Annotated in this window: 51 protein-coding genes (1 of these 51 running past the window's edge); 32 read left to right on the top strand and 19 right to left on the bottom strand. The window is 58.0% G+C overall.

The genetic code is table 11. From position 1 onward, the window contains the following. Positions 1-361: 361 nt before the first annotated feature. From CLV83_RS02160 to CLV83_RS02170, 3 genes are all read right to left on the bottom strand, one after another. Positions 362-5,482 (bottom strand): caspase family protein, encoded by a 5,121-nt coding sequence (locus CLV83_RS02160; protein ID WP_132286863.1) that lies wholly within the window; start codon positions 5,480-5,482, stop codon positions 362-364. A gap of 25 nt (positions 5,483-5,507) precedes the next feature. After that, positions 5,508-6,299, bottom strand: coding sequence for an anti-sigma factor (locus CLV83_RS02165; protein WP_132286866.1), 792 nt, complete (start codon positions 6,297-6,299; stop codon positions 5,508-5,510). Between the two features lie 85 nt (positions 6,300-6,384). Next, positions 6,385-7,176, bottom strand: a complete 792-nt coding sequence (locus CLV83_RS02170; RefSeq protein WP_132286869.1) for a hypothetical protein — start codon at positions 7,174-7,176, stop codon at positions 6,385-6,387. A gap of 227 nt (positions 7,177-7,403) precedes the next feature. On the opposite strand from CLV83_RS02170, the gene CLV83_RS02175 reads away from it, so the two are divergent. The 4 genes from CLV83_RS02175 (at position 7,404) to pbpC (ending at position 16,602) form a co-directional block, all read left to right on the top strand. After that, positions 7,404-8,774: a CHASE2 domain-containing protein gene (locus CLV83_RS02175; protein WP_132286871.1), complete on the top strand. Its 1,371-nt coding sequence runs from the start codon at positions 7,404-7,406 to the stop codon at positions 8,772-8,774. Beyond that, the gene (locus CLV83_RS02180) at positions 8,771-9,163 is read left to right on the top strand and encodes a hypothetical protein (RefSeq protein WP_132286874.1); all 393 of its coding nucleotides are present in this window, start codon (positions 8,771-8,773) and stop codon (positions 9,161-9,163) included. Before CLV83_RS02175 ends, CLV83_RS02180 begins: the two co-directional genes overlap by 4 nt. Before the next feature lie 388 nt (positions 9,164-9,551). Beyond that, positions 9,552-14,648 (top strand): alpha-2-macroglobulin family protein, encoded by a 5,097-nt coding sequence (locus tag CLV83_RS02185; RefSeq protein ID WP_165900217.1) that lies wholly within the window; start codon positions 9,552-9,554, stop codon positions 14,646-14,648. A gap of 7 nt (positions 14,649-14,655) precedes the next feature. Then, positions 14,656-16,602 (top strand): penicillin-binding protein 1C, encoded by a 1,947-nt coding sequence (pbpC, locus tag CLV83_RS02190; protein WP_165900218.1) that lies wholly within the window; start codon positions 14,656-14,658, stop codon positions 16,600-16,602. Positions 16,603-16,614: 12 nt separating this feature from the next. Here pbpC and CLV83_RS02195 read toward each other — a convergent pair whose 3' ends face one another. The 4 genes from CLV83_RS02195 to CLV83_RS02210 all read right to left on the bottom strand — a co-directional run bounded on the left by CLV83_RS02195 (position 16,615) and on the right by CLV83_RS02210 (position 21,582). Then, entirely contained in the window at positions 16,615-17,889 is a 1,275-nt protein-coding gene (locus tag CLV83_RS02195) for a tripartite tricarboxylate transporter TctB family protein (protein ID WP_132286883.1), read from the bottom strand. Positions 17,890-17,918: 29 nt separating this feature from the next. Next, on the bottom strand, positions 17,919-18,332 hold the full coding sequence (locus tag CLV83_RS02200) for a hypothetical protein (RefSeq protein ID WP_132286886.1): 414 nt from the start codon (positions 18,330-18,332) through the stop codon (positions 17,919-17,921). A gap of 209 nt (positions 18,333-18,541) precedes the next feature. After that, entirely contained in the window at positions 18,542-20,461 is a 1,920-nt protein-coding gene (locus CLV83_RS02205) for a methyl-accepting chemotaxis protein (RefSeq protein WP_132286889.1), read from the bottom strand. 281 nt (positions 20,462-20,742) lie between these two features. Continuing rightward, positions 20,743-21,582, bottom strand: a complete 840-nt coding sequence (locus CLV83_RS02210; RefSeq protein WP_132286892.1) for an SIR2 family protein — start codon at positions 21,580-21,582, stop codon at positions 20,743-20,745. A 402-nt stretch (positions 21,583-21,984) separates the two neighbouring features. Between CLV83_RS02210 and nifH the strand changes: the two genes are divergently transcribed. The 7 genes from nifH to CLV83_RS02245 all read left to right on the top strand — a co-directional run bounded on the left by nifH (position 21,985) and on the right by CLV83_RS02245 (position 28,197). Continuing rightward, positions 21,985-22,881: a nitrogenase iron protein gene (gene nifH / locus CLV83_RS02215; protein ID WP_132286895.1), complete on the top strand. Its 897-nt coding sequence runs from the start codon at positions 21,985-21,987 to the stop codon at positions 22,879-22,881. Positions 22,882-23,011: 130 nt separating this feature from the next. Next, entirely contained in the window at positions 23,012-24,493 is a 1,482-nt protein-coding gene (nifD, locus tag CLV83_RS02220) for a nitrogenase molybdenum-iron protein alpha chain (RefSeq protein ID WP_132286898.1), read from the top strand. Between the two features lie 95 nt (positions 24,494-24,588). Then, positions 24,589-26,160 carry a nitrogenase molybdenum-iron protein subunit beta gene (nifK, locus tag CLV83_RS02225; RefSeq protein ID WP_132286901.1) on the top strand — a complete coding sequence of 524 codons (1,572 nt, stop codon included), beginning with the start codon at positions 24,589-24,591 and terminating at the stop codon, positions 26,158-26,160. A gap of 92 nt (positions 26,161-26,252) precedes the next feature. Further along, positions 26,253-26,462: a putative nitrogen fixation protein NifT gene (nifT, locus tag CLV83_RS02230; RefSeq protein WP_104002706.1), complete on the top strand. Its 210-nt coding sequence runs from the start codon at positions 26,253-26,255 to the stop codon at positions 26,460-26,462. A gap of 13 nt (positions 26,463-26,475) precedes the next feature. Beyond that, on the top strand, positions 26,476-27,192 hold the full coding sequence (locus CLV83_RS02235) for a dinitrogenase iron-molybdenum cofactor biosynthesis protein (RefSeq protein WP_132286904.1): 717 nt from the start codon (positions 26,476-26,478) through the stop codon (positions 27,190-27,192). Further along, positions 27,189-27,464 carry a DUF6129 family protein gene (locus tag CLV83_RS02240; RefSeq protein WP_132286907.1) on the top strand — a complete coding sequence of 92 codons (276 nt, stop codon included), beginning with the start codon at positions 27,189-27,191 and terminating at the stop codon, positions 27,462-27,464. The genes CLV83_RS02235 and CLV83_RS02240 overlap by 4 nt, the downstream gene beginning before the upstream one ends. After that, positions 27,454-28,197: a 4Fe4S-binding leucine-rich repeat protein gene (locus tag CLV83_RS02245; protein ID WP_132286910.1), complete on the top strand. Its 744-nt coding sequence runs from the start codon at positions 27,454-27,456 to the stop codon at positions 28,195-28,197. Before CLV83_RS02240 ends, CLV83_RS02245 begins: the two co-directional genes overlap by 11 nt. A gap of 116 nt (positions 28,198-28,313) precedes the next feature. On the opposite strand, the gene CLV83_RS02250 is transcribed toward CLV83_RS02245, so the two are convergent. Both CLV83_RS02250 and CLV83_RS02255 read right to left on the bottom strand, forming a co-directional pair. Beyond that, on the bottom strand, positions 28,314-28,781 hold the full coding sequence (locus CLV83_RS02250; protein ID WP_132286913.1) for an NfeD family protein: 468 nt from the start codon (positions 28,779-28,781) through the stop codon (positions 28,314-28,316). Further along, the gene (locus tag CLV83_RS02255) at positions 28,781-29,728 is read right to left on the bottom strand and encodes an SPFH domain-containing protein (protein ID WP_132286916.1); all 948 of its coding nucleotides are present in this window, start codon (positions 29,726-29,728) and stop codon (positions 28,781-28,783) included. Before CLV83_RS02255 ends, CLV83_RS02250 begins: the two co-directional genes overlap by 1 nt. A gap of 347 nt (positions 29,729-30,075) precedes the next feature. Between CLV83_RS02255 and nifE the strand changes: the two genes are divergently transcribed. The 14 genes from nifE to CLV83_RS02325 all read left to right on the top strand — a co-directional run bounded on the left by nifE (position 30,076) and on the right by CLV83_RS02325 (position 40,892). Beyond that, complete coding sequence (gene nifE, locus CLV83_RS02260) at positions 30,076-31,500, top strand: nitrogenase iron-molybdenum cofactor biosynthesis protein NifE (protein WP_132286919.1); 1,425 nt, start codon at positions 30,076-30,078, stop codon at positions 31,498-31,500. Further along, a complete protein-coding gene (nifN, locus tag CLV83_RS02265; RefSeq protein ID WP_132286922.1) occupies positions 31,493-32,875 on the top strand; it encodes a nitrogenase iron-molybdenum cofactor biosynthesis protein NifN in 1,383 nt (460 codons plus the stop codon). The genes nifE and nifN overlap by 8 nt, the downstream gene beginning before the upstream one ends. A gap of 1 nt (position 32,876) precedes the next feature. After that, positions 32,877-33,350: a NifB/NifX family molybdenum-iron cluster-binding protein gene (locus CLV83_RS02270; RefSeq protein ID WP_132286925.1), complete on the top strand. Its 474-nt coding sequence runs from the start codon at positions 32,877-32,879 to the stop codon at positions 33,348-33,350. Between the two features lie 34 nt (positions 33,351-33,384). After that, positions 33,385-33,852, top strand: a complete 468-nt coding sequence (locus tag CLV83_RS02275) for a NifX-associated nitrogen fixation protein (RefSeq protein WP_132286928.1) — start codon at positions 33,385-33,387, stop codon at positions 33,850-33,852. A 24-nt stretch (positions 33,853-33,876) separates the two neighbouring features. Next, on the top strand, positions 33,877-34,083 hold the full coding sequence (locus CLV83_RS02280) for a CCE_0567 family metalloprotein (RefSeq protein ID WP_132286931.1): 207 nt from the start codon (positions 33,877-33,879) through the stop codon (positions 34,081-34,083). Between the two features lie 18 nt (positions 34,084-34,101). Beyond that, positions 34,102-34,413, top strand: a complete 312-nt coding sequence (gene fdxB / locus CLV83_RS02285; RefSeq protein ID WP_132286934.1) for a ferredoxin III, nif-specific — start codon at positions 34,102-34,104, stop codon at positions 34,411-34,413. Between the two features lie 23 nt (positions 34,414-34,436). Further along, positions 34,437-34,760, top strand: coding sequence for a (2Fe-2S) ferredoxin domain-containing protein (locus tag CLV83_RS02290; RefSeq protein ID WP_132286937.1), 324 nt, complete (start codon positions 34,437-34,439; stop codon positions 34,758-34,760). A gap of 24 nt (positions 34,761-34,784) precedes the next feature. Continuing rightward, positions 34,785-35,156 carry a hypothetical protein gene (locus CLV83_RS02295; protein ID WP_132286940.1) on the top strand — a complete coding sequence of 124 codons (372 nt, stop codon included), beginning with the start codon at positions 34,785-34,787 and terminating at the stop codon, positions 35,154-35,156. Positions 35,157-35,175: 19 nt separating this feature from the next. After that, positions 35,176-35,949 (top strand): DUF364 domain-containing protein, encoded by a 774-nt coding sequence (locus tag CLV83_RS02300; protein WP_207894686.1) that lies wholly within the window; start codon positions 35,176-35,178, stop codon positions 35,947-35,949. Beyond that, the gene (locus CLV83_RS02305) at positions 35,946-36,356 is read left to right on the top strand and encodes a hypothetical protein (RefSeq protein ID WP_132286943.1); all 411 of its coding nucleotides are present in this window, start codon (positions 35,946-35,948) and stop codon (positions 36,354-36,356) included. The genes CLV83_RS02300 and CLV83_RS02305 overlap by 4 nt, the downstream gene beginning before the upstream one ends. A 218-nt stretch (positions 36,357-36,574) precedes the next feature. After that, positions 36,575-36,895 carry a HesB/IscA family protein gene (locus CLV83_RS02310; RefSeq protein ID WP_132286946.1) on the top strand — a complete coding sequence of 107 codons (321 nt, stop codon included), beginning with the start codon at positions 36,575-36,577 and terminating at the stop codon, positions 36,893-36,895. Positions 36,896-36,932: 37 nt separating this feature from the next. Then, positions 36,933-37,841, top strand: a complete 909-nt coding sequence (gene nifU, locus CLV83_RS02315; RefSeq protein ID WP_132286949.1) for a Fe-S cluster assembly protein NifU — start codon at positions 36,933-36,935, stop codon at positions 37,839-37,841. A 2-nt stretch (positions 37,842-37,843) separates the two neighbouring features. Continuing rightward, entirely contained in the window at positions 37,844-39,052 is a 1,209-nt protein-coding gene (gene nifS, locus CLV83_RS02320; protein WP_132286952.1) for a cysteine desulfurase NifS, read from the top strand. Positions 39,053-39,473: 421 nt separating this feature from the next. Then, entirely contained in the window at positions 39,474-40,892 is a 1,419-nt protein-coding gene (locus tag CLV83_RS02325; RefSeq protein WP_132286955.1) for an FAD-binding oxidoreductase, read from the top strand. An 84-nt stretch (positions 40,893-40,976) separates the two neighbouring features. Here the strand turns inward: CLV83_RS02325 and CLV83_RS02330 are convergent, their stop codons facing one another. The 5 genes from CLV83_RS02330 to CLV83_RS02350 all read right to left on the bottom strand — a co-directional run bounded on the left by CLV83_RS02330 (position 40,977) and on the right by CLV83_RS02350 (position 44,863). Next, complete coding sequence (locus CLV83_RS02330) at positions 40,977-41,537, bottom strand: ZrgA family zinc uptake protein (RefSeq protein WP_132286958.1); 561 nt, start codon at positions 41,535-41,537, stop codon at positions 40,977-40,979. A gap of 156 nt (positions 41,538-41,693) precedes the next feature. After that, on the bottom strand, positions 41,694-42,263 hold the full coding sequence (locus CLV83_RS02335) for a DUF3299 domain-containing protein (protein ID WP_132286961.1): 570 nt from the start codon (positions 42,261-42,263) through the stop codon (positions 41,694-41,696). A gap of 28 nt (positions 42,264-42,291) precedes the next feature. Next, a complete protein-coding gene (locus CLV83_RS02340; protein WP_132286964.1) occupies positions 42,292-43,545 on the bottom strand; it encodes an ABC transporter permease in 1,254 nt (417 codons plus the stop codon). Beyond that, positions 43,539-44,273 (bottom strand): ATP-binding cassette domain-containing protein, encoded by a 735-nt coding sequence (locus CLV83_RS02345; RefSeq protein WP_132286967.1) that lies wholly within the window; start codon positions 44,271-44,273, stop codon positions 43,539-43,541. The genes CLV83_RS02340 and CLV83_RS02345 overlap by 7 nt, the downstream gene beginning before the upstream one ends. Further along, positions 44,270-44,863 carry a ZrgA family zinc uptake protein gene (locus CLV83_RS02350; RefSeq protein ID WP_165900219.1) on the bottom strand — a complete coding sequence of 198 codons (594 nt, stop codon included), beginning with the start codon at positions 44,861-44,863 and terminating at the stop codon, positions 44,270-44,272. The genes CLV83_RS02345 and CLV83_RS02350 overlap by 4 nt, the downstream gene beginning before the upstream one ends. A 379-nt stretch (positions 44,864-45,242) precedes the next feature. Here CLV83_RS02350 and CLV83_RS02355 point away from each other — a divergent pair, with 379 nt between their 5' ends. From CLV83_RS02355 to CLV83_RS02375, 5 genes are all read left to right on the top strand, one after another. Next, positions 45,243-45,845 (top strand): DNA-3-methyladenine glycosylase I, encoded by a 603-nt coding sequence (locus CLV83_RS02355; protein WP_132286973.1) that lies wholly within the window; start codon positions 45,243-45,245, stop codon positions 45,843-45,845. Between the two features lie 214 nt (positions 45,846-46,059). Beyond that, entirely contained in the window at positions 46,060-46,824 is a 765-nt protein-coding gene (minC, locus tag CLV83_RS02360) for a septum site-determining protein MinC (RefSeq protein ID WP_132286976.1), read from the top strand. Positions 46,825-46,881: 57 nt separating this feature from the next. Continuing rightward, the gene (minD, locus tag CLV83_RS02365; RefSeq protein WP_132286979.1) at positions 46,882-47,694 is read left to right on the top strand and encodes a septum site-determining protein MinD; all 813 of its coding nucleotides are present in this window, start codon (positions 46,882-46,884) and stop codon (positions 47,692-47,694) included. Further along, the gene (gene minE, locus CLV83_RS02370) at positions 47,694-47,948 is read left to right on the top strand and encodes a cell division topological specificity factor MinE (RefSeq protein WP_132286982.1); all 255 of its coding nucleotides are present in this window, start codon (positions 47,694-47,696) and stop codon (positions 47,946-47,948) included. Before minD ends, minE begins: the two co-directional genes overlap by 1 nt. Positions 47,949-48,173: 225 nt before the next feature. Then, on the top strand, positions 48,174-48,569 hold the full coding sequence (locus CLV83_RS02375) for a hypothetical protein (protein ID WP_132286985.1): 396 nt from the start codon (positions 48,174-48,176) through the stop codon (positions 48,567-48,569). 28 nt (positions 48,570-48,597) lie between these two features. Here CLV83_RS02375 and astB read toward each other — a convergent pair whose 3' ends face one another. Genes astB through CLV83_RS02395 form a run of 4 tightly spaced genes read right to left on the bottom strand, consistent with a single transcriptional unit; the run spans position 48,598 to position 53,927 of the window. Then, positions 48,598-49,923 (bottom strand): N-succinylarginine dihydrolase, encoded by a 1,326-nt coding sequence (astB, locus tag CLV83_RS02380; protein ID WP_132286988.1) that lies wholly within the window; start codon positions 49,921-49,923, stop codon positions 48,598-48,600. Then, a complete protein-coding gene (gene astD, locus CLV83_RS02385) occupies positions 49,920-51,410 on the bottom strand; it encodes a succinylglutamate-semialdehyde dehydrogenase (RefSeq protein ID WP_132286991.1) in 1,491 nt (496 codons plus the stop codon). The genes astB and astD overlap by 4 nt, the downstream gene beginning before the upstream one ends. Positions 51,411-51,428: 18 nt before the next feature. Beyond that, on the bottom strand, positions 51,429-52,670 hold the full coding sequence (locus tag CLV83_RS02390; protein ID WP_132286994.1) for a hydrolase: 1,242 nt from the start codon (positions 52,668-52,670) through the stop codon (positions 51,429-51,431). Between the two features lie 24 nt (positions 52,671-52,694). Then, positions 52,695-53,927 (bottom strand): aspartate aminotransferase family protein, encoded by a 1,233-nt coding sequence (locus CLV83_RS02395; RefSeq protein ID WP_132286997.1) that lies wholly within the window; start codon positions 53,925-53,927, stop codon positions 52,695-52,697. 223 nt (positions 53,928-54,150) lie between these two features. Here CLV83_RS02395 and CLV83_RS02400 point away from each other — a divergent pair, with 223 nt between their 5' ends. Continuing rightward, entirely contained in the window at positions 54,151-54,429 is a 279-nt protein-coding gene (locus tag CLV83_RS02400; protein ID WP_132287000.1) for a hypothetical protein, read from the top strand. A 208-nt stretch (positions 54,430-54,637) separates the two neighbouring features. Beyond that, on the top strand, positions 54,638-56,377 hold the full coding sequence (locus CLV83_RS02405; RefSeq protein ID WP_165900220.1) for a methyl-accepting chemotaxis protein: 1,740 nt from the start codon (positions 54,638-54,640) through the stop codon (positions 56,375-56,377). A 31-nt stretch (positions 56,378-56,408) separates the two neighbouring features. Here the strand turns inward: CLV83_RS02405 and CLV83_RS02410 are convergent, their stop codons facing one another. Beyond that, positions 56,409-57,191 carry the end of an arginine/lysine/ornithine decarboxylase gene (locus tag CLV83_RS02410; protein WP_132287006.1) on the bottom strand. 1,473 nt of this gene lie beyond the right edge of the window, so 783 of the gene's 2,256 nt are visible here — the last part of the coding sequence; its start codon lies off the right edge, out of view; its stop codon occupies positions 56,409-56,411.

The raw sequence follows: 57,191 nt of genomic DNA on the forward strand, positions 1-57,191 counted from the left end.
TGCAGCTTGGGGGCGGGGACACTCGGCGTCCCGGAATATATCGGTAAATATTGCTTTGAATGAATGCTCGGTTAGAACCCCCTGGGGGCAGGCCTGCTATATAGAGCGCTGCTCTAATTCGCGATCTGTGGGAGAGGCAACCTTGAATTCGAATGGCGGTGAGGGAAAGCCCGAATATATGCCCGCTGGCGAATCGCTTGATTTCAGTAAGGCGGATCCTCAGGAGAGTCTCGGCGGATCTCTGGACGCTACCCGTTAATCGCTCGCATTCATGGCGTTCTAAAAGCCGGTCGCCAGTTTGGCAGACCGGCTTTTATTATTTTGCCGCTGTGGCATCGCCTTTTTCTGATCGGAATAACACTCAAAGTGGAGTTTTGTTCAGATAGAGTGACTCAGTATGCTCATGCCGAAAATCGAACAGGTACGGTTTTTGGTTGGAGCCCAATTCATCATCGGCCGTTGTTGGTCGGCTAACGCTAAGGCCACGCTGGACCGGGTTGAACTCACCACGGGCCATTTCGCCGATCATCTCGGGTACACGGTCGCTGCCGTAATTCAGCCACTCCAACAGGCCCAGTCGGCCATCGGCCGGTTTGTAGTCGGCGCGACCGGCGGCAAGTCCTTCCGAGAGCAGCGCGTAGCTTAAAAAACCATGGCGCAGGTTATCGCTTTCCAGGGCAAACTGTTCCGCCTGGCTGGCGGCCAGAAAGATCATCGCCTTGTCGTAAGCGAGCTGTCCCAGGCCACGGCTGCCCATGGGGCCCGGCTTGAAGCCGGGGCTGGCGATACCCGCGGCGGAGTGGCAGGCGTCGACAATCATTACGAACTCGCCCATATCGATGGGGCGTAGCCAGCGCGCCAACTCATCGCTGGAAAGGGCATTTGCAAGCACCGTATCGTTGATCTCCCGCTGTGTCCCCGCACCTATATCCTCCAGCATGAAATAGAACTGGCCATCGTTGTGAACATAACCGTGACCGCTGAAGCTGATAAACAGACTGTCGTTCAGATCCGGGCTATATCCTTGTAGCCAGCTGCTCTCGCTGTCTCCGGTTTCCGCGAAAGCGGCGAGGCGTTGCTGCAGTGCCGCCTTGGTTGCCCGTTCTCCCGGCTGGCTGTGGCTGTCCGATATCAGCGGCACCGAGACCACCTCATCGAAGGCGCCGCTGGCCTCCAGTGACTGTTTCAGCTGTGCCTGCATCTGGCGCGCATCGTTGGCGGCATAGCGCAGGTTCCAGGCGCTGTTCTCATATTCGTTGACGCCGATGGTGAGCAGGTAGGCCACGCGGGGCGAGGTAGCCGCTGTGGACGTTTGTGGAGTCAGCGTCAGAGCCGAACGTTCGCTGCGGATACCATCGCGGTTGAATGCATAGGCACTTAGTTCGACAGGGGCGTCTGTGGCCGGCAGCTGGATACCTGGCAGACTGATCAGGGTTTCGTCGCCCTCCATGGGCAGCTCGCCATCCCGCCGGGGCGCGAACCCCACCAGTTGGCCGTCACGGAACAGGCGCAGGTCCCGGGCGCCCGACCACTCACCGTCAGCGGTACGTGTTTGTCTGATACGAATTTGCACATCCACTCGCAGCGGATCTTCGGCGGTCGGAGTGGCAGCCAGAATCTCTACCTCGGACGGAGCGCGATTCAGCGCCAACAGTGGGGTAGGGGCCTGCAGTTGCTCACCGGCCAGCAGTCGGCCCAATAATCCGGGTTCATAATAGTCGCGCATGAAGGCCTGCAGCGGCAGCGCTTGGCGCGGTGCGTCGGGCAGCACCCAGGAGACGGCGTCAATATCGCCGGGGCGGTCGCTGTCGTAGCGGCCCTGGGGATCGATAACCAGCCACTCATCGCTGCCGAGATGCATTAGTGAGGCAAGAAAGTCCCGTTTTCCGTTCGGCCAGAGTTGCAGGGTGCCATCCGGCGTGGCGCTCAGCAGTGCCTGGTCGTCGCTGCTGTAGGTCAACTGTTCGATCTGGCCGTCGAACACCCGCGAATCGAGCAACTGCCCATCCTGGGTACGAAAACGCTGGATAAAACTCATGGAACTGGCATTGATCACGACTGCCAGCTCTTCGCCGTTTGAGGCCGGAGCCACCGCAGCGATCTCGCCCAGCGTTGATGGCTGGCGCCAGAGCAGAGCGCCGTCGGCGCTGCGCAGCTGCAGCTCGTTGCGCAGGGCGATCAGAAGTTGGACCCCATCCGCAGCGGGTACCTCAGCAGCGGGTATCAGAGTCAGCTGCTGGGGTTCCAGGTCATTCAAATCGGCCTCAAGGGAAAACTCTGTCAGGGTTTTACCGCTATGCAGATCGAGCCAGCGCGCGGTGGTGGGCTGCCCCCAGGGCGCTTCGTCACGCACCAGCAGCCGTTCTCCGCCAGCGTCCAGAGCGAGCCATTGCACAGCATCAAGCTGCCAGGGCATCAGTTGTGCATCCGCCGGATCTGCTGCGTTGATCAGGCGCGCCTTAAGACGGTTCTTATCGCCATAGTAGCCGTTGCTCTCCAGGCTCCAGAGCTGGTTTTCGGCGGCCGCGCCAAGCGCGACGATATCGGGGTAGAACTCCTCATCCCAGCGTGGCAGCTCGGTTGTGGCAAGCGTTCCGCTATCACTATCCAGACGCTGCAGATCCAGGCTCTGGAAACCCCAGAGTTGGGCGTCGATCCGCTGCCATTCCATCAGTGAGGATACCTCCAGGCGGGAGGCGACCCGGCCAGCAGCGGTGTCCCAGCGGATCAGCTCGGCATCGCCCGCGAAGGTCTTAACCACGGCCTCCAGGGTTTCCGTCTGGGGTTGCCAGAAGGCAGCCTTTACCTGGCGTACCTTGGGTGTATGCCGGGCAACAAGGTTCTCCGGTGTCAGGGTGAGCAGCTGGCCGCTGCGGTCGGCGACCAGGGCCAGTTGTTCACTCTGATTGATCGAGGCGGAGGTGGCATCGAATCCAAGCGCCTGCAGAGGTTTTGCAAAGTCGCTGAGGTCTGGCAGGCGGCAGCGCTCGGCGCAGGCTTCAGCCTCGGTTTGTCCGGGTTTCCTCCGGTCACCATCGCCGCTCAACCAGGCCTCTCCTGCGATCGATACCAGGTAGCGACCCTGATCCTCCTGCCACTGTGTGACCTGTTCCAGTTGATCCCTTTCGGGGTGCCAGCGATAGATCGCTGTGACGGCCGGATCTGTTGCTGTTGTGTCTGGCACAGTCTCCGGATTAGAGGATAGATCGCCGAAAATCGGTTTGGGATCGGGGGCGAACTGCAGCAGCAGTGCATCTGTGGAAGCGTCGGATCCGCTATCCGCAACCAGGGATCTGAGCTTCGCATCACCGGTTTGCGTGGCAAAACCCTGGCGGCTGCGCGCCAGTATCAGAGTGAAGTCGTTGGTATCCCAGAGATAGATAAACTGGTCCTGCAGGGCGGCGATGTAGCGGCCATCCCCGGTGAGGGCAAAGGTCTCGATATTACTGCTGCTGTCGGTCCGTAACTGGGCCAGTTCACGCCCGGTATCCAGATCCCAGACGCGGATCCGGTTGTCGCTGAACCCCTGGGTTAGCAGAAGACGATCATCCGGGCTGATCGCCAGATTGACGATGGCGTCATCTCCGGCCTGGAACTGGCGCAGCGTTCGGCCTGAATCGCTTTCCCAGAGGGTACAACGGCCCTTGTCGCCGCAGCTGATCGCCTGTTGCCCGTCATGGGTCAGTGCCAGGGCGGTGACGGCGCGCCAGATGGCGCTGCTGCGTTCATGACCTACATCCACCGTCAGCCTCGGCAGACTGCTGCCGGCACCCATAGGTTCCGCCTTCAGCACGGCCGCCTGAGACTGGATGTTGTCTTTGCGGTGTTTGAACCATAGAGTGTCGAAATAACGGATCGGGTTGGGTTGCAGCAGTTCACCTTCGAGCCGTAGTTGCAGGGCGGACGGATTGACCGCCTGCTGAGCCAGGGCGATCAGGCTCTCCTGAATGGCGCCATCGGAAAAGCCGAAGCCGCTGCTGCCCAGTTCGAGCCAGGTTTTTGCTCTGTCTACCTGACCATCGACAGCCAGCAGAAGACCGTAGAGCGCACTGTAGTAGCCACTTTTTATTTCGCCCGCGTCTTTATCCTGCTCCGCCAGCGGCTGCAGCCAGTCGAGCGCCGCAGTGATCTCACCCTCTGCGTAGGCCTGCTCTGCCAGGTTATGGCGTGCGTGCCGCCAGAGGCGCTCGTTTTCGGGGTTGGCGGTGAACTGCTCAAGCGTATCCAGGGCCGCCGTGTCGCCCCCAAGCGCCCGGTACAGCGCCAGATTGTGATTCAGGGCCCGCATCTCTGCAGGGGGCGCGAAGCGCTGCCTCAGCGTCACTATCACCTGCTGCAGCTGCTCGGCATCCTGGTAACGGCCTAGCTGAAATGAGGTGATCGCCGCATGCTCAATCAGGGCGGCGATAGAGGCAGGATCGACCTTGGCCTCCAGCTGCGCCTGGTGCTGCTGGAAAAATTCGAACACCGCCTCGGTCTGCTCGAGCAGGCTGGCGTATTCTCCCAGCGCCATCGACAGCCGCGCTCTGGCCAGCAGCACCTGCAGCTCCAGTTCCGGTGAGCCTTGGGCGATGGTCGCAGCTTCATCAAGGGCTGAGCGTGCCTCGGCTACCTGTGCGCTGCCGGGCGCATCCACCTCGGTAATGCCGGCCTTGCCGAGCTTCAGGTTGACCTCGATATCGGTCAGGCCACGGGTATGGGCGATCTCCTCCGCCTGTTTCAGCGAGTTGTCCAGGCTGTATTCCGCGCCCATTTCTGCGCTGCAGACCTGTGGCTGTGATAGCCGAAGGTCCACCAGCAGCCGCCAGGCTTCCGCGCGCTCTGCAGCCTCTCGGGCGGTCTCGAAACGCTGCTTCAGGCGCTGTGGCAGGTCGCCGGAGCAGCGCTGATCGAAACCCTGTTGGTTGATCAAGGCAGCGATAAATTGGGGCCCCAGGGCCGAAAACTCCGCCTTGCTGAGCAGAGCCTGCTCGGGCAGCTTTTCGGTGAACTGGTCGATCTGCGCCAGCGTCGCCTCCAGCGGGGCAGGGCTGAGTCCGGCATAGCCGGGTGCAATGCTGAACTTCGCCAGCCGGTGCAGCATCACCAGCATCCGCGCTGATTGCGCCGAGTTATAGAAATTCAGCGCCTGCTGGGTGAACTGCATGGCGTTGACACGATGGGTTGCAGATCGATTGCCGTCGTCGAACCCTAGCTGGTCCGAGGCCATTTCTGCGGTTCGCGAGGCGGCTTCTGCCAGTCGGGCGAGTTCCAGCTCAGGAGCCTGGTTCATGATCGCTTCGTTGTAAGTTCTGCGCAGGCGCTCAGCGCAGCGGTCGGCATCAAGCTGCTCGGTATCGCAAACCGCACTCAGGCTGAGCACCTCCTGCGGGATCGAGCGGTAATCCGGCTCAACCGCTGCAACCAACTGTGGAACCGTAAGCAGCGTCAGCAGTAGCGCTAAGGGTATGGGTGATGACCGGGTCGGCAGGCGAAGAAGCACGTCGATTATCCTATCTGGTGTCTGGTCAAGGTTTCAGCAGCGCCTGGAGTTGCCTCATCTGAGCATCGATAAAATCGCAGCTCGCCTGAGGTTCTGGCAGGGAATCGGCCGGCGGCGGCAGCGTGATCCGGGCTATCTGATCCGGTTCGCTTGCGCAGATCGCGGCGCCGATCACCAGCCAGCGGCCGCGCTCGAACGCCGGGTTTTGCGATGGCTGAGGCTTGTCCCCGTATTGCTGCTGGGCCATCTCCAGTTGCGCCTCGCCGATGCCGCCGAAGCTGGTGGCTATTCCGGCCCTTTGCTGCCCGGCGTAAATCCCCGCCAGCATTGCCGTGGTTTCAGGGTCGACGGCGATCGGCAGTGCACGCATTCGTGGTTGCTCACTGAGAAACTCGACCAGCTGTGGCGAGTATTCGGCATAGGCCTGATCCAGGCTCAGCGGGCCATCGGTGCCGGGGCTGAGTATCAGCCAGCCGACAAGCAGTGCAGCGGCGGCGGTGCCCAGACCGCCGACGCCGGCCAGCCAGTGCCGCCAGCGCTTGGGTTGATGACGGCCTGAGATACTGCTGACATTGGTGTCGGAGGTTTCCCAGCATTCCAGGTCGGTCAGCAGTTGTTGCCACTGGCTGTAAAGCTCACTGTTATTGGCGAGATGGCTGATCACCTGCTGGCGCCGCTCCAACGGCAGGCGGTTATCGAGCAGGGCGGCCAGGTCTTCGTTATCGGGCTCAGGGCCTGAGGCGGTGCTGGCTTCGGCAATCGCCAGCGCCAGACGGGCCAGGTATTCCTGCTGCTGCTCGTCTCTGTCTGCGGTCATTGCGCCACCCCCTGAACACTCTGATGGACAGAGCCGCGGAACAGCGCTGCTTTTTTCGTTTCTTTTTGTGCCGCCAGTTTGATGATCACAGTAACTCCTCCGGCAGCAGATTATGTCTTTGCAGCACTGCACGCAGTTCGGTAAGCGCCTGTTTCGCCACCCGCGCCGGTTTGTGTGCCGGCAGATTCAGGGCCCGGGCGATGGCGCTGAACTTCATGCCATCGACGTAGGCCATGCGCAGCACCAGCCGCTGTTCGTCATCCAGCGTCAGCTGAGCCCCCAGGTTGTTCAGTGCATCCTGGGTCTGAGCCTTGTTCTCCGGCTCCTGGTTGAGTACCACCTGGTGTAGCAGCAGTAGCAGCGTTTCCATGGAGGAGTCGGATTGCGCGGCGGGTGTATGCGCTTCCTCTTCGGGTTCCTGCTCCGTGGTGACAGCACCAGTCTGCTGGCCGCACCAGGGCAGCCGTGCCTTGATGGTGCGCACCATATCCAGCAGTCCGACGCTGTTACGCAGGGTCTCGTCTCTGCCGGCGAGACGTTCGATGGCGGCAGGGACCGGCTGGCGTTCCAGGCAGATAAGCTTCCACAGCGTCAGCCAGGTGTCTCCCAGCTGCTTCAGCCAGGCCGGCGGACGGATGCGGCCATACTGCTTGCGCGCGTGCTCCTCAACCAGGTTGCTGCACAGGGTATAAAGGTAGGTTTGTGGCAGGGAACGGCCGGTGAATTTACGGCACAGTTGCCAGTCGTCGGCACTGAGCTTCTCCAGCACATACTGGCTGGCAACCTCCGCATCCACGGTCTTGCCGAAACGACGTTCGCACAGCGCGGAGATCCGGCCCTGCGTCTGTTGATCAAATACGATGGCGGACCAGTCCATCTGTCCCTCTAAGGCTGTAATCGCTCTACTCCTCGTGAAGAATCACCGGCCAGAAACCTTGATTAGGTCGGAGTTTAGGTGAGCGGTCAATAAATCACTCTCAGGTTTTCCGATCTCCTTCGCGATAATCGCTGCCCGCGATAGCAGATCGAGGTAGATGGTGGCGATATATGGACGTGCCCGGGAGCGGCGGGTAAATTGCTCGGAAGCTTATATAAGGGAGAGGCATGAAGGGGATACGCGCAAGGGTTGATGGCTTGATCACCTCGCTGCTGTGCAGCCGGGCCGGGTTTGCATGGAAGTGGTTGTTCCTTATGCTGGCCGGTGGCTGGATGATCTATTCCAACCCCTTTGGTATAAGTGCCGCTACCGATCGTGCTTCGGAGCAGGCGATTTACCGCATGACTTCCGGCTGGTATGACAGCGAGCCGGGACAGCGCTCTATTCTTGTGGTGCTGTTTAACGACCGCAGCATCGACAATCTTTATCCCGCCTTCTGGCAGGCCAACGACTGGCCGCTCTCCTATCTCGATCAGGTGAACCTGCTGTCGCTACTGATGGCGCAGAAGCCCCGGGCACTGTTCTACGACGTGATGTGGATGAAAAGACGCTCCGTCGATCCCTCCTTTGAACGGGCGCTACAAAAGCTCGAACGCAGCCAACAGTTGACCGGCGTACCACTGCTGCTGGCGTCGGGGACAGTGGATGCGCCGCTTGAGCCTGAGCTTGCCGAACGCCTGCAGCGCTTTGCGGAGCCGGTGATCAACGGCTGGGAGGCGGTCGGCGATTACTACCCGTTGCAGGTGAACGAACGGACCACGGCGGCCATGGCGCTTTACCAACACTATTGTGAAGGCGCCGGTTGCACGCCGACGGCGGAAGCGTATTCAGTGCCCATGAGTGTGCGCTGGAGCTCTATTCCTGCGCCTGCGCTGGTGGAGCATCGCCGTGACCAGTGTCGGCAAACGGACTCCGGCCTTGTTTCGGCGCTACTGGAACTACCGGTGAAGCTGTTCGAGGGTGCGTTTCAAAGCTTTATAGATAGCAGTGAGGTGCCGGTATGCGCTCCGCAGCGGGTGCTATACGCCGATGAGTTGATGGCGCTGGCGCGCTCGCCAGATCCCGAACAGCGGCAACAGTTGCACGACTGGATCAACGGCAGCCTGGTGCTGGTCGGAGGCCAGATCGAGGGGCTTCAGGATTATGTGGTCTCACCGGTGCACGGAACCCTGCCTGGGGTTTTCTTCCATGCCATGGCGCTGGATAACCTGATGGCCAGTGGAGAAAGCTATATCCGCGATGGCTCGCGGGCTCGGCCATTGTTATTACTATTCTGGGGGATTTTTTGTCTGGCGTTGATTGCCTTGCGAAGTCGTCGCGCACGTGCGATCGGCTGGACCCGTCAGTTGGGTGACAGCTACTGGCTGCTTGGTGGCTGTTTTGTGCTGCTGATGCTGGTGTTCAGCTATGGTTGGCTGCATCTGGCGCCGGCCGGCTGGATCTCGCTGCTGGCGATGGGGGGGGTGGGGATGCTGCTGCTTGAGCGCCTGGATCGTAACTATTCTGACCCGTTAAATCGGGAGGGTTCGGGGCGATGATAGCGATATTTCGCGCAGGGTTGCTGCTCACTGTCCTGATGACTGTGGTTCCAGTGCAGGCGCAGCCGCTGGTCGAGGCTTGGTTAGAACCGGCGGTGGATCTCACGCTGCCGGATGGAAGCTGGGAGGTCATCGATCGTGAACGTCTACCCCAGCCACCACTGACTATCCTGCAGAGCGAAGGGCGACAGCTGCTGGTGAATATGCCGGGGCTGGGCTTGCGCTGGGTGGGGCGCAGTTCGGTGCAACTCAGTGAGGAGAATGCACTGTTGCTTGAGTGTCAGGAGAGCGTGGCTGGAAAGGCGGAAGACTATCGCAACTATGGCCTGCGCGGGCTGGAGCAGGGGGTTGCCCTACACTGCATCAACAGGGTTGATGAGGATCGCTGATGCCTGGCATCGGTAAATCGCTTTGTCAGGGAGAGGGCTCTTCTATGCCTCAGCCTGCAACTGATGGCGGATATCTGGCAGTCAGTGAAAAAGTGATCAGATAAAAAACTGTAGCGTTTTCGCGCTCCGGTCCATCTCAAAGGAAAAAAGAGCTCTGATCAGACCGGAGGCCAGTGGAATGACGCAAACTACATATCGAGAAGACAGCCCGTTGCCAGGTATTCCGGCAGCGAAATCTTTTGCATTCATTGAGCTCTGCGAGCCAGTTAAGGATCAAAGCGCCGCAGGGGCTCCGCCTCCTGTCTTTAAGGCGTTTATCTCTGCCTGGAGCGGCAGGAACAATCGGCTGAATCAGCAACCGTTACACAACAGGGAAGAAAAACGGGTTATGAAGTGTATAAACGCGCTGGCCAGTAACATGGCGTCGCTTAATTTTCCAAGCCAGTTACGACAGAAGTTAAGACAGAAGTTACGCCCGAAGCTGCTGCTGACATTTCTGCTGGCTGCCTCTGTGCAGTCCGCCTTTGCGGCCAGCCAGTATATGGCTGTCTCCAGGGTGAGTTCATCCAGTGGCTATGAGATCGAAACCGGGCAGGTCGTTGATGGACTCGGTGTCAGCGAGGTCGATACCGCCCTGGCTTCCAGCGGTCGGCTGCTGACCTTTGTTATCGACGGACAGATTCATACGGCGGATGCAGCGGGCTTCGAAGAGGTGGTCAACAACAGCGCCGTAGGCTCGACGCTATTGAGGTTCGATGCAGCGGGCGATACGGCAAGGCTCTGTCTGACCCTGTTCGATAAACAGAACGAGAGCTATCTCTATCCCTCATCTCCACAGCTTGAAAACTATCTTCGGGTGACCCAAGCGGATAACCCTGTCAGCTTTACGGCAGTAATGTCCCGTGAGGAGCTGGAAGAGGATGCGGTTAATTATCAGCGTCTGCGTCGCAGCGAGTCGGACCTGTGCCTGGAGGGGCTGGAATATTCGACCAATTACAAGGTCGAGTTGCTGTCGGGGCTGGAGCTTAGCGCCTGCAGCGGTGAAGGATGCCAGCCGATAGTGCTGCAGGAGGGCGTCTCTTTCTGGGGCGCGACCGGTGATCGGCCAGCAGCGATCGAGCTGGTATCCGGCAAGCGTATCCTGCCGGTTGAAGGTGAGGCGTTGATCCCCGTTCAGCTGACCAATGTCAGCAGCGTGAATATCGAACTGTTCGAGGTCGACCTGCGCAGTATCACCAGCGCGGGCTCTCTTTTTAAGTCCATATCCGGCTATGAGAGAGAGTGGTTGTCCTCGGAATATGCCCGCTCGCTCGGTAGCAAGCAGGTGAAGCTGGAACCTACGTTAAACAGCACCCGGTCGGTCAATATCAATCTCGATTCGCTGCTGCCAAATCCGGCTAAAGGGATCTATGTTGCGGTTTTTGACTCCGAGGATCTTAACCTCAGAGAGTGGGACACGAAACCGACCCAGTGGCTGATCCGCTCCAACCTGTCGATCTCCAGCTATCACGGCCGCAACCAGACCGATATTTTCCTGACGGCCTTCGATTCCATGGACCCTGTGGCGGACGCGCAGGTGCAGGTGATAGCCCAGAACAACCGCCTGCTGTTCGAGGGTAAGTCTGACCGCAGTGGCCATCTGAGTATTCCCGGCCACCTGCTGGCGGGACAGGGAGGGCACGCGCCGGCGTTCCTGCTGGTTGACGGGCAGCGCCAGGGGCTTGGGCTACTGCAGTTCAGCGCCGGGGGCGGTGAGCTGAAGACCGGGCAAAAAGGGATGGCCAAGGCGACGGATCGCGACATCTATCTGACCTCCGACCGGGAGCTTTATCGCGCCGGAGACAGCATCCAGTTTGTACTGATGGGACGTGATAGCAAGCTGGATGCGCTGCAAGGGATTGATCTTAAAGTCGAGCTGGTGGACGCGTACCAGGATGTTATCGACAAGCGCAGTATCAGCCCTGATCAGTTTGGCCTGGCGCAGAGCGCTTTTGACCTGGCCGCTAATATCGAACTGGGCACCTACGAGGTCGTTGTCAAAGGAATGGACGATGTCGTGCTCGCACGCCACAAGGTGCGCGTGGAAGACTTTGTTCCGCTGACCCTGAGAGCTGAGCTGGAGACCCAGGAAACCTGGAGTATCGAAGAGGAAACCGGCCTCACTCTGTCCGCGGAATATTTTTCCGGTGGCAAGGCGGCGAATCTGGACTCGGAGCTGGTGGCAGCGATCAAGTTGTCGAACACCCATGAGTCCGATGCGCTGAAAGGTTACCTGTTTGGCTCCGACAAGGAGCAGCCCCAGCAATACCTGGATACATTTACCGGCAAGTTGAGTGCGCAGGGTGAGTCGACCTACGCCTTCAGTCTGCCCCAGGACGAGTTTGCCCAAAGTGGCCTCTATAGCCTGAGTCTCAAAGGCTCGGTCTTTGATGTGGGGGGGCGGCCCAACAGCGTCTACGAACAGGTCAAGGTTGATGCTACAGGCTCCTATCTGGGCGCCAGGCCCCAGTTCTCCGGTGCGCTGGAGGAGGGGGAGAATGCGGTCTTCGATCTGATCCGGGTGAATCGTGACGGCGCAACTCTGCCCTTTGAGCAGGTCCGCTACGAGTTGAGAGAAGTGGACTATTCCTTTGACTGGTACTTCGATAATGGCTGGCGCTACCGCAGCAAACGCCAGGGCGACAGGGTTGTTACCGCCGGCGAGACCAGCGATCACCGACTGGTGCTGACCGACAGCCTGGACTGGGGCAGCTATGAGCTGGTGGTCGTCGATAGCACCGGGTTTACCACGGTGGTTCCGTTCAGTGTCGGCTGGTACGGAGACACCCCGGTCAGTGAGCCGGGGCAGCTGGAGCTCTCCGTTGAGGCCAAGGATGATGAAGAGCTGCTGCTCAAGCTGGATGCTCCGTTCTCCGGCACCCTGCGGGTGATGCAGGCCAGCGCCGATATCGAGGATTATCGTCTGCTTGATGTGAAGCAGGGCGCCAATGAGTTCAGCGTTCCCCGTGAGGTTGATGCGGAACCCGGATTTCATCTGCTGGCGACCCTGGTGCGTCCGGTGGCCAGAGGCTCCGAGCACCTGCCGCAGATCGCCATGGGTAGTGCCTGGATCGATCATCTTGCCGAGGGACGGCTGCTCGATACCGAGGTTGAGGTGGCGGAAACCCAGCGCTCCAGTCAGCCCACAACAATCCGCGTACGGGTGAACAGCGACGCTGGTAAGGGGATGATTTTCCTTGTCGATGAGGGGATTCACGCGATCTCCCGCTACCGCAATGCGGATCCGCGCGAGTTCTTTTTCGGACAGCGCAAGCTATCCCTCGGGTTCCTTTCGAACTTCGGTCAGCTGATCCAGCAGGACCAGCAGCTTCAGGCCTATGGCGTCGGCGGTGACCAGGGAGAGAGCGACCCCGGCGTGCTGCGCTCTGATTTCTTCAAAACAGTGACCCAGCACTCGCCGCTGCTTGATATCGAGCAGGGCGTGATGGAATACACCTTTGATGCGCCGGATTTTGAGGGTGAGATGCGGGCCGTGGTGCTGGTGGTTTCCGATCAGGGCGTTGGTTTTGAGCAGGCGCAGATCCGGGTGCAGGACCCGGTCAGTATCGATGTCTCGCTGCCGCGTTTTGTCGGCGTTGGCGACAGGATTGCAGGCAAGCTCGGGCTGCGTGTGAATGAGCCCAGAGATGAATTGACGCTGGATCTCCAGGTCGGAGAGGACAGCACGACGTCAACTCTGGCAAGCCCCGCCGAGGGGCAGCGCCTGAACCAGGCGCTACCGTTGCACAGCGCCCTGGCGGGCGCGATCCCTGTGCAGATCGATCTGAGCGCTAACGATCAGTCGGTGCGCCGGGACTACAGCATCCAGGCCAGGGAGACCTCCTATCCGCTGGCGCAGATGCGCTCGATACAGTTGCCGCAGTCCGCTGCCCAGGATGGACGTTTCGAGATAGCACCAATGGATCTTTCCGGGTTTGCCAACCCCGAAACTACGGCTATCCAGTGGTCGCTTTCCACGCGCCCCGGTGCTTCGTTGCGCCAGGCGGTGGCGGCTCTGGATCGCTATCCCTACGGCTGTGTCGAACAGGTATCCAGTGGCACCCGTGGGTTGCTTGCGATCGCGTCGCTCAACGCGGCGGATAGCCGGCTGGAGCGCAAGATCAACCGCGGTATCGACGCTATTCTGGCGAAACAGAAAGCCAACGGCTCCTTCGGCTACTGGGACAGGGATGATCGGGTCGAGGAGCGTTACCAGGCCTACGCCGCCGAAACGCTGCTTGATGCCATGCCCTATGCATCGAACCCGGAAGCGGCAAAAGCTGCGCTGGATCGCGCGCTGACCTACCTCGATCGCCAGTTCGTCGAGGATGCCTGGACCGCGCTTTATACCTACGGCGTGCTGGCGAAGGCGGGCTATGAGGTCACCAGTCGCGCCCGCTATGCCATCGACGAGCAGTTACCCGCGGCGCTGGCGCAACAAAACGACCCGCGGCAGCGCATGGATCTGCTGCTGGCCGCCTACTGGAGCGCGGCGCAGATTCAGGATGACAAACGTGCTGAGCGTCTGCTGACTGAGCTGAGTGCAGCGTCTGATGCGCTGGTCAGCAGGTCTGAGCAGCAGACGCCTGCTCAACGCTGGTTTGATCCCCTGATCGCCGAGGCCGGCACTGAATCTGAATCCCGGCCCTGGATCACCACCTCGGGCATCATGCTTGCAACCATCCCGCCGGCCTACCGCACGGCGTTAACGGACTCCCTGAGCAATCGTGCTATCCAGGGGCTCTCTGAACTGCGCTACCGCTCCACGCTCAACAATGCCCATCTGGCGGCATTGACCGAGGGGGCGGACAGGTCGGACGCGCTGAATATCCGCGTCAATGGTGAGCCCATCGGTGCGGATCTGGCGATTCCGGCGGAACTGGCGGTACAGGGTTTCAGCCTTGAACACGATGCCAGCGAGACGCTGTTCCTGAACGCCGAGATCATCGGCCCGCGCAGCTCTTCACAGGCGCTGCGCAATGGTCTGAAGGTGGAAAAATTCTGGGTCGATGACAGCGGCAGCATCCTCAGCAGAAATCAAAGTCTGAGTCTGGAGCAGGGCGAGTCGGTCAATGTGGTTGTCCATGTGAGGGCCGATAAAGAGCTGGGCAATGGCAACCTGATGCTGACCGATCTGCTGCCCTCGGGCTTCGAGCTTGAAGCCGATTCAGGCATAGAGCCTCGGATAGAGCTAGCTGCTGGCAAGGTGGAACTGCTCTCCAATCTGCGCGCGGCGCGACCCACCTGGGAGCAGCGCATGGATGATCGCTACGTGGCCAACTTCGACCTGAGCTGGAGCGAGGGTAGAAGTGCGCTGATCCACTACCGGGTGCGTGCCGCTTATCCCGGTACCATGCAGCTGCCCGATGCCCATGCGGAGTTCATGTATCGGGCGGAGGTGAATGGCCGCAGCAGCGTTGGCGAGGCGCAGATCCTGGAGAAGTGACAGAGAAATGATCCGCAGAACGCTGCTGATACTGGGGCTGCTGGCAGCTTTGCTGCTGGTGGCGCTGGCCGTCTATATCCGGCAGCCGCTGGGGACCTCCCGGCTAGATAGTACAGCCAACGTGGTACTGGACCAGCAGGGCGAGCGTCTGGCGACCCGTCTGAGCGTCGATGGCTTCTGGCGTGAACCGGTGTCCCTGGAGGAGATCGATCCGCGCCTGATCGAGATGCTAGTGGCCTACGAGGACAAACGCTTCTGGCAACATCCGGGTGTCGACCTGCTGGCGGTTCTCAGGGCAATGAGCACTATGCTGCACCATGGCAGGGTGGTGTCGGGCGCGTCTACGCTGACGATGCAGACGGTACGGCTGATGTATCCGGAGCTGGGGCGCAAGACTCTGGGTGCGAAGCTTGAGCAGATGTTGATGGCGCTGCGGCTGGAACACCACTGGTCAAAGCGGCAGATACTCGAAGCCTATTTCAACCTCGCCCCCTATGGCGGCAACATTGAAGGGATCCGCGCTGCAAGCTTCGCCTGGCTTAACCGCTCACCCTTGCACCTGACCTACAGGGAGGCCGCGTTTTTTGTCGCGCTGCCCCAGTCACCGGAGTCACGTCGTCCCGATCGCCACAGAGAGGCCGCCGAGCGTGCGACATCACGGGTGCTGCAGGATGTAGCCGAGTCTTTCGGTTGGAGTCAGCAGCAGCTTGAGGAGTACCAGGCGGAGCTGATTCCGCTGCGCAAACAGGGCTTTAGTACTGGCGATGCGCATCTGATCGATCGTCTGGGCAGCGCTTCGGGCGGCATTGTTCGCACCCATATCGATGGCGAGTGGCAGGCCCGCGCCCGTGAGATCTTGCGCGGTGCTATCGCGTCACATGGCTCTGCCTATAACGCTGCTGTGATGGTGGTGGAGCGGCGCACCGGCCGGGTGAAAACCTACCTGGCGTCTTCCGGTTACGCTAATGCTGAGCGCAAGGGCGCCAATAACTTCCTGCTGGCCCTGCGCAGCCCCGGTTCTACGCTCAAACCGATGATTTACGGTATGGCGTTGCAGCGGGGTCTGCTGGAGCCGCAGTCATCGATGCTGGATACGGAGATTCAGGTTGAGGGTTATGCGCCGACCAATTTTGACGATGGTTTTCATGGCCGTGTCCGTCTCAAAGAGGCGCTGATTCAGTCACTGAATATTCCCGCGATCAACACTCTCGAAAGGCTGGGGCCGCAGAACGTGGAGAGGCGCTTGCGCCAGTATCTGTCGATCCCCCGAACCCAGGCGCAAGGGGCCGGCTTATCGCTGGCGGTGGGCGGCTTTTACATGACCGCCGAGCAGCTCGCGACGCTTTACCTGGGGATGCTCGATCAGCCCGCGCCAAGATTGTCGTTTCTGTCAGATGCAAACGAACAATACAGCGAGGGCATTCTCAGTAACCAGGCCTCCGACCAGCTTGTTTCTCTGCTCTCGCAGCGCGATAACCGCGGCCTGCCTTACGTGGTCAAGACGGGTACATCCGATGGTCGTAACGATGCCTGGTCGATTCATGTCACCCAACGCCATCTTGTGCTGGTATGGGTGGGCAGTCCGGATCATCTTTCCGGGGAGCAGATCTCCGGAGCACAAACGGCCAGTCCCATAGGGCGTGAGCTGATTTTGGCACTGGGGCTGGAGCCGCCGTTGATTCCAGAGATTGCAGTGCAGGAAAGGCCCTTGGTTGCGAAGGCCAACTGTAACCGTCTTATCGAGTATCCAGAACCGGACGAGCTGATCCTTACGCAGAACGGCAGAATTGCCGTAGCGAGCCGTAACACTGGTGTGAGCTGGTATCTCAACGGCAAGGCCGTCGAGGTAGAGAATGGCACGCTACCGCTTGAGCACGCGGGAGCGAACGTGATCAGCGCGAGGTATGGAAGCTGCGATCAAGCCCAGAGTATCTTCGTTCAGTTTGTGAACTGAGCTCTTTTGCCGCTAGAAACGGGCACAGACATAACTGCTGACCGAGTCGCTGCCGGTGGGTTGAGGGCTGGAGGTACATTTCCTGTTGCCGCCGGGCATAGTGGACAGCTCTTCTCTGGGGATAATCTTCAGTGTCGCTGCGCTCCATGGCATCACTGAGCAGTTGGCGTGATGGGTTTTAAGACCCTGTTCAAACGTCTCAAGCATCGGTTCGACCGTTGGTTTAAAGCGCGAGGGAAAGTCCCCCGGGTAGGAGAACTCTCCGCTGTTAGCATTGTAAGCCATTGCCTGGACGCCCTGGGAGCAAAGGTCGGCTGGCAGATTGCTTTGGTAGCGTTTCACAATCGACCATTTTTTTACACTGCTACTGTAGGCCCCCTCACAATGCTGAACTATTTCCACAATGCAGCGGGAAGGCTCTGAGACTATTGCCCGCTCAGGATGGGAAGAGGGCGCAGTCGGCGAGGTTTCGGAAGGAGTGGACTCCGTGATAAACGGCGCTTCGTTGTTATCGAATTTCTGGAGAAACGCCCATAAATTGTCGGCACGGAACCCGGTCGCTTTGGCCAGCCCTTTGTCTGGCAGGATCGATACAAAGAGACCGGCCATAACCAGTGGGATCAGCGTCGCGTAAAGCCCTGCGGGAGAGGGGCGTCGGCGCCACCGGCTTGCTTTCAGTAGCGTCAGCCAGACCGCCAGGAGAATCAAGCCAATCGATGGTAATACCCGGCTTTCCAAACCCAGGTCTGGAAAGGCAATGCGCAGCGCAAGGTTAAATATCACCACCAGAAGCGCATAAAAAATAGCGAGCCTGAAAGCCGGCCCGGCTCCACCCCAGGTAACTTCCGGATTATCGCTGCTCCAGAATCTTCGCATCAATCCGGAGGGCGCTGTTTCTCGCGCCGTCTTGACTGCTTGGGATACCTTGTCTGAACTGTTTGCGCCAGGCGTGTGCGCCGTGTCGCGAACGGGCTTTGCAGTTGCGGGCTTTTCTGGCGCTGCCTTTTGATCGGTTCGTTTATTAGTTTTTGTGCCTGAAGAATCTGTAGCGTACACGCCCACGACGGGCATCCCTTTCGGGAGTGCTGACCCCACTGACACAGGGCCTTCGGCCACATTGCCGGTCAACGGGGAACGCATAATCACCTTTCGGCCGGACGCGTCTTTAAAGATATAAAGTTTGTCGCCTTCTGAAATGTGCTGCCCGGGTTTGAAGAAGCACTCTTCAACTACGATGGGGAAGTCCAGCGATTGTGGAGGTCTTGCGTGTGTGAGCTTGTCTGACATCAGGGGTGACCAGGTTAGTCTTTACGAATTCAGCCGTTGCCTTCTATTTCTTCGCGGCGTTCTATCTCAAGTAACTCTCTGTAAAGCTGATAGTTCTCATGGGAAAGCCCTTTTTCCAGCAGAGGCGGGAATTTAACGGGCTGGCCTTCAACGGCGGGTTCGATCAGCTCAACCAAAAAGTAGTTTTGATCGGCATTGAGCAGCAGGTTAAAGACCCGAACGATTTCTACTGCCAGTGGGCTGGACCAGTCTTTACTGAGATGGTCGGAAGATTCTCTGAGCAGCGTCAGCAGCTCGTTACTGCCGTTGCCTTCGATGTGGGATATCGCTTGTAAGCTTTGCAGGTAGGGGGCGCCGCTTTTCGGCTCCGACGCATAACCCATATTATTGCCAAATGAAAATATTAATATAATCAGATATTTATATATTGAATATTTTTTCATGCAGACCGCTTATTCTCGGTTAATAGGCGTTTGTCGGTGGCACTTTAGTTGCCGTTTATCTAGCCAGAGTGTGTGTAGGGTGTAAAGGCGAAGTACGGGCTTATGGCCGGCTACATGAGATGGTTTCAGTAGTGCCGCAAAGCCGATGCGCTAAGCGGATTGAGCCCCCGACGCGTAAAGTTGGCCGGGGGCTGTGTTAACGGAGCAGTTTAAACTTTGTAATGGGCCAGCTGGCTGTCCAGTTTTTCCGCCAGCTTGGTCAGGGCATCACAGGCATCGTAGGTGTGGGTGGAGTATTCGGCGCTGCGCTCACCCGCCTCGCGAATGCCTTCTACGTTACGGCTAACCTCGTTAGACACCTGTTGCTGCTGGCCCGAGGCGCTGGCGATCTCGGTGTTGGCAACGGTGATGCGATTGACCGCTTCCAGCACACTGTTCAGCATCTCGCCGGCCTCGCGGGCGCTGTTGGCATTGTTGATGGCGCCGGTCTGGGTTGCGCTCATGCGGCTGGAGGCCGCTTCGGCACCTTTTTGCAGACGTTCGACCATCTGGCGGATCTCCTCGGTGGAGGCTTGAGTCCGCGATGCCAGTGAGCGCACTTCGTCGGCGACCACGGCAAAACCGCGACCCTGTTCCCCGGCCCGAGCGGCCTCAATGGCAGCATTCAGTGCCAGCAGGTTGGTTTGCTCGGCGACACCGCGGATCACTTCCAGTACGCCGCTGATATCGTTGGATGCGCTGGCCAGTTCGTTCACCGCATCGGTTGATGCCTGAATCTCGTTAGCTTGCTGCTCGATATCGGCAATGGTTTTCAGCAGGCTGTCGCCGGCATGGCTCACCTCTGCATTGGCTTCGCGGGCGTGCTGTTCGGCAGACGCTGCGCCCTGGGTGACCGCCTCGGCAGACTGGCTCATCTCGTGGGTCGCTGCAGCGACCTGTTCGGTCTCGCGGCTGAGCGCGCTGACCGCTTCGCTGGACTGGCCGGCGATACGGGAGAGTTCCTGTGCCGCGTGAGTGAGTTCGGTGGCTGCCTGGCGCGAATCGGCAATGGTTTGCTGGATGCGCTGTAGCAGTTTGTTAAAGCCCTTGGCCATATGGCCAAACTCGTCGTTGCCGGATTCGTCAAAGCGCATGGTGAGATCCCCCTCACCATTGGCCAGGTTATCGATCGCCTTGATGTAATTGCCCATCGGACGCCCCACCATTCGATGAACCAGCAGCGATAGAACCACGATCAGCAACACACCTGCAGCGACAACGAAACCGATCTGCATGAGGGCTTCTTTTTGGATCAGGCCGCTGACCTCGGTGTTGGAGTAGCCAAGAATCAGGTCGTAGCCCCAGGGCGTGTAGGGCACCACTTTGACGGTCCAGTCATCGCCCGGATCTGCAGCGATGGCGTTCACCTGATCCGCCGTCATATGGTCAGAGGTGATGCGAATCTGGCCTTTACCGTCGCGCAGAGCGACAAAGCCGTTGTCGAGGATACGGGCGCCTGCGATGGAGGTTTCCAGGGCCTCAAGGTCGGCGGAGTAGCCCACATACCAGATACCGATGGTGCCGCTTTCGCCTTCGATCGGTGCATAGCCGGTCAGGTAGGGCTGGCCGAGTATATCTACCTCGCCGTAGTAAGCACGGTCCTGTCTGATTGCCGCCATCGCCTTGCCCTGAGGGGCTAGCAGAGTGCCGATGGCGCGTTTCCCGTCTTTGACGACATTGGTCGACACCCGCACAAAGTCGTTTCCATCGCGGCTGAACAGGGTTGCGGTACCGCCCATCACGTCGGTCAGCTCATCCACCAGAGTGAAATTATTGGCCTGGCCTTCACCGCCGAGCATCAGGTTTGGCACGCTCCTGTCGCCCACCGAAATGCGGGGACCCTGGCGAGCTTCACCCTTGTCCATGCCACGCTGCATCAGCAGCTTCATGCTGCTCTGTACGCGTTCCGACATGATGCTGTTGGTGACATCAAGCAGGCGGGTGGTTTCGTTACTGAGTTGGCTGGTTTCGTTTTCGACCTGTGTCTGAATTTCGCCGGACTTTTTATTGACCGCTAGGATCACGCTGATAACGCCGAACACAACGACGGCGATAGTCAGGGAAAGGATAAATTTGCGCTGCAGTGACATTACCGCTCCAGGAAAACGAGATCGTAATGATCGATAGTGGGCTTTGCATCCTGCCTAAATGGGTTTAAGTCCATGATAGTGGTCAAAAAGTACCCTAATAGTCTGCTGTTTACCACTAAAGTCTAGATGGTTTTTATGAACAAAAGTCTCTTTTTCGAGACTTTTATCGGGCTTCGTGTTTTGGCTGGAAGGGGGAATACGGGAAAACTGCACGGGTAGGGCGTTACGCGGGATTATAGGTACCCGCTTCGATCTGCTTTAGCCGAAGCGGGTGGCGTTGATCAGGCTGAGGCGCGAACAGCTTCGGCATTCAGCAAAGCGGTCCAGTCCTCTTCGATGATTTCGATCTTCTTCAATTTGCAGAAACGGCGCTCTTTGTCGTTGGGCTCAGGAATAAATGCCCAACCGGCTGGTTCGTCAGCGGAATAGATGATATCGCTCATCACCATGCGTTCGGTATCACGGGTAAAACGCATACCCAGGAACAGGTACTGTTTCTGCTTGCGGTATTCCTTCAGGAAAGAGGGGATCGCAAAACCACCCATCAACTCTGTGATGTAGTCGACAAAATCGGCATCCGCTGCGATGTAGTTGGCCTCCGGTTGTGGCGCCCCCAGCGGCTTAAACAGGATCGGCAGGCCTGCGTTGACCTCGCTCTGCTCGATCTCCTTATAGCTGCTGCCGTCGTAGTGGAAGATCTTGAAGCGATAATTGCTCGCCATAATACGTGCCACGCCCATGATCAGGGTGTGTTCCGTATTGGCGTAGCTCTCCAGCAGCTGGGTGTCTCGGTTTACGTCGATCACATAATTGGGCTTGAGATCGGCCAGCCAGTCATGCAGTTGACCGCGGGTCCACTGCTTTTCGCCGTAGGTCTCGTTAAGGAAACGGGTGACGAAGCTGCGACCCTTCTTGTTTTCCATACTCATGGCGGCCCGCGGGAATTCATACATCAGCCGTGGCGCCATTGGCTGGCCGTTGTTCATCGCCAGGATAAGGCTGTCGCTATCAGCCGGGATCGGGCTGCCGTCAGCTTTGCTGGTTACATCCTTGAGCGCACCGGCGCCGAGGTAGGGGACGATCTTTCCGTTCTGAATACCTTCAATTAGCTCTTTATACATGGCAGGGCCTTTCATGTTGGGTTCGGACAGTGGAGACCCGTGACTGGAAATCGGGCCATACAGACGAACTGCAATAGTTACGCCACGGCTAAGTCTATGATTTGAAAGAGATGGAAGGGGTGAGCGCAGGGTGGCGTGGGTAAAGATGTGGCTGATTGTCGCATTTTCGACAGAGGTATAAGCCCTGACAAAACGCAGGGTTTATTGTTGTTGTTACGACAGACGCCCCCCTCTTTGTCGTGACATCGAGGCTGCCAATTCAGAGGTGGTGAATATAATTCCTTTAAAAAACAGGGGGATATTAGTGGGTGCCAGTTTTGGTACAGCTTTCGCAACGAGTAGCGGGAAGTTACGAAGGCCGAGGCGACTCAGTAAATGGCTGTGAGTCTGGGCTCGGAAGCAATGTCCGAAACGAGGAGCAACACTATGGCAATGCGTCAATGTGCAATCTACGGAAAAGGCGGCATCGGTAAGTCTACCACTACACAGAACCTGGTAGCTGCCCTGGCCGAAGCTGGCAAGAAAGTCATGATCGTCGGCTGTGACCCGAAAGCAGATTCTACCCGTCTGATCCTGCACTCCAAGGCCCAGAACACCATCATGGAAATGGCTGCTGAAGCCGGCACCGTGGAAGACCTGGAACTTGAAGATGTAATGAAAACTGGCTACGGCGAAGTTAAGTGCGTCGAGTCTGGTGGTCCTGAGCCGGGTGTTGGTTGCGCCGGCCGCGGTGTAATCACCGCTATCAACTTCCTCGAAGAGGAAGGCGCCTACGAAGACGATCTCGACTTCGTATTCTACGACGTACTGGGTGACGTTGTATGCGGTGGCTTCGCTATGCCGATCCGCGAAAACAAAGCTCAGGAAATCTACATCGTATGCTCCGGCGAGATGATGGCTATGTACGCTGCCAACAACATCTCCAAGGGTATCGTGAAATACGCTAATTCCGGTGGCGTACGTCTCGCTGGCCTGATCTGCAACAGCCGTCAGACTGACCGCGAAGATGAACTGATCGAAGCCCTGGCTGCGAAGCTGGGTACTCAGATGATCCACTTCGTTCCGCGTGACAACGTGGTACAGCGTGCCGAAATCCGTCGTATGACTGTGATCGAGTACGACCCGTCCGCCAAGCAGGCTGACGAGTACCGCGCTCTGGCACAGAAAGTCGTAGACAACAAACTGCTGGTCATCCCGACTCCGGTAACCATGGATGAGCTCGAAGCTCTGCTGATGGAATTCGGCATCATGGACGAGGAAGACGCCAGCATCATCGGTAAGACTGCGGCTGAAGAGTAATTCGGTCTGGTATTGCAAGTTGTCGGCAGGACGGGGGGCCTCCCGGTAGTTCCGGGGGCTGCCCGCTCCGAGGACGAGCATGGGGCAGATTAGCCTCTGTTCGCAACCCAACATGTAAAGGAGACAGGTCATGTCTGTCATGTCACGTGAAGAGACCGATGCGCTTATCAATGAAGTGCTCGAAGTCTATCCTGCAAAAGCCAAGAAAGATCGTGCCAAGCACCTGGCAACCAACGATCAGTCTGTAGAGCAGTCCAAGAAGTGCATCACTTCTAACAAAAAATCCCTGCCGGGTGTAATGACCATTCGTGGTTGTGCATACGCCGGTTCCAAGGGTGTGGTCTGGGGTCCGATCAAGGACATGATCCACATCTCTCACGGTCCGGTTGGTTGTGGTCAGTACTCCCGTAACGGCCGTCGCAACTACTACATCGGCACCACCGGCATCAACGCCTTCGTTACCATGAACTTCACTTCTGATTTCCAGGAGAAGGACATCGTATTCGGCGGCGACAAGAAGCTGGCCAAACTGCTGGAAGAAGTTGAAACCCTGTTCCCGCTGAACAAAGGCGTTTCCATCCAGTCCGAGTGCCCGATCGGTCTGATCGGTGACGACATCGAAGCCGTAGCCAAAAAGGCCACCAAAGACACCGGCAAGACCGTTGTCCCGGTGCGCTGTGAAGGCTTCCGTGGCGTATCCCAGTCTCTGGGTCACCACATCGCGAACGATGCTGTTCGTGACTGGGCGCTGGACAAGCGTGACGACGACAACAGCTTTGAAACCACGCCGTACGACGTAGCGATCATCGGTGACTACAACATCGGTGGTGACGCCTGGTCTTCTCGCATTCTGCTGGAAGAGATGGGTCTGCGGGTTGTGGCTCAGTGGTCCGGTGACGGCACCATCGCCGAGATGGAGCTGACTCCGAAGGTCAAGCTGAACCTGGTTCACTGCTACCGCTCCATGAACTACATCTCTCGTCACATGGAAGAGAAGTACGGTATTCCCTGGGTTGAATACAACTTCTTCGGTCCGACCAAAACCGACGAGTCTCTGCGCAAAATCGCTTCCCACTTCGACGAGTCTATCCAGAAGAAAGCGGAAGAGGTTATCGCCAAGTACAAGCTCGAGTACCAGGCTGTTATCGACAAGTTCCGTCCGCGTCTCGAAGGCAAGCGCGTCATGCTGTACGTCGGTGGTCTGCGCCCGCGTCACGTGATCGGTGCTTACGAAGATCTGGGTATGGAAGTGGTTGGTACCGGCTACGAGTTCGCGCACAACGACGATTACGATCGCACCATCAAGGAAATGGGTAACGCTACCCTGCTTTACGATGATGTGACCGGCTACGAATTCGAAGAGTTCGTTAAGAAAGTTAAGCCTGACCTGATCGGCTCTGGTATCAAAGAGAAATTCATCTTCCAGAAGATGGGTATCCCTTTCCGTCAGATGCACAGCTGGGACTACTCAGGTCCGTACCACGGTTACGACGGTTTCGCGATCTTCGCCCGTGATATGGACATGACCCTGAACAACCCCTGCTGGAAAAAGCTTCAGGCTCCCTGGAAAGCAGACGCGGCAGAAGATTCCGCCGTTGCTGCCAGCGCCTGAGTTGGCTGAAAGGTTCACGGCCGCTACGCCGTGAACCCCACTACCCACTTTGACCCGTCAGTTCACAGATTAGTGGCGCGGGAGGAGAGATTGAAATGAGTCAGTCAGTAGACAACATCAAGCCGAGCTATCCGCTTTTCCTTGAAGACGAATACCAGGATATGCTGGCCAGCAAGCGCGATAACTTCGAAGAGAAGCATCCGCAAGCCAAGATCGACGAAGTGTTCCAGTGGACCACCACTGAAGAGTATCAGGAACTGAACTTCCAGCGTGAAGCTCTGACCGTGAACCCGGCGAAGGCCTGTCAGCCGCTTGGTTCTGTACTCTGCGCTCTGGGTTTTGAAAAGACCCTGCCTTATGTGCACGGTTCCCAGGGTTGCGTTGCTTATTTCCGTACCTACTTCAACCGTCATTTCAAAGAGCCGGTATCCTGCGTATCTGACTCCATGACTGAAGATGCGGCAGTATTCGGTGGCCAGAAGAACATGTTCGACGGCCTGGAAAACGCCAAGGCTCTGTACAAGCCGGAAATGATCGCTGTATCCACCACTTGTATGGCCGAGGTTATCGGTGATGACCTGAACGCCTTCATCGGCAACGCCAAGAAGGAAGGTCATATTGAGCAGGACTACCCGACTCCGTTCGCGCACACGCCGAGCTTCGTCGGCAGCCATACCACTGGCTGGGACAACATGTTCGAAGGTATCGCCCGTTACTTCACCCTGAACTTCATGGAAGACAAGGAAGTAGGTAAGAGCGGCAAACTGAACCTGGTGCCGGGCTTCGAAACCTACCTGGGTAACTTCCGTGTCATGAAGCGAATGATGGCTGACATGGGTGTCGATGCGACCCTGCTGTCTGATCCGTCAGAAGTGCTCGATACTCCGGCCGATGGCCAGTTCCGCATGTATGAAGGCGGTACTACCCTTGACGAGATCAAGGATGCTCCGAACGCGCTGAACACCATCATGCTGCAGCCCTGGCAGCTGGTGAAAACCGAGAAATTCGTCAAAAACACCTGGAAGCACGAAGTACCCAAGCTGAAGATCCCGATGGGCCTGGAGTACACCGATGACTTCCTGATGAAAGTATCGGAAATCACTGGCAAGCCTGTAGGCGCTGCTCTGGAGCTTGAGCGTGGCCGTCTGGTCGACATGATGACCGATTCCCACACCTGGCTGCACGGCAAGAAGTTCGCGCTCTACGGTGATGCTGACTTCGTCATGGGTCTGACCAAGTTCCTGATGGAGCTGGGCGCAGAGCCGATCCATATTCTTTGCAACCACGCTAACAAGCGCTGGAAGAAAGAGATGGAGAAGATCCTGTCCGAGTCTCCGTACGGTGCTGACAGCACAGTGCATATCGGTAAGGACCTGTGGCACATGCGTTCCCTGTGCTTCACCAACAAGCCGGACTTCCTGATCGGTAACTCCTACGGTAAAGAGATCTCCCGTGACACCCTGTACAAGGGCAAGGAGTTCGAAGTACCGCTGATCCGTCTTGGATTCCCGATCTTCGATCGTCATCACCTGCATCGCCAGACTACCCTCGGTTACGAAGGTGCCATGCAGATGCTGACCACCATCGTCAACGCTGTTCTGGATCGTCTCGACGACGAAACACGCGGCATGCAGACCACCGACTTCAACTACGACCTGGTTCGTTAATCGACCCTGTGAGTTGAACGGAACCGAACCGGGGCTGATTACAGCCCCGGTTCTTTCCCGCCAAGAGTTTCTCCACTAAGAGGAAAGCTGTGATGCCAAACGTAATGATCCGTCAGAACGAAGGCAAAATGACGTTGTACGTTGCCAAGAAGGACCAGGAAGATGAGATCTCTTCCATCGAATTTACTTCAGATGACAGCTGGGGTGGCACTATCGAACTGACCGATGGTACCCGCTACTACATCGATCCGCTCGATGCTCCGCCCAAGCTGCCGATCACCCTGCGCGCCAAGCGCGGATAAAGAGGACAGTGCCATGGCAGATAAACTTTCCCCCGAAGTTGCTCTGCGTATCGGGCTTGCCGCCCGGGCGCTTCCCGACACCGACCCCAAACGCCTTATGACCGTGCTGGTCTCGGCGCTGGGTCTGCCGATCACACCGACCAAGCTGGGCCGGCTTAAGGTAGCCAAGCTGAAAGCGGCGGCCAATGAAGAGCTTGCCGAGATCGATACGGCGCACCTGAAAGCCGCGCTTAATCTGCTCAAAGGCATAGGTGTTAATGTTGAGGCTGGCGAAGAATCGTTGCCCGAGACCCAATCCTATGCGGAAGGTGATATGCCGGGCTCTATCCGCATTGCCTGTGCATCCAATCATGACACCCGAATAGATGGCCACTTCGGCTCCTGTGCCCGTTTTCTGATCTATCAGGTATCCGACGCTGAAGTTCGGCTGGTGGATATTCGCAGTGCAGGGAAGACGCCAGATGAAGAGGACAAAAACATCTATCGGGCCGGCCTGATCGAAGATTGTCAGCTGCTCTACACCGTCTCCATCGGTGGTCCCGCTGCCGCCAAAGTGGTGCGTGCCGGTCTGCATCCGGTGAAGCTGCCCGATGGCGGTGAGGCCTCCGAGCTGATGGTTGAGCTTATGGGTGTCATCGGAAACAACCCGCCGCCCTGGCTCGCCAAGGTGATGGGGGTTGATGCCGAAGAACGTATCCGTTTCCGCCAGGACGAGGAGGAGTTCGCATGATCACTGAAACGACTCTTAATGAAATTGCCGAGTTCGCTGCGTCCCAGGTGATGGGTGAGCCGCTGATCGCCGATCTGCGCGTTAAATATCCGGACTACCACTTCACCTGGTGCTTTGATGACGATATCGGTGCAACGGCCAAGCCCTGGAAAGAGTACGACACCTTCAACCTTTACCTGGTGAACTCCAGCGAGCATTGCTCCAAACTCTCCAACGATGCCGAAAACGCATCCGGCGTGGTACTGGCCGAGGTGATTGCGGATGACGACTGAGCAAGGCGGCGATCTGACTCCGGTCGCTGATTGCCGTTTTTGTCGCTTCAAGGCCGAGCTGCTGCTGTCAGGACGCTGCGTGCCCGGTGATGTCTGTATCGCTGCGCACAGTGGGCGGCAGATCGACCGTTTTTTGAGGGTTAATCCGCACCTGGCGATCTACTACCTGCAGGACTCCTTCTGGGAGCGTCGTGCCATCGCCGTCCGTTACGCACCGCTGGATGCTCTCGACAAGCTGATCCGTGATCCTGATGAGGCAGTGCGGCGCGCCGTGGCTTATCGCCTGCCGCGTGAAAAACTGCTGGCGTTGATCGACGATGATGACCGCGAGGTACGCATCACCGTTGCCGACCGTATTCCGGTGGAGCAGCTCGAGAAACTGGCCGATGATCCAGACTACCTGGTACGAGCCTATGTCACCCAGCGCCTGCCCCAGGGACGTTTGTTCCGCATGATCCGTGACCCCGACCGGCAGGTACGCAAGCTGGTGGCGCGGCGCCTGCCCGAAGTCAGTCTGGGGTTGATGATGAATGACCCGGAAGCGGAGATCCGCAGGATAGTCGCCGATCGCCTGGAAGGTGATGCCGTTGTTCCTATGCTGAAGGACGATGACTGGACCGTTCGCCTGGCGGCAGCGCTGGATGCGCCGCTGGAAGCGTTGGAGAGCCTCAGAAACGACCCGGACCCGGAGGTTCGGGATCTGGTCAATTCTCGCCTCGGGCCGCAAAATTGAAAGAACCCGCGCTCAGGCGGGTTCTTTACGTTTATTCCAGCTCAAGGGCTTCAAGCGACTGAGGGCGTACAGGGCAGGGGAATCAGATCTCCACTTCAGCCTGATACCATTCCGGATCAGTCGGACTCTTTAGCTCTTATAAACAGTTGGCCTACCTGCAGGTCCACCACCTCAACCAGCGTTCCCTTGGACAGATCATCCTGGCTGATAAGCTTCCAATCCACACCAGAGAAACGGTAGTTTGCCGGCTGCTGCACAGAGGTGTCCTCGGGCAGATAAAAGCTGTGTCCGATCAGATCGCTCTTTACCGCTTTGTAATCTGAGGCCGATGTGCGCTGGATTCGCTTGAAAATCGGCCAGAGAATCAGCCCCGTGAGAACCGTATAGCCCGTTGTCGCAATCAGTGCCCATTTCCAGGTATCCGGTATCCAGCCGAAATACATCGACACTGAAGTCAGGAGCAGCGCTATGCCGGCAAACAGTAGCACCAGGGTGCTGACTCCCAGAACGCCGACCTCGATTGCGAGCAGAACGATCCCCAGCACAGCCAGGGCTTCGGTCAGGTAAGTGGCTAAGAACTCCATCAGGCACTCTTGTTGATCTGATTGATGATGGATGTGGCCTGGGCCACCAGCGAGCTGGCGTCGGTGGCATTGTCCGGCAGGATAACCACGGAGGATTCCTTGGCGATCGCCTGTTTGGCCTCGATCGCCTTGGTGGCCAGGTCCAGCTGTATCGCTTTCTGACCCTCTTCGGTGTTGGCCTGCTCACCGACTGTTTTCAGCGCCTGGGCCTGGGCATCGGCCACGGCGATGATCGCTTTAGCCTCACCTTCTGCGTTGAGTATTTTCTCGGACTTGTCCGCTTCCGCCGCGAGCACGATCGCCTGTTTTTCACCCTCGGCGCGGTTGATCGCGGCCTGACGGTCACCTTCGGATTCCAGAATCTGGGCGCGTTTAACACGCTCCGCTTTCATCTGTGCTTCCATCGCTTCCATCACCGACTGGGGCGGAATGATGTCCTTGATCTCGTAACGCAGTACCTGGATGCCCCAGGGGCCGGCGGCTTCATTGATCGAGGTGACGATATTGGTATTCAGCGCATCGCGCTCTTCGAAGGTTTTATCCAGCTCCATCTTCCCCAGTTCGGAACGCATGGTGGTCTGTGATAGCTGGGTAACTGCAAAGACATAGTCGTCCACGCCGTAGGTGGCTTTGTAGGGGTCGAGCACACGGAAATAGAGCACGCCATCCACATGGAGTGAGATGTTGTCTTTGGTGATCGCACCCTGCTGTGGAACGTCGACGGCCTGTTCCTTCAGGGAGCGGTCAGCGGCCACCCGATCGATAAAAGGTACCAGGAAGTTAAGACCCGCTTCTTTAGTGGCCCGGTACTTGCCGAAGCGCTCGATCATGAAGGCCCGGTTCTGGGGCACAAAAATCACCGAAGATTTAAGCAGAATCAGGGCAAAGACCAGCAGTGCAACAGGCACAGAGATCAGGTTGTTGAGCAGAAACTCGACGATTTCCATCGGTAAATCCTTTTATGGGGGTAGTGGATACAACGGAGTGTACGGCGCACTCCTGACCAATAAAAGAAATTCAGCACCTGGGCTGACGGGTGTCAGCTGTGGTTGCGGATATTGAAGCTGAAGTTAGTGCCAACTTCCTTAGCCGAGCGCTCAGGATGACAGCGGGATGTCAGTAAGCGGAGATTGTCCCGCCGCATTGTCGGCTTTGTAACATCTACTTCCTACAACAAGCATACAAATCAAAGGCTTATCCGTGGCACATCGGTTGCAACAGGGTTGATGACCATGACTGACAGATGCTTTTGCTTTGTCTGAAAGCCATCAACACCGTGTAACCGGAGGGTGCCATGAAAGCGAAGGATATTGCTGAGCTGCTGGACGAACCAGCCTGCGAGCATAACAAGAAAGAGAAGTCCGGTTGCGCCAAACCCAAGCCTGGTGCGTCTGCCGGTGGTTGTGCTTTTGACGGTGCCCAGATAGCGCTGCTGCCGATCGCCGATGTGGCACATATCGTTCACGGCCCCATCGCCTGTGCCGGTAGCTCCTGGGATAACCGCGGTACCCGCTCCAGCGGTCCGACACTCTACCGCATCGGTATGACAACGGATCTGACCGAGCAGGATGTGATCATGGGACGGGGCGAAAAGCGTCTGTTTCATTCAATCAAGCAGGCGATAGACGGTTATAACCCTTCCGCAATTTTCGTTTACAACACCTGTGTTCCCGCGCTGATCGGTGACGATGTGGATGCGGTCTGCAAGGCTGCCACCGAGCGCTGGGGTACGCCTGTGGTACCGGTGGATGGTGCCGGTTTCTACGGCACCAAGAACCTGGGCAACCGCATTGCCGGGGAGGCGATGTTCAAGCATGTGATCGGCACCCGTGAGCCGGATCCGATTCCCGAGGCTGGGCGCCGTGAAGGTATCAAGGTGCATGACGTCAATCTGGTGGGCGAGTACAACATCGCCGGTGAGTTCTGGCATGTGCTGCCGCTGCTTGATGAGCTGGGTATCCGCGTGCTCTGTACCCTGTCTGGCGATGCCCGTTTCCGTGAAGTGCAGACCATGCACCGGGCGGAAGTGACTATGATGGTTTGCTCCAAGGCGATGCTGAATGTGGCACGCAAGATGGAAGACAAGTATGGCGTGCCCTGGTTCGAGGGCAGCTTCTACGGCATCACCGACACTTCTCAGGCGCTGCGCGACTTTGCCAAAGCGATCGATGATCCGGATCTGACCGCACGTACCGAAGCGCTGATCGAAAGGGAAGAGAAGCGCATCCGCGCCGCGCTGGAGCCTTGGCGCGCGCGTCTCGAGGGTAAGCGTGTACTGCTTTATACCGGCGGTGTGAAGTCCTGGTCGGTGATCTCGGCGCTACAGGATCTGGGCATGAAGGTGGTCGCTACGGGCACTAAGAAGTCCACCGAAGAAGACAAGGCACGTATCCGCGAACTCATGGGTGAAGACACCAAGATGATCGAGGAGGGCGGTGCCAAGGAGCTGATTCAGATCGTCCATGACTATAAGGCCGACATCCTGATTGCCGGTGGTCGTAACCTCTACACCGCATTGAAAGCGCGTATTCCTTTCCTCGATATCAACCAGGAGCGTGAGTTCGGCTACGCCGGCTACGAAGGGATGCTGGAGCTGGTGCGTCAGCTGGCGCTGACCATGGAAAGTCCGATCTGGGAAGCGGTGCGCGAGCCTGCACCTTGGGGCGAGCGCTCCGACAGCATCGAGCCCCTGCAGCTGGCGGAGGTGAAGCATGGCTAAGATTCATAAGCGCAAAAAGCCACTGGCGGTCGCGCCGCTCAAGGCCAGCCAGACCATGGGTGCCGCTCTGGCATATCTTGGTTTTAACCGCAGTATGCCGCTGATGCATGGCAGTCAGGGCTGTACCGCCTTCGCCAAGGTGTTCTTTGTGCGCCACTTCCGTGAGCCGATCCCGCTTCAGACTACAGCTATGGATCAGGTCAGCTCGATCATGGGCGCCGACGACAACATCGTTGAAGCGCTGCGTGCCATTAGCGACAAACAGAAACCTGCTTTGATCGGCCTTTGCAGCACAGGTCTTGCTGAAACCCAGGGTTGTGACATGAGCGGTGCTATCGGTCAGTTCCGGCGTAAGCACCCGGAGTTCGACAAGGTTGCTGTGGTGGCGGCCAATACGCCGGATTTCAGCGGCTGTTTTGAGACCGGCTATGCCCTGGCGATGAAAGCGATTTTCGAGGCGCTGGTTCCCGAGTCTTCCCGTGCCGGCCTGCGTCACAAGCAGGTGAACGTGATCTGCGGTACTCATCTGACCCCGGGCGACCTGGAGTTTATCTGCGACAGCATAGAAAGCTTTGGCCTGCGTCCGCTGCTGCTCCCAGATCTGTCCACTTCGCTGGATGGCCATCTGCCCACCGAAGAGTTCAACCCGCTTACTACTGGCGGTCTCACCCTGGATGAGCTGGCCACCGCCTGCGAAAGCCGCGCGACCCTGGTAGTCGGTACATCGATGCAGGCCGCTGCAGAACTGCTGCAGCAGCGTACCGGAGTGGAAAATCACGAGTTCCCCCATCTGCACAGCCTGAAACAGGTTGATCGCTGGATGATGACCCTTGCGCAGCTGTCCGGCAACGAGGTGCCCACGCGTTGGCGCCGCCACCGCAGTCAGCTTCAGGACGCGATGCTCGATACCCACTTTATGCTTGGCCAGCTGCGCGTAGCGATCGCTGCCGACCCGGATCTGCTGCTGGCGCTGCATGATCTGGTGGTCAGCATGGGCGGCGAAGTGGTTACGGCGGTGGCACCCGCGAAGGGACCTGCGCTGAAGGAGCTGGCCATGGAAGAGGTGCAGATCGGTGATCTTGAGGACCTGGAAAATGATGCCAAAGCGGCTCGTGCAGAGCTGCTGATCGGCAACAGCCATCTGGCGGAAACCTCTGCACGTCTTCACAGGCCGCTGCTGCGCGCAGGCTTCCCTCAGTACGACTATGTGGGTGGATTTCAGCGTGTCTGGTGCGGCTATCGCGGTATCCAGCAGACCCTGTTCGATATCTCGAATCTGAAGCTGTCGCAGCATGAAGAGATCGAGCCCTATCACTCGATTTATGCCCAGAAGCGGGATGAAGAACCTGCCCTGAAAGTGGCTTCGGGAGGCTGATATGACACCGCTGACGCGACGGCTAGAGGTCGTCGGCAGTGCGGAGGATATAGAAATACTGCGCGTCGCCTTCGCCACCACGGACCGGGACTACGTCAACCAGCATTTTGGCTCGGCTCGGGCATTCGCGATCTTTTCGGTAGGTGTGGAGAAGAGCCGGCTTTTGTCCGTGTGTGAGTTTTCCGACCAGACCGAAGAGGACAACGAAGACCGGCTGCCGGCCAAGATCGAGCAGCTCTCGGGCTGTGCAGCGATCTACTGCCGTGCCTGTGGCGCCTCGGCGGTCAGGCAACTGCTGGCACAGGGCATTCAACCGGTCAGGGTCACCGACGAAACCTCCATCGACGAGCTGTTGGCGGCGTTGCAGGAGGAGTTAAGGGCGGGGCCCTCGAGCTGGCTGGCCAAGGCGATCCAACGCCAGAGGCTGGGTCCTGAAGCATTCGATTCGATGGAGGCGGAAGGCTGGGACGAGTAGTTCCGGTCACGCACCAAAAAACTGGAGAGCAACTATGAGCGAGATGTGTGTAGAAGCCGGCGCTCCGGCGCTGCAAAACCCGTTCGTCAAACAGATGGTGGTTCAACTGCGTGCCATGGACAGCTACGGCACCTACGACAACTGGAGCGACGAAAAAGTACTGGATCCTATGATCCTGACCAAAGAGCGCCGTCGCGAGATTCCGGTGGTGGGTGATCCCGATGAAGTGGTGATGTCTCGCGTAAAGGCATACTACAACGCCATCGCGGTCCGTGTGGAGCAGGAGTGCGGCCTGATGGCAGTGCCGATGATCAACCTGACCCATGAAGGCTTTGGTCGCGCACTGATCATGGTCGGCAAGCTGGTGGTGGTCGATAAGGCGTTGCGCGATGTGCATCGCTTTGGCTTTGACTCCGTCGATAAGCTGGATGCCGAGGGTGAAAAGCTGGTGGTACGCGCCCTGGGCACCATCGAAAAGTTCCGAGCCGCCGCGGAAGATTAATCCAGTTATACAGGAGGGGGAGAGATGACCGACGAAGAGCTGAAAAAACTGCAGAAGGAAGCGCGTAAAGCCAAGCGTATCGCCACCGAATGTGCTTCTGCCGTCCATGATGTGGTCGAGGACAGCCTCTGGACCGACTACGAAATACTGCCCGATCTGGCGCAGAAAACTGTCGATGCCTGTCTGGCCTGGAAATCCGCTCAGGAGAAGCTGGATTCCGTTCAGAGCTGACTCTAGGAGAACCGTGAAATGTCTGCAGAGCTTATTAAAGGGCGCACCCGCGGCGGTGCCGAATGGGTGCCCAGTTTTATTACCGACCTGAACCAGCAGACCTGCATCGGGTGTGGCCGATGCTACAAGGTCTGCCCGCGTGATGTCTTCGAACTGGTGGATCGCGGCGAGGCCCTGGCCGACGCCGATGATGACGACTACGACGATTACGATGATGACGATGAAATGAAGGTGATGGCGATCGCCAATGTGGAGGACTGCATCGGTTGCGAATCCTGCTTCCGTGTATGTCCGAAACAGTGTCATAGCCACGAACCGGCTGCGGCCTAACTTACCGAACGAGGAGCAGGATCATGCCAAGACCTCAGGCTCATGTATTCGTATGCGGTCAGCAGCGCCCGGAAGGACATCCACGCGGCAGCTGCGGGGCTGTCGGGGCGTCCGTCGTCGCTCAGACCTTTTCCGAGGAGATCGCCAAGCGCGGCTTGTTCCAGCAGTTTGCGGTTACGCCGACCGGTTGCCTGGGGCCCTGTCACCTGGGCGCCAATGTGCTGGTTTACCCCGGTGGTCATCTCTATAAAACGGTGAAAGCGGAGGACGTCAACCGGATTATCGATGAGCACTTGCTTGGCGGTAACCCGGTCAGCGAACTGCTTGCCCCGGAAGCTGAGTGGTAATCCCAGGCGGTGAGGATCTGAAAGATGGAAACGGCTGCACTGGTTGAACATCACCAAACCTTGCTTGATGCGGCGTGCGTCGCGGCCCGGGAACAACTGGAGAAAAGCGGTTTCGATATCGCTATGATCCCCGCGACCGGGCAGTACAGCTTTGAACAGCGCAATGATCCCTTTACCGGGGACGCCACCTTGAACGGTCGTTGGGCCCTGGAAGGCTCTCAGCGGCGGGCAACGCTGGTCATCAATGCCGACGGATCGCTGCTGCTGGAATGCGACCTGCTTTGTCCTCACCCCGGTCATGCCGGACGCTGGGCGGAGCAGATCAGCGTATGGGGCAGGGATCCCGATAATCTCAGAGCTGAGGTTGGGCTGCTCGCTGAGCTGGAAGGCTGTTAACGGATCGAAGGAGTGACCTTTGCCTGACTCGATTTATAGCTCGTTAACCCGGGAGGCTGAAGCCTGCCCGGGCTTTTACGCACCGGTTGAACGTGTCTGTATCGGCCAGGTCTGGACCCTGGTTCAGGTTAAAGGGCAGATCGGCCTGTGCATGACGCCGCAGTCTTACAGCCGAACCCTGAGCTGGTCCGGTGAGCTCTGCGGCCGCCGGGCCAGTGAGCTGATCGCCTGGCTGCAGAGCTGGCAGCCGTTTGAAACCACCCTGGCGGTGGCGACGTTGAACGCGGTGCTGCGCGGTGGAGAAAATTACTCCCGTCTGCTGAAAGCAGCTCAGCCACTTGGGGGCGGTAATCTGGCGGTTTTTCGCGCTATGCGCGAGCAACTCGACGATGGCAGGGTCAGTGTAATCGGTCGTTACCCAGGGCTCGATGAGGTATTGGAGGGTCTGGATTACGTTTGTATTGAACGTAACCCGACAGAGAAAGATCTGCCCGATCAGGCGGCTGAATCGCTACTGCCGCAGAGTCACTGGGCTTTTGTGACCGCTAGTGCTTTGGCAAACCGCACCCTGCCGCGGCTGCTGCAGCTTTGTCGCGAGCCGACAACCCTGCTTATGGGGCCGAGCTTGCCCTGGAGCGGACTGTGGTTCGATCAGGGCTGTGACTACCTGGCCGGTGTGGAAGTAGTGGACGCGGACAAGCTCTGGAACATCGTCATGGAGGGTGGCGGTGTGCGGATTTTTCAGGGCGGGGTGGCCTATCGGTTGCTGCCTCGGGAAGGTACCAGCGCATGATGCGGGTGATGGTAGTTCATCTGCATGCGCTGAGTGCACGTCTGCATTTCTGGGTGATGGACCGAGAAGGTGGAGCCTCTGCCTGTATGCCGCGCCCTTTATCACCGCTTTCATCTTTGCATACGGATCATCAGCCGGATACGGCGGTCCCTCACGCGGCGCAGATGATCAAACCTACAGCAGAACTGTTGGGGCTTAACAGTGAACAGCTCGAGGTGGCGTCACCCCTGCTGGGTTGGGTTGAGGAGCCGGGGCGCTGGACGCCGGTGGCGCTACTGAGAATCGCTGGGGATGATCTACCACCCCTAGAGGGTGGGCGGTTTATCACACTGCTGGAGCTGCTGCAGGTACCGCTGACCGAACGGCTGTTGATGCGTGCGGCCTACGAAGCGCTGCTTGGTGACTGAAATCGAGTCTTTATCCTGATCTGTGTCATTGCGTGGTTGCATGTAGCAAACATGACACTGACCCCTTTTCTTGTTCTTACCCATCCGACAAAAGTACACGCACATAAGATGAGTGTATTTTTATCTGTATGAAATATATAGAGAAAAGCATAAATATTTCTCTGGCACCCCGATTGCACCAGTCATCGTAAGCAACTTGATCACGCGAGGAGAAGGCGATGATACAGCTCACAGAAAACGCAATAGGTGCGGTCAGCCGTTTTATTGAATCTGCAGGCAAGCCCATTGCCGGCTTGCGTATCAAGGTTGAAGGCGGTGGTTGTTCAGGGCTCCAGTACGGCATGAAGCTGGAGGAGAGCGCTGCGGATGACGATCAGGTGGTCGATATGGGCGGGCTCAAGATCCTGGTCGATCCGGCCAGCCAGCCGATGCTTGAAAACGTGACCGTGGACTTTCTCGATGGTCTCGATGGAAGCGGCTTCAAATTTGAAAATCCGAATGCGACTAACAGCTGCGGCTGCGGCAAATCATTTTCGTAAGGCCTAACCGGCAGAAATCGACTGAGGAGTTCAAGCGATGTGGGATTATTCCGAAAAGGTTAAAGAACATTTTTACGATCCAAAAAATGCCGGTGCAGTCGAAGGCGCAAACGGGGTCGGTGATGTGGGTTCGATCAGTTGTGGCGATGCGCTGCGTCTGACCCTGAAGGTGGAGCCGGAAACCGAGGTGATCCTCGATGCCGGGTTCCAGACATTCGGTTGCGGTTCTGCGATCGCTTCTTCATCCGCACTGACCGAGATGATCAAGGGGATGACCCTGGACGATGCGCTGAAGATCAGCAACCAGGATATCGCCGACTACCTTGACGGTCTGCCGCCGGAAAAGATGCACTGCTCGGTCATGGGGCGTGAAGCGCTACAGGCTGCGGTCGCCAACTATCGCGGCGAGGTCTGGGAAGACGATCATGAAGAGGGCGCACTGGTCTGCAAGTGCTTCGCCATCGATGAAGTGATGATCGAGGACACCATTCGCGCCAACAACCTGCACACCGTTGAAGAGGTGACCAACTACACCAAGGCTGGCGGTGGTTGCTCATCCTGCCATGAAGGTATCGAGAACATCCTCACCCGCGTGCTGGCTGAAAACGGTGAAACCTTTGTCGCTGGCGGCGCTGCCGTTCCTGCTCCTGCTGCCGCCGCTGCCAAGGCTCCGGAATCACCTAAGATGGGTACCCTGGCGCGTATTCGCAAGATCGAAGCGGTACTGGATTCCATCCGCCCGGCACTCCAGGCAGATGGCGGTGATGTGGAGCTGATCGACGTGGATGAGAAGAGCATCTACGTGAACCTGACCGGCGCCTGCACCGGTTGCCAGATGGCAGCCATGACCCTCGGCGGTATTCAGCAGCGCCTGATCGAAGAGCTTGGCGAGTTCGTCAAGGTCGTGCCGGTCGCCAAGGAATCACTGGTAAGCATGGGGGCCTGATCATGAGCGATATCTACCTCGACAACAACGCAACCACCATGGTCGACCCGGCCGTGTTCGAAGAGATGAAACCCTACTTCTGCGAGCAGTTCGGTAACCCCTCTTCACTGCACAACTTCGGCAATAAGGTCGGCTTCGCGCTGAAAAAGGCACGCAAGCAGGTACAGGATCTACTCGGCGCAGAGCATGACTCCGAGATCATCTTTACCTCCTGCGGAACCGAGTCCGATTCCACCGCGATCCTCTCTGCACTCAAGGCACAGCCGGAGCGCAAGGAGATCATCACTACCGTTGTCGAACACCCGGCCGTGCTGACCCTTTGTGAGCATCTGGAAACCGAGGGCTACACCGTTCACTGGCTGGAGGTGGACTCTAAGGGGCGTTTGGACCTCGATAAGTACAAGTCGCTGCTGAGTGACAAGGTCGCGATCGTCAGCGTGATGTGGGCTAACAACGAAAGCGGCACCCTGTTCCCGGTAGAGGAGATGGCGCAGATGGCGGCGGAAGCCGGTGTCATGTTCCATACCGATGCCGTTCAGGCGGTGGGTAAGGTGCCCATCAACCTGAAAGACAGCGCCATCAGTATGCTTTCCCTGTCGGGTCACAAGCTGCATGCGCCCAAAGGCATTGGTGTGCTCTATCTTCGTCGTGGTGTGCGCTACCGTCCGCTGCTGCGAGGTGGTCACCAGGAGCGTGGTCGTCGTGCGGGTACCGAGAACGCTGCAGCGATTGTTGGCCTGGGTAAAGCCTGTGAGATGGCTGCTGAGCACATGGAGTTCGAGAACACCCAGGTGAAAGCGATGCGAGACCGCCTGCAGGAAGGTTTGCTTGCTGCGATTCCACACTGTTTCCCCACCGGGGATCCTGACAATCGTCTGCCGAACACCGCCAGTATCGCGTTTGAATATATCGAGGGTGAGGCGATCCTGCTGCTGCTGAACAAGGTGGGTATTGCGGCATCTTCCGGTTCTGCCTGTACCTCTGGCTCGCTGGAACCGTCCCACGTGATGCGTGCCATGGGGATTCCCTACACCGCTGCCCACGGTACCGTGCGCTTCTCGTTCTCCCGCTATAACACCATGGAAGAGGTAGAGCGGGTAATCGAAGAGGTGCCGGGGATCGTCGCCAAGCTGCGCAAACTCTCGCCCTACTGGGGTGAGGATGGTCCGGTAGAAAACCCGGGCGAGGCGTTTGCGCCGGTCTATGCCTGATTTGTCGGCATAGCAACATAAAACGGAGGCCTGGTGCCTCCGTTTTTGTTCCAGCTTGTGCTCTGCGCTCAGCAAGTCTGGTCTTCCTCCCTAATTATGATTGGAAATACCCTGAACCTGTATCCGGGTGAATATTCGTACGTATTGTTAACCCCGTTTATCGTTGCGTATGGCTTACACTTATTCGTAACTGCTAAAGCAAGGTGTTAGCAGGTTCCAGGTGTGAGTTAAACAGCCTGTACAGCCGCTGCTCCAGAGTTAACACGCTGTGCAGTCTGCCCGGTTTCCTTGCTTCTGAACCCCTTCAGCTCCCAAGCCAACCAGCCCGCACCTTGCCGGGTCGGTGTCTCTGGCGCTGTCCAATAGTTGCCCGGTTGTTACCTGTTCCACGCACAAAAATAACAAAGTGGAGGTATCTGTCATGGCTGATAGTCAGGTCCGCTCGCTGAGCGGTACACCAGTCTCGCTCAACGATGAACAACTCGCCGAGATTCAGGGGGCAATCCATGGGCAGGTAATCTGCCCCGGGGAAGCAGCCTACGATCAGTCGCGGGAAATCTGGAACGCGATGATCGACCGCAAACCCGGCCTGATTCTTGTCTGTTCCGGCACAGCCGATGTGATGAGTGCTGTGGCCTATGCGCGCAAGCACAATCTGCTCGTGTCTGTGCGTGGTGCCGGACATAACATCGCTGGCAAATCCCTGTCGGACGGTGCTGTACTGATCGACCTCAGCGCCCTGAAGAGTGTCCGGGTCGATCCCGACGCGAAAACGGTGAAGGTAGGTCCGGGCGCCACCCTGGGCGATCTGGATCACGAAACCCAGGCCTTTGGCCTTGCCTGTCCAGTGGGTATCAACTCGACCACCGGTGTTGCTGGCCTGACGCTGGGTGGCGGCTTTGGCTGGCTCAGTCGCAGCTACGGAATGACCGTGGATAACCTGATCTCGGCCGAAATAGTGACGGCAGAGGGCGCGCGGTTGGTCTGTAACGAACAGCAGAACCCGGATCTGTTCTGGGCGATACGGGGCGGTGGCGGCAACTTTGGCATAGTCACTGAATTTGAGTTTCGCCTGCATGCGGTGGGTCCGATGCTGATGGCCGGGCCTACGGTCTTTCCCTTTTCCCAGGCCAGGTCGGTGCTTGGCGGCTACCGTGATCTGTGCGCGAAAGCCCCCGACCAACTGACTGTCTGGGCGGTTATCCGCGATGCGCCACCCTTGCCGTTTCTGGCGGAAGAGGTGCATGGCACCAAGGTTGTGATCATCGTCGGCGTGTACAACGGTGAGCTGAGTGAGGGAGAAAAGGCCCTGGCGCCGATCCATAAGCTTGGCGATGAACTGGGTAGCGGAATTGGTGCTTATCCCTTTGCCGGTTTCCAGCAGGCTTTTGACCCGTTGTTAACGCCGGGGGCGCGTAACTACTGGAAGTCGCACAACTTTACCGGCCTGCCTGATGACCTGATCGATATGCTGGTGGATTACGGTGGCCGGCTGCCCAGTAGCCAGTCAGAGATCTTCGTGGCACAGATGGGCGGTGCGACCAACCGGGTGGATCCCGTGGCTACGGCGTATCCGCACCGGGATACGGAGTTCATCATGAACGTGCATACCCGTTGGGAGACACCGGATCAGGATAAAAACTGTATCGATTGGGCCAGGGATTTTTACGATGCCACCCGGCCTTTAGCCACGGGAGGTGTATATGTGAACTTTATCAGTGAGGGGGAGGATCGTATCGATGGAGCCTACGGCGCCAATTATGACCGCCTGGCTGCGATCAAGGCGCAGATGGACCCGGATAACTTCTTCCGTGAAAACCAGAATATCAGCCCGAAATAGGCTGGGATGCATGTTGCAGGAGTAGAGTCTTTCAGCGAATCCCCGTGCCTGTTTCAATCGGCACGGGGGCGTCCAGCAACGGCTTCAGGGGATCTGAACAACCGGATTATCGGGGCCAACGGTGACGACTGTCTGATTGAAGCCGGCAATCTTCACGTTCACGCTCTGCAGCGACGGAAAGTGCTCGAACAGTCGGATCTGGGCGCTGTTGAGCTGGTTCGGGCTATTGCACTGGAAGTGGTAGGTGAAGTTCAGATCCATGTGCTCGCCATTGCTCTCGTAAACCTTGCCTGGCGACATCTCTTGCAGTGCGCCGCGACCGGCGACCACGGGGTGCTGAGACGGGTAGTAGCGTGTCATGCTGCAGCCGGCGGCGGCTGGTAGGCCTATCCAGTAGCCGGGGTTACGCATACTGCCCTGCACCTGGCTCAGCTTCGCCTGCTCTTCGGTTGTTGTCGGCAGGTGGCCAACGCCCAGCATATCGATGCCGGTGGCTCTTACGTAGATCACCAGTTCCTGATCACGCTGCACCAGCTGAACGGTAGCGCTACCGTGGCTGTGGCTGTTCAGCGGATTCTGAGCATAAACGGGAAGGGCGAGAAGAGCTGCGGTCAGAGCGATGCCGGTCTTCGTTGAACTGCGCATGGTTACTCCTTGTCATGGTCGGACGCCTGACAAGAGTTTATGCAATTGTGACGGGTCTGGCGAATAAAGATATTCGACATCGCCAGACCTGCGTCAAGTCTCCGGGTCTAGTGAATATGTTCTATCGGAGGCGCCCAAGTCCGTTCGGCTGGCATATCAGCCCTGGCTCTCTTCGTCTTCCATCTCGTAGGGCTCGATACGGAAAGCCTCCAGCCGGTAGCCGGCGGTCCCCATTTCGTGTTCAAAGGTATGAACGGTCAGTTTGCCGGTGATCCAGACCGCATCATAGAGGCTGTCTAGTTTGGTGCCGGGCTCGTAATGGGTGTCGATAATCTGGTTGGACGGTGGTGGCGGAGTGTGGATGCAGGCGCCGAAGTAGGGGACAAGAAAGAAGCGGTCGACGCGCTGATCCTCACCCTCCAGCGGCACTACAAAGCCGGGCACACGCACCATTTTGCCGTCCAGCTCCTCGACCACGGGCGCAGAGGCGAGCACCTGCTGCATATGGTCCAGCAGGTCACTGGCTTCCTCGGTGTAATCGTCCAGGGCCTCTACATCATCCTGGCTGGTGCCGTAGAGATCTTCGAAGGTGAGATTGTAGTCGGGGGGCATCAGCTCATCCCAGGTGATCTCCTGAACCTCTTCCCCGTTCATCTTTTCGGCTTGAACGGGTGATATCAGCAGCAGTGGCATTAGCAGGGCGGCTAGTCGGCACAGTTTTTTCATCGGGCGCTTCCGTTTGGGGTTCGGACGGTCAATTTCTAGGCGTCAGGCCATCGGCAAGTGTATAGCGCCAGGCACGCCAAGCCGGCAGTGTACCCGCCAGCAGGCCGGCAACAAACACTGCCAGACTGATCCAGCCCAGGGATGTCGGCCAACCCAGTGTCAGGTAGACCCCCAATAGCTGCTGAAGTTTATCGCCCCCGAAAAACAGTATCGACCAGAGTGCGCCCAGGCCCAGTGCGATTCCGCTCAGGGTTAGCAGTGCGGCTTCAAGCATCACCAGAAAAAGCAGGTGATGAGGTGATGCGCCGATGGCACGCAACAGGGCCAGCTCTCGCCGGCGCTGCTCCATGCCGGTCAGCAGCACGCCGAGCATGCCGGTCAAACCCGCTAGTACCACGCAGGCGGAGATCGCCAGCATCGCCTGCTCGGCCCTGCCCACCACCTTCCAGAGTTCCTGCAGAGCGACGCCGGGAAGAATCGCCAGCAGTGGCTCACCACGGAAATTGTTGATCGCCCGTTGCAGCTGAAACACTGCGGTCTTGGATTTCAGGCCAAGCATGACGGCCGTGATCTCCTTGGGCGTCAGGTCCATCTCGGCCAGCTGTTGATCACTCACCTTCATCCCCGGCATAGGCACACCGGCGCGCCAGCCCACATGGATGGCGGTGATCGACTCAAGGCTGACAAACAGGGAGCGGTCCACCGGTGTACCCGTGGGTTCAAGAATGCCGACTACCTTGAACGGCTGATCCTTGTGCTGCGCGAAACTTACATTGCCTAACCCATGTGATACGACGATATCGTCACCGAGCCTGTAGCCCAGGCTCTTGGCCACCTCTGCACCGAGCGTCACCTGATGCAGTGCGGTAAAGCCTTCGCCGGCGCTGAAATCGAGCTGGCGATCGTTGCCATAGCGGTAGCGCTCGAAAAAGGCGCTGCTGGTGCCGACCACGCGAAAGCCGCGGTGAGAGTCGCCCAGAGAGAGCGGTACCGCCCAGTCAACGGACTTATCGCCGGCGATCGTTTCGTAGCTGGACCAGCGGATATTGTTGGTGGCAGAGCCCAGGTGGAAGACGGAGTAGAGCAGCAGTTCTACCTGTCCGGAACGGGCGCCGACGATCAGGTCCGTGCCGGATACCGTATTGAAAAAGCCGTCGCGCATGTCATGGCGGATCTTCTCGACGCCGGCCAGAAGAGTGACGCTGATCGCGATGGTAAGGACACAAAGCAGTGCCGCGCTTTTGCGGTTTAGCAGACTGCGCCAGGCAAGGCCGATCAGCATGTTTCATCCTCCTGGGTCGGCTGGGCGAGGTGTTCGAGATTCACCGCGCGGTGGAAGTGCTTGGCCAGTCCGCGATCATGGCTGACGAATAGCAGTGCGGCACCGCTGCGCTCGCATTCGGTCAGCAGTAGCTCGATAAATCGGTCGCGATGGTCGCTGTCCAAAGAGGAGGTTGGCTCGTCGGCGATGATCAGCGGCGGATTACCGATCAGGGCTCGGCAGGCGGCGACACGTTGCTGCTGGCCGATGGAAAGGGTGGAGGTGGCGCGTTTTTCGCTGCCCACGCTTTCAAGGCCAAGCTCGCCCAGCAATCGCAGCGCCTGAGCTTCGACAGAGCCGTCCTGCCGTGCAGCCTGCTTGCGCCGTTGTGCCGAGAAGCGACAGCCCAGCACCACGTTTTCCAGCGGTGAAAGCCAGGGCAGCAGGTTGAACTGCTGAAAGACGAGGCCAATACGGTTCGCCCGCAGTTGGTCACGCTTGCGCATGGAAAGGCGCTCTAAGGGTTCGCCGCAGACGCTGATCGAGCCGGTATAGCCGCTTTGAACGCCGGAAATCAGGTTCAGCAGGGTGCTTTTACCGCTGCCGGAAGCGCCCTGAAGAAACAGGCTTTCGCCCGCTTCCAGGGTCAACCGCGGGATTTCCAATAGTGGCCGTGCCGCCTTCGGCCAGCGAAAGCTCAGTTCACTGATGGAGATGGCGGGCCCATCGCTTTTAGCTGGATTGCTCATGGCATTTTAAGCAGCGTGTTTCCGGCGTTCAGTTCCTGCAGAGACTGACTGGCGCCTATCACTTCGGCGTGCAGGCTGGTCAGGGCAGGAAAATGGGTAAACAACTTTACCTGGGCCTGATCGAACTGGTCCGGATCAGCACAGAGGAAATGGTATTCATAGGCCAGGTCTCGATGTTCGCTTAGAACCTGGTCATTATCCTCGTGCTCGTGCTCGTGCTCGTGCTCGTGTTCATGGTCATGGTCATGGTCATGGGCTTCACCCTGTTTGGTCGTCTCCACATGTTGTCCGAGGGAAACGCGGCTCAGAGAGCAGTTTGCATCGGCGGGTAGTTCGAGCCAGAACTGCGGATCGCGCATGTTGGTGTCGAGATTTTCGACCAGGGCCTGCTCCTCATCGGTCTGCGGAGCGTGCTCGAAGCCGAGAAGGTTGTATGCCGGGCTGTTCAGATTGATGACCAGCTCCTGATTGTCCAGTACTACCTGTAACAGTGCTTCGCCATGCACATGGGGGGCGAGAGATTCCTCTGCGAGAGCGCTGCCAGAGGCCGCAATCAGCAGAGGCAAAACGAGTTTGGCGGCGTGTTTCATAAGGTCTCCTGTCCTGGGCAAGGTCGGTCCGGTCTTGGATGGGCTGAATATGTTATATCGTAACATTTTTCTATGCCAGCGCTGCTGATGATCTGCGTGGCTGCGTTGCACGACAGTGCAAAAGACCTGAAGCCGTTCTGGAAGTTCGAAACAGGCAGTGGGCAGTTGGCAGGTCTGGTATAAAGTCAGGCGGATACTGGCGCCGTTCTTGAGCCAAGCCGGCAGCAAGAGGATAAACATGCCGTTCGCCATGTTACTGTCTGAAGGTCAAAAGGTCTGCTAGGTTCCCAGTCTTAACGCGGTAACACCGGACCGAATAATGAGATCGGTAGTATAAGGTGTGTATTAAAGGTAGGCAGCTAAGATGGAGAGTATCAGCGTGGAAAAGACCGTAAACGGACCCGATGGCCTGCCGCGATGTGGCTGGTGTGGCCAGGTAGCCGAGTTCTTTCCCTACCACGATCGCGAGTGGGGCTTTCCGGTGGCTGACGATCAGCGTCTGTTTGAGAAGCTCTGTCTGGAGAGCTTCCAGTCCGGCCTCAGTTGGCGCACGATTCTGGCCAAGCGGGAAAACTTTCGCAGCGCTTTTGCCCGGTTCGATTTCCACCGTGTAGCGGAGTTTGGTGAGGCGGATGTGGAACGCCTGCTGCAGGATGCCGGCATTATCCGCCACCGTGGCAAGATCGAGGCGGTGATCAACAACGCCCGGCGGGCGCTGGAACTGGTTGAAAAAGAGGGGTCCATTGCCGCCTTCGTCTGGAAGTACGAGCCCGAGTCTCAGCCCGAGCCGCAAAGCCAGACCACTTCGCCGGAATCGGTCGCTCTGTCAAAGGAGCTGAAAAAGCGCGGCTGGAAGTTCGTCGGCCCCACCACCGTTTACTCCTTCATGCAGGCGATGGGTCTGGTGAACGACCATCTGCATGCCTGCGTCAGCCGTGAACAGATTGATCAGGCGCGCCAGCAGTTCCAGCGACCGGTTTAAAGACAATTTAAAACGCTAGTTTTAGCTGTCGGCGAACCTTTGCCATCGATTCCTGTCAGGTAAAGGAATCTATCTTCATTTCATGCTTCGCTGAAGCGCTATAGAGCCGTTCATAGCAAGCTTAAGTCAGCGGGGCTGTAGTGAGTCCAGGGAGCGCGTGATACCCTTAGCGCGCTTTCAATCTTTGGAGTGAGAACGCTCAAATTATCTGCTTATGAATTCAGAAACACGTATCAGCGAAGCCCCGCTTTTTCAGTTCAAGAACTCCCGCGTATCACTCAATGAACTGGTACTGCTCGACTATGACGAATCGCGTCTGAAAGCCGAGCTCGAGCGCCACGCCGCGCGTCTGCCGTCTCTGTTTCGACAGATGCCGGTGTTGCTTAATCTGGAGCGCTTGCCAGCCGACAAGCCGCTGCCGCCGCTGGACGAGCTGCTGGCGGTTTGTCGTGACAGCGAGCTGAATCCGATCGGTATCCGTGGCAATAGTCGTTATGATGAAGCACTCTGCCAGAGCTTGGGGCTTTCCTGCTTCGGCGCCGGCGCCCGCACAGAGCGCTCCCGCGATGAAACGGCCACCGAAGTTAAACCCGACCCTGTGGCCGAGCCTCCCGAAGTTGCGGCATCCACGGAAGTGGTTGAAGAAAGAGGCAGTAAAACCCGTATTCTGACCACACCGGTGCGCTCCGGGCAGCAGGTGTACGTGCAGGGCGGTGATCTGATCGTGCTGTCATCGGTGGGGGCCGGCGCAGAAGTGATGGCCGATGGCAATATTCATGTTTACGGCCCCTTGCGTGGCCGGGCCATGGCCGGGGTTAGTGGCGATAGCGGTGCGCGTATCTTCTGTCAAAGTCTGGAAGCTGAACTGATCTCAATAGCCGGTTACTTCAAAGCGTGCGAAGATCTACAAAGCGAGCATTGGAAGAAACCCGTGCAGGCGTTCCTGTCCGGGACCCGGCTAGATACGGTGCTGTTGTAACCCATAAATAAAACTGCACCTGAACCTGATTAATCCATATGTATGGAAACTGTGTAAATGGCTGAAATTATTGTTGTGACGTCCGGTAAGGGCGGGGTCGGCAAAACGACCAGCAGTGCGGCAATCGGTACTGGACTGGCCCTGCGCGGGCACAAGACTGTTCTGGTCGATTTCGACGTAGGCCTGCGTAACCTGGACCTGATCATGGGCTGTGAGCGCCGCGTTGTGTTCGACCTGGTCAATGTGATCAACAACGAAGCGACACTGAACCAGGCGCTGATCCGGGACAAACGCACCGAAGGGCTTTATATCCTGCCGGCTTCCCAGACACGCGATAAGGATGCGCTCAACCACGAAGGCGTGGAGCGCGTGCTGAACGAGCTGTCAGAGATGTTCGATTACATCGTCTGTGACTCTCCGGCGGGTATTGAAAAGGGCGCTCAGCTGGCGCTGTACTTTGCCGATACAGCCATAGTGGTTACTAACCCGGAAGTTAGCTCCGTGCGTGACTCCGACCGTATTCTCGGCGTGCTGCAGAGCAAGTCACGCAAGGCGGAAAACGGCGAGCAGGTTAAAGAACATCTGCTGCTGACGCGTTACAACCCGGCACGTGTGCAGGCCGGCGAGATGCTCAGTGTTGAGGATGTGCAGGAGATTCTGGCGATTCCTCTGCTGGGTGTGGTACCCGAGTCCGAAGCCGTGCTTAAAGCGTCGAACCAGGGGCAGCCGGTGGTATTGGACAGCGAAAGCGATGCCGGCCAGGCGTATATGGATGCGATAGGCCGCTTCCTTGGCGAGGAACGTGAGCACCGCTTCCTCGAAGTACAGCGCAAGGGATTGTTCAGCCGCGTATTCGGCAGGAAGGGCTAATGGGTATTCTGAGTTATTTCCGCTCCAAGAAGCAGACCTCGGCCAACGTCGCCAAGGAACGCCTGCAGGTGCTGGTGGCCTATGAGCGCAACCAGCGTAACCAGCCGGACTATCTGCCACAGATGCAGCAGGAGATTCTCGCGGTGATCTCCCGTTACGTCGATATAGATGTCGATGACGTTCAGGTAAACCTGGATGAAAACTGCTCGATCCTGGAGCTGAACGTTACGCTGCCAGAGCACGCCAAAGACTGATCGCACACCGCTGTGCCGCTGATCGTCTTTGGTGCCGCAGACCCGTTGCTTGCGCTTAAACAAGGCGCGACCTCAAAGCTGAGGCCGCGCTTTTTTTCGTTACAGCGGCGGTGTTGTCGCGGTAGACACTGGCGAGGCGTCTATTGCCGGAAAAATGTTCTACTGGTTCGGTTATTGCTTTGATCTTGCCAGTCCTCCCGAGTCTTAGCGTTCAAGGAGTAGATCATGAACATGGCGAATGAAACCGAAGCACTCTGGCACGCGTTGTTCGATCATTGTGAGTCTGAACGGAGCGGCACCTTCTTTCTGGCCTGTGCCGACAACAAATCTGGTCAGATTGTCCTGCATAACGGGCAGATATTGGGCCTGACCTATGCCGGCGAGACCGGTGACCAGGCGGTAAAGGCGTTGAATCTTGCCTCTGCTCTGAGATTTTCCTTCACCGCCGACCTGATTTTCCCGCTGCAGGAGACTCTGTTACCGGAACAGGCCCAGGCGCTGCTGCTTCAGCTGGGCATTGCCGACTATCAGAACAGCCAGCCGGAAACGGTGGAGCAGCCCAAGGTCAGTGCGCCGCGTCGCTCGGTCCGCATCTATCGTGGCCGTGTCGTTCAAGGTTAAAGGGGCAGGCTGCTGATTAGCGGGTAGATCAGTTGCGCTGGAACGGGTAAATACTGCTCAGTCCAAGCAGTTGGGTTAGGCTGTCCAGCGCTTCTCGACCGGTTGTCAGCAGGACCGGATCGGCCAGATCAGCCGGCATCAGCTGTTCGGGGTAGTAGCGTTCTACCCAGTCACGCAGGCTGGCGTAGAGGCGCTCATCCATCAGTACTGCCGGATTGACGTTGGCCAGTTCACCCTCTGTCAGTACAACTCTTAGGCGCAAACAGGCGGGGCCACCGCCGTTGGCCATGCTCTGGCGCAGATCACAGAACTCGATTTGGTCGATTTCCCGACCTTCAAGCTGCTGCAGGTAGCTGTGTACCTTTGGGTTATCGCGGCTCTCCGTTGGGGCCAGCAGCAGGCTGGAATTGTCCGGCAGGCTGAGTAGCTGGCTGTTGAACAGATAGCTGCTCACCGCATCGGTCACGCTGACCTCAGTGTCGGGAACCTCAATGCATTTGAATTCATCGCCAAGGCGATGCTTCAGTTTGTCGTAAAGCGCTTGCTGATCAACGAAAGCGCGCTCATGGCAAAATAGCAGGTTGCGATCGCAGACAGCGATTACATCGTTATGGAACACGCCCTGGTCGATCACTTGCGGATTCTGCTGCGCATACAGTGCGCACCCTTCCTTCAACTGATGTTTGCGGTTAATCGCCTGGCAAGCTTCCAGTGTCTGTCGTGCCGGGAAATGCTGAGGAGTCAGCGCTGCACCGCTGGCGCGACCATAGACGAAAAGCTCGATAGCGCTGTCGCCGTACTCGCGGCACAACCGGTTATGGTTGGCGGCCCCTTCGTCGCCGAAAATCGGGTGCGGTGGCAGTGGGGCGTGATGGGCGAAATGGTCGTTACCGGGAAAGATCGCCCTGAGCAGTGAGGCGGTGGTATCCGTTTCCAGCGAGCGGTGAAGTTTGCTGATCAGATTTGCGGGTGTGAAGTGAACCCGGCCATCAAGGGTATCCGCGCTGGGTGATACGGTGGCGGCATTGGCGCTCCACATGGCAGAGGCGGAGGCGCAGTTATGCAGCAAAAAGGGGGCTTGTTGCGCGGCATCGGTCAGCACCCGCGCATCGCTACCGTGGAAGCCGAGGCGTCTCAGAGTGGCCAGGTCCGGCCTCTCCTGTGGCGGGATAACGCCCTGCAGCAACCCCAGCTCGGTGAGCCGTTTCATCTTTGCCAGCCCCTGCAGCGCTGCCTCTTTGGGGTGCGAAACCAGGCCGCGGTGTTTCTCTGAGGCAATATTGCCCAGGGACAGGCCGGCATAATTATGGGTTGGGCCTACCAGCCCGTCGAAGTTGGCTTCCCGGGCGGTCATGGCTGGGGTTCTTCATCTGTGGCCAGGGGGATGCCGGGTGCGGGTTTCTGTGGCGCCTCCAGCTGCTCTTTCTCCAGCCCGGCCACCGGATAAGCGCAGTAGTCGGCTGCATACCAGGCGCTGGGACGATGGTTGCCGCTGGCCTTGATGCCGCCAAAGGGGGCGCTGCTGCTGGCACCGGTGAGTTGGCGATTCCAATTGACGATACCGGCGCGGATCCGGTGCCAGAACAGCTCGTACTGGTCGCGGCTGTCGCTGAACAGCCCCGCAGCCAGGCCGAAGCGAGTCTCATTGGCCAGCTCCAGGGCCATCTCAAAATCGTCATAACGCTGGATCTGCAGCATGGGTCCGAAATGTTCCTCATCGGGAAGGATATCGACATTGGTGACATCGATAAGCCCCGGACTCAGCAGCGCATTGCTGGCTTGCTGCCTTGTCATCGGCAGCAGAATCTGACCGCCCAGCGCATTCAGTTTGGCCTGCGCGCCGAGCATGCGATCCGCCGCTTCGCTGGAGATGAGGCAGCCCATATAGGGTTGTGGGTCATCATCGTAGAGGCCCAGTTGAATCCGCTCTGTCAGTGCAGTGAGAGTATCAAGAAACGCGTCACCTTCAGTGGTGTTCGGGACAATCAAGCGTCTGGCACAGGTGCAGCGTTGGCCAGCACTGAGGAAAGCTGACTGCACCGTTTCGTAAGCCGCCGCCTCTAAATTGCTGATCTGGCCGATAATCAGCGGATTGTTGCCGCCCATCTCCAACGCCAGGATCTTTTCCGGTTGGCCGGCAAACTGCTGATGCAGTTGATGTCCGACGCTACTCGATCCGGTGAAGAGCAGGCCATCGAGGCCGGGATGTGATGACAGTGCCCGGCCGGCATCACGGCTACCCTGGATCAGGTTGATAACGCCAGCGGGAAGGCCCGCGGCCAGCCAATGTTGCAGAGTGAGTTCGGCAAAGCGAGGCGTGAGCTCGCTGGGCTTGAAAACGAGGGTGTTACCGGCGATCAGAGCGGGCACTATGTGTCCGTTGGGCAGGTGGCCGGGGAAGTTGTAAGGACCAAACACTGCCAGCACGCCATGGGGGCGATGGCGCAGCACCGATTGTGCGTCTCCGAGAGGCTGGTTGGTTTCACCGGTGCGCTGCGCTGCGGCGCGGATAGATATTTCGATCTTTCCGGTCATCGCCGTAATTTCGGTGCGTGCTTCCCAGAGCGGCTTGCCGGTCTCCTCGCCCAGCGCCTGGGCGAGGCTCTCCTGGTGGCGCTCCAGCCGCTGGGCGAAGAGGCGGCAGAGCTCAATACGTTCGGTTATGGGCTGGCGTGACCAGTCACGGAAGGCACGGCGGGCCGCATCAACCGCATCATCGATCTGTCCTGCACTGGCGGCACGTCCCTGCCAGATCACCCGGTTACGCCCCGGGTCCAGTGACTCGAACGGATCGCTCTTGCCCGCTATCCAGCGGTTGTCGATCAGTAGATTGCCTGACATAACCCTCTCCCTGGCTTATCAGCGATTAAGTTGAGGCCAGAGCTGGTAGTCCAGCTGGCCTCTGGCTAACGAAAAGAGTAGCAGGGCGGTCAGCTGGGCGCGCCGGCTCAGGCTGTCGACGATCAAAAACTCCTCGCTGCTATGAATGCCCCCGCCCTCGGCGCCCAGCGTGTCGATGACCGGAATGCCCTGGGCAGCGATATTGTTGCCGTCGCAGCAGCCACCGGTGGCTGTCCAGCGCACCGGGATATCCAGTGCAGAACCGCACTCCGCCAGCAGGGCGGAGAGTTCATGGGCAGCGGGTGTCAGCTGTTTGGGTGGGCGTGTGAAACCGCCGTGAATATGCAGGGAGAGTCCATTCCGCTCGTTGATCTTTGCACTGAGCAGATTCAACTGTTGCTGAATCCAGTGTTCATCTTCGCGCTTGCGGGTCCGCACGTTAAAGCGGGCAACGGCCAGGTCGGGTACCTGGTTCAGTGGACCGCCACCATGAAAGCGCGCCGGGTTGATGGTAACGCCCTCGCGCTGGCCGTTCAGGTTGTCCAGGGCGGAGATAAAGTCACACAGGGCGCGGACCGCGTTGCGACCGCTGCCTATGTCGCGCCCGGCATGAGCCGCGCGGCCACGCATCACCAGGGTGAAATTGCCGCTGCCCTTGCGTTCGCCGGCAAAGCTGCCATCGGGTAGGGCGGGCTCAAATACCAGTCCGAGCTGGGCCTGGTGTGCAGCCTCGGTGATCAGGATATCGGAGCAGGGGGAGCCTACCTCCTCATCCGGATTAAAGATCACCGTCCAGCCCAGTTCTCTGGCATAAACACTTCGCTCCAGTGCCATGAGGGCGTGGATCATGATGACCAGGCCGCCCTTCATGTCGGTAACGCCCGGCCCACCGAGACGGTTCGCGTTGAGCCAGTTCAGGTTCTGAAACGGATCTTCCGGGGAAAAGACCGTGTCCAGATGACCGCAGAGCAGAATCTGCCGCTCTGCCTGAGGGTTTTTGCGCAGACGGATCGCTCGGCCCACCGGTCGGTTGCGGAGTTCACCGCGTTCATCGATCTCTTCAAGTGGGGGCAGGTCGATGCGTTTCTGCTCCGCCTCCAGCGGCGCGCAGTATTGCAGCAGCCGCTCACCCACGCGATCTATGCCATCAACATTCAGCGTGCCGGAGTTGATCAAGGCAAGCTCGGAAGTGGCGTTCAGCATCGCCTGCTGTTGACTGGCTATCCAGTCGAGTTCGTCCTGGTAAGCGCTCAGGTTCATCTCAGATACTCCCGTATTGCGCGCTCAGCTCCCCGTCGGCCCCTCCGCAACCAGATCGTCCAATGCCCGGTCAAAACGGGTGATCGCCTCCTGGATGTCGGCGTCCGGAATAATCAGTGAAGGGGTCAGGCGGATCACATCGGGGCCGGCCATCAGCAGCATCAGGCCCTGGTTACGGGTTGCTTCTAGCACGCGTCGAGCCTGTCCTTTCCAGGTATGGGATAGCTCGGCACCCAACAGAAGACCGCTACCACGGATCTCGCTGAAGAAGCCATGACGCAGATTCAGTGCGTTCAGCTCGGAACGGAAAAGCTCAGATTTACGTTTCACACCCGCCATGAGCTCCGGATCGTCGAGTGTGTTCATAACGGCCAGCGCCACGGCACAGGCCAGCGGATTACCGCCGTAGGTAGTGCCGTGGGTGCCTACGCCAAAACTGGCCGCGACTTTCCGGCTGGTCAGCATAGCGCCAATGGGAAAACCACCGCCCAGCCCCTTGGCAGAGGTAAGAATATCCGGGGTGACGCCGAGTTCCTGATAGGCGTAGAGCGCCCCAGTGCGTCCGGCACCGGTTTGTACCTCATCGAATATCAGCAGCGCGTTGTGGCGATCACAGAGGGTACGGGCCAGTTGCGCGAACTCGGCTTTGGCGGGGATAACGCCGCCTTCGCCTAATACCGGTTCCATGACAACGGCGCAGGTTTTATCGCTGACGGCACGTTCCAGCGCCGCAACGTCATTGTATGGCAGGTGGGTGATGCCAGCAGGTACAGGCTCAAATCCCTGACGGTACTTCAGCTGACCGCCGACACTGACGGTGAACAGTGTACGACCATGAAAGCTGCCGTTGAACGAGATGATTTCGTGTTTACCGCTGTCGTGGCCGGCATGATCATACGCATACTTACGTGCCAGCTTGAATGCTGCTTCATTGGCTTCGGCGCCGGAGTTGGCGAAGAACACCTGCTCGGCAAAGGTCAGTTCGGTAAGCCGGTTCGCCAATGCAAGTGCGGGTTCGTTGGTGAACACATTGCTCAGGTGCCAGACGCGGTCGGCCTGCTCCTGCAGTGCCTGCATCAGCGCCGGGTGTCGGTGTCCCAGACAGTTTACGGCGATACCGCCGGCCAGATCGACATACTCTCGGCCCTGTTGATCCCAGAGCCGGGAACCCTCTCCCCGCACCGGAATGAGATCCGCGGGTGCATAGCAAGGCACCATGACCTGGTCGAAAGTTGCCCTGGAAATCTGATCGCTCATGTTAGACCTCTTATTTGAGCTGTCCTTACATGAGTATGAACGCGAAGTGGTATTCGTCCAGAATGGCGCGCATCGGCGATGCATCATTTGGCTGACGGAGCGGACGTTGATGCTTACATGGTGAACACAATGTTGCTGTTGGCTTTAATCAAACTGTCACATAAATGTCGATTTTTGGCGTTAGAATTCGCCGCGCAATATTTAATTCAACTGAGGTTATCCAATGAAGTTGAGCAAGGGTGATAAAGGAATCGTCGGCTGGTGGGTCGATCGCCAGTTTGCCAACAATCCGCTGTTCCCCGAAAAGTGCATCGCCGAGAAGGATGATGGCAAACCCGGAGTTAGCAAGAAACATGTAAAGGCCTATAAGGATTGGTGCAAAACCTCCTCGAAGCGTTCCCAGATTGAGGAGTGGATCGACAAGTGGCTCAGTAAATCTGAGCGCAAGGCGTTGAAGCAGGCTGTCGAGAAAAAAGAAAAAGAAGAGCCGACAGAGAGCTGATCCCTGGATCTGTTTTTCGACCTGCGATCAGCCAGATCGCAGGTGCCATTAGCTAGCCGGTGGTGGCCAGTGCACCCCAGAAACTGATAGATATCAGTTAGACGCAACAATTCCTCCTATCCCCCTTTTAAATGCTTGCATCAGAATAGTCTTTATAAGATATCTCTCCTTAATGTGTCTTTCTTTAAGTACAGTGAGGTATCTGCAGATGGCTTCAGCTCCAGTCTACGTGCGCGGTTTTCGATACCGGGTCGGTAAATCTATCGAGAGCCTGTTGTCGAAATGTGGCATGCGGACGCTCGGTGCACAGTTTCTGTTTTCCTATCTCATCAGCCTTGCCTTGATTCTATTGCTTGCAGCCTATGCCTGGATTTCTCTGGATCAGCAGCAGAGCAGTCTGGTCGGTGCCAGCGCGGAACTGCGTGAGACGCTGGCGCTAGAAACTGTTTCACCTCAGGCGTTACAGCTGGTTTTTGAACACCAGGCCGGGTTACTGGCACAACAGGCAGCTTTCACCGATCAGGCGCAACTGATGGTGGTGCTCGTGACTGCAGTACTTTTGCTACTGGTGATTTGCGGTCGTGTGTTTGGCCTGACCGTAATGATGCGTCAGGTATCCAATCTGCGCGATCACCTGCGTCTGCTCAGCAAACATGACTTTTCGACCCCTATAGAAGTGGATAATCCGGATAACGAGATCGGCCAGAACTACACCGCTTACAACGATATTGTTCTACAGATCGGCCGCTTGCTGCATGCGGTCACCATGACCTCGAGCCGGGTCAACACCACGGCCGACCAGGTGATCTCTACCCTGGGTGATACCAACCGTGGTGTGCGTGAGCAGCAGTCCTCTATCGAGCAGGTGGCGACGGCGATCAATGAGATGGCGGCAACCGTGCAGGAGGTCGCCAGGAATGCTGCCCATGCGGCGGAAGCGGTGGAACAGGCCAGCAGCTCAGCGGGCGAAGGTCAGTCGTTAATGCGTCACACCGTCAGCAGTATTGATGATGTGGTGGCGACCGTGGACGCTTCCAGTGAGGTGATTGGCGCTTTGGCCGAGGATTCCGGGGAAGTATCCAAGATCCTTGGCACGATTACCGGCATCGCCGAGCAGACTAACCTGCTCGCGCTGAATGCGGCTATTGAAGCGGCAAGGGCCGGAGAGCAGGGGCGCGGCTTTGCAGTGGTGGCCGATGAGGTGCGTTCACTGGCGCAGCGTACTCAGGAGTCTGTGGCCAGTATCCGTGAGATCGTCGAGCGTCTTGAGAAAGGTGCCAGCTCCGCAGTGGCTTCGATGGAGAAAACCCGCACCGCTGCGAGCCGCACTGCCGAGGATGCCGGGCGCACCCATGAGGCGCTGGAGGTGATCGTCGGTTCCATGTCTGTGGTGGTTGATATGAACAACCAGATCGCCGCCGCTGCCGAAGAGCAGAGCGAGGTGGCTCAGGATATGGATCGCAATATTTTGAGTATCTCGGATGGTTCGCGCCGCACGGCGGTGTTTGCGGAGCAGACCGTGGATGCCACCGGCAATATTACCGGGCATATCCATAAGCTGATGGAGGAGCTCGCCCGGTTCAAGACCAGTGTCAACGGTGTCGACCTGAGCGCGGCCAAGGCGGCACATCTCAACTGGAAGGTGCGGTTGCGGCGTTTCCTGGATGGCCAGGCCAGCCTTAAGCGTGAGGAGGCCGTATCGCATCATGACTGCGCATTCGGCAAGTGGTATTACGCGGAAGGGCTGGAAAAATACGCCGATATTGAAGAGATGAGGGCGATCGAAAAGCCCCATGAAGAGCTGCACGCGCTGGTGCGGGAGGCTATAGATCGGGTTGCAAAAGGTGAGCGTGGTGGAGCCGAAGCGATTTACGATCAGGTGTCGCTGATTTCCGCACAGATAGTGGCCCGCCTGAACACCATTGAGGATCGTGTCCAGGCGGGCTGAAGTGCCCGGCGCTCACTATTCAGTTGAGCAGTCAGTCCTTGACCACGTCAACGAAGTAACGCTCTTCGCCATCGATGGTTTCACGCACGAGACCGTGGACATCGGTTTCGAAGCCCGGGAAGCGTGAGTTGAAGTCGCGGGCGAACTTCAGGTAATCAATGATGGTGCTGTTGAAGCGCTCACCCGGCACCAGCAGAGGGATGCCTGGCGGGTAGGGGGTCACCAGCATCGCGGTGACACGGCCTTCCAGTTCATCGATCGACACCCGTTCCACGTCACGATGTGCCATCTTCGCCCAGGCATCGGCCGGTGTCATCGCCGGTTCGATGTTGGAGAGGTACATGTCAGTGGTGATCCGCGCCACATTGTACTCCTTGTACACGTTGTGGATGGCGCTACACAGGTCACGCAGGCCGACGCGTTCATACTGCGGGAACTTGGCGGCAAATTCCGGCATAACACGCCACATCGGCAGGTTATGGTCGTAATCGTCCTTGAACTGCTGGAGTTCGGTCACCATGGAGTTCCAGCGGCCTTTGGTGATGCCGATGGTGAACATGATGAAGAACGAGTAGAGCCCGGTCTTTTCGATAATGATGCCGTGCTCAGCCAGGTATTTGCTGACGATGGCGGCGGGAATGCCGTCATCGGCAAATTCGCCGTCCAGATCCAGCCCCGGGGTGATGATGGTGGACTTGATCGGGTCGAGCATATTGAAACCGGACTCGATCTTGCCGAAACCGTGCCAGGTGTCATCCTCATGGATAACCCAGTCGTCACGATCGCCGACGCCTTCGTCCGACTTCGGTGCCGG

This window comes from Marinobacterium mangrovicola (genome assembly GCF_004339595.1).
Classification (GTDB): domain Bacteria; phylum Pseudomonadota; class Gammaproteobacteria; order Pseudomonadales; family Balneatricaceae; genus Marinobacterium_D; species Marinobacterium_D mangrovicola.

Excerpts from the sequence above, each read along its gene's own strand:
- CLV83_RS02165 (WP_132286866.1), bottom strand. The coding sequence starts at position 6,299 with ATGACCGCAGACAGAGACGAGCAGCAGCAGGAATACCTGGCCCGTCTG.
- CLV83_RS02170 (WP_132286869.1), bottom strand. The coding sequence starts at position 7,176 with ATGGACTGGTCCGCCATCGTATTTGATCAACAGACGCAGGGCCGGATC.
- CLV83_RS02175 (WP_132286871.1), top strand. The coding sequence starts at position 7,404 with ATGAAGGGGATACGCGCAAGGGTTGATGGCTTGATCACCTCGCTGCTG.
- CLV83_RS02180 (WP_132286874.1), top strand. The coding sequence starts at position 8,771 with ATGATAGCGATATTTCGCGCAGGGTTGCTGCTCACTGTCCTGATGACT.
- CLV83_RS02185 (WP_165900217.1), top strand. The coding sequence starts at position 9,552 with ATGAAGTGTATAAACGCGCTGGCCAGTAACATGGCGTCGCTTAATTTT.
- pbpC (WP_165900218.1), top strand. The coding sequence starts at position 14,656 with ATGATCCGCAGAACGCTGCTGATACTGGGGCTGCTGGCAGCTTTGCTG.
- CLV83_RS02195 (WP_132286883.1), bottom strand. The coding sequence starts at position 17,889 with ATGTCAGACAAGCTCACACACGCAAGACCTCCACAATCGCTGGACTTC.
- CLV83_RS02200 (WP_132286886.1), bottom strand. The coding sequence starts at position 18,332 with ATGAAAAAATATTCAATATATAAATATCTGATTATATTAATATTTTCA.
- CLV83_RS02205 (WP_132286889.1), bottom strand. The coding sequence starts at position 20,461 with ATGTCACTGCAGCGCAAATTTATCCTTTCCCTGACTATCGCCGTCGTT.
- CLV83_RS02210 (WP_132286892.1), bottom strand. The coding sequence starts at position 21,582 with ATGTATAAAGAGCTAATTGAAGGTATTCAGAACGGAAAGATCGTCCCC.
- nifH (WP_132286895.1), top strand. The coding sequence starts at position 21,985 with ATGTCCGAAACGAGGAGCAACACTATGGCAATGCGTCAATGTGCAATC.
- nifD (WP_132286898.1), top strand. The coding sequence starts at position 23,012 with ATGTCTGTCATGTCACGTGAAGAGACCGATGCGCTTATCAATGAAGTG.
- nifK (WP_132286901.1), top strand. The coding sequence starts at position 24,589 with ATGAGTCAGTCAGTAGACAACATCAAGCCGAGCTATCCGCTTTTCCTT.
- nifT (WP_104002706.1), top strand. The coding sequence starts at position 26,253 with ATGCCAAACGTAATGATCCGTCAGAACGAAGGCAAAATGACGTTGTAC.
- CLV83_RS02235 (WP_132286904.1), top strand. The coding sequence starts at position 26,476 with ATGGCAGATAAACTTTCCCCCGAAGTTGCTCTGCGTATCGGGCTTGCC.
- CLV83_RS02240 (WP_132286907.1), top strand. The coding sequence starts at position 27,189 with ATGATCACTGAAACGACTCTTAATGAAATTGCCGAGTTCGCTGCGTCC.
- CLV83_RS02245 (WP_132286910.1), top strand. The coding sequence starts at position 27,454 with ATGACGACTGAGCAAGGCGGCGATCTGACTCCGGTCGCTGATTGCCGT.
- CLV83_RS02250 (WP_132286913.1), bottom strand. The coding sequence starts at position 28,781 with ATGGAGTTCTTAGCCACTTACCTGACCGAAGCCCTGGCTGTGCTGGGG.
- CLV83_RS02255 (WP_132286916.1), bottom strand. The coding sequence starts at position 29,728 with ATGGAAATCGTCGAGTTTCTGCTCAACAACCTGATCTCTGTGCCTGTT.
- nifE (WP_132286919.1), top strand. The coding sequence starts at position 30,076 with ATGAAAGCGAAGGATATTGCTGAGCTGCTGGACGAACCAGCCTGCGAG.
- nifN (WP_132286922.1), top strand. The coding sequence starts at position 31,493 with ATGGCTAAGATTCATAAGCGCAAAAAGCCACTGGCGGTCGCGCCGCTC.
- CLV83_RS02270 (WP_132286925.1), top strand. The coding sequence starts at position 32,877 with ATGACACCGCTGACGCGACGGCTAGAGGTCGTCGGCAGTGCGGAGGAT.
- CLV83_RS02275 (WP_132286928.1), top strand. The coding sequence starts at position 33,385 with ATGAGCGAGATGTGTGTAGAAGCCGGCGCTCCGGCGCTGCAAAACCCG.
- CLV83_RS02280 (WP_132286931.1), top strand. The coding sequence starts at position 33,877 with ATGACCGACGAAGAGCTGAAAAAACTGCAGAAGGAAGCGCGTAAAGCC.
- fdxB (WP_132286934.1), top strand. The coding sequence starts at position 34,102 with ATGTCTGCAGAGCTTATTAAAGGGCGCACCCGCGGCGGTGCCGAATGG.
- CLV83_RS02290 (WP_132286937.1), top strand. The coding sequence starts at position 34,437 with ATGCCAAGACCTCAGGCTCATGTATTCGTATGCGGTCAGCAGCGCCCG.
- CLV83_RS02295 (WP_132286940.1), top strand. The coding sequence starts at position 34,785 with ATGGAAACGGCTGCACTGGTTGAACATCACCAAACCTTGCTTGATGCG.
- CLV83_RS02305 (WP_132286943.1), top strand. The coding sequence starts at position 35,946 with ATGATGCGGGTGATGGTAGTTCATCTGCATGCGCTGAGTGCACGTCTG.
- CLV83_RS02310 (WP_132286946.1), top strand. The coding sequence starts at position 36,575 with ATGATACAGCTCACAGAAAACGCAATAGGTGCGGTCAGCCGTTTTATT.
- nifU (WP_132286949.1), top strand. The coding sequence starts at position 36,933 with ATGTGGGATTATTCCGAAAAGGTTAAAGAACATTTTTACGATCCAAAA.
- nifS (WP_132286952.1), top strand. The coding sequence starts at position 37,844 with ATGAGCGATATCTACCTCGACAACAACGCAACCACCATGGTCGACCCG.
- CLV83_RS02325 (WP_132286955.1), top strand. The coding sequence starts at position 39,474 with ATGGCTGATAGTCAGGTCCGCTCGCTGAGCGGTACACCAGTCTCGCTC.
- CLV83_RS02330 (WP_132286958.1), bottom strand. The coding sequence starts at position 41,537 with ATGCGCAGTTCAACGAAGACCGGCATCGCTCTGACCGCAGCTCTTCTC.
- CLV83_RS02335 (WP_132286961.1), bottom strand. The coding sequence starts at position 42,263 with ATGAAAAAACTGTGCCGACTAGCCGCCCTGCTAATGCCACTGCTGCTG.
- CLV83_RS02340 (WP_132286964.1), bottom strand. The coding sequence starts at position 43,545 with ATGCTGATCGGCCTTGCCTGGCGCAGTCTGCTAAACCGCAAAAGCGCG.
- CLV83_RS02345 (WP_132286967.1), bottom strand. The coding sequence starts at position 44,273 with ATGAGCAATCCAGCTAAAAGCGATGGGCCCGCCATCTCCATCAGTGAA.
- CLV83_RS02350 (WP_165900219.1), bottom strand. The coding sequence starts at position 44,863 with ATGAAACACGCCGCCAAACTCGTTTTGCCTCTGCTGATTGCGGCCTCT.
- minC (WP_132286976.1), top strand. The coding sequence starts at position 46,060 with ATGAATTCAGAAACACGTATCAGCGAAGCCCCGCTTTTTCAGTTCAAG.
- minD (WP_132286979.1), top strand. The coding sequence starts at position 46,882 with ATGGCTGAAATTATTGTTGTGACGTCCGGTAAGGGCGGGGTCGGCAAA.
- minE (WP_132286982.1), top strand. The coding sequence starts at position 47,694 with ATGGGTATTCTGAGTTATTTCCGCTCCAAGAAGCAGACCTCGGCCAAC.
- CLV83_RS02375 (WP_132286985.1), top strand. The coding sequence starts at position 48,174 with ATGAACATGGCGAATGAAACCGAAGCACTCTGGCACGCGTTGTTCGAT.
- astB (WP_132286988.1), bottom strand. The coding sequence starts at position 49,923 with ATGACCGCCCGGGAAGCCAACTTCGACGGGCTGGTAGGCCCAACCCAT.
- astD (WP_132286991.1), bottom strand. The coding sequence starts at position 51,410 with ATGTCAGGCAATCTACTGATCGACAACCGCTGGATAGCGGGCAAGAGC.
- CLV83_RS02390 (WP_132286994.1), bottom strand. The coding sequence starts at position 52,670 with ATGAACCTGAGCGCTTACCAGGACGAACTCGACTGGATAGCCAGTCAA.
- CLV83_RS02395 (WP_132286997.1), bottom strand. The coding sequence starts at position 53,927 with ATGAGCGATCAGATTTCCAGGGCAACTTTCGACCAGGTCATGGTGCCT.
- CLV83_RS02400 (WP_132287000.1), top strand. The coding sequence starts at position 54,151 with ATGAAGTTGAGCAAGGGTGATAAAGGAATCGTCGGCTGGTGGGTCGAT.
- CLV83_RS02405 (WP_165900220.1), top strand. The coding sequence starts at position 54,638 with ATGGCTTCAGCTCCAGTCTACGTGCGCGGTTTTCGATACCGGGTCGGT.